Here is a 49728-nt window from a genome sequence, read left to right on the forward strand (position 1 = left end):
GTGACGAGGCCGAGCGGGACCGCCTTGGGCTGGGACGAACCGGCGCGGAACACCAGCAGCGAGGTGGTCTGCTCGCCCGAGCCGATGTGGTGCGCGCCGTTCTCGTCGCCCATGTCATGGGCCGAGGAGCCGGCGGCGCCGAGAGCTTTGGCAATGCCGTTGGGGTCGATGATCATGATGACGGCGCCATCGCCCAGGATGGTGTTGCCGGAGAACATGTCGATGTGACGCAACTTGGTCGACATCGGCTTCACGACGATCTCTTCCGTATGGAAGACACCATCGACGACGATGCCAAACGTCTGGCTGCCGACTTGCGTGACCACGATGAAGCCGTTCTCGGGATCGGACGCCGCGCCGTCGTCGATCTTCAGGAGCTTCTTCAGATGGATCAGCGGCAGCAGCTTGTTGCGCAGACGCAAGACCGCCGTGTCCTTGATGCGCTCGATGCGGTGCTCGGAGTTGGCGCGGGCCCGCACCAGCTCGACCACCGAGAGCTGCGGGATCGCGAAGCGGTCACCGGCGGCCTCGACGATCAGGGCGGAGACGATGGCGAGGGTCAGCGGGATCTTGATGGTGACGGAGGAGCCTTCGCCGGCCACCGACTTGATGTCGATGGTGCCGCCGATCTGGTCGATATTGGTGCGCACCACGTCCATGCCGACGCCGCGGCCCGAGACCGAGGTGATGGCGGCCGCGGTGGAGAAGCCCGGCGCGAAGATGAACTTGTGGATCTGGGCTTCGCTCATCTTCTCGAGCTCAGCCTCGGTGACGAGACCGGAGGAGAGCGCCTTGGCCTTGATCTTCTCGGTGTTGAGACCTCTTCCGTTGTCGGCGATGCAGATGATGATGTGGCCGCCCTCGTGATAGGCGGACAGGCGAATGGTGCCCTGCTCGCCCTTGCCGCTCGCCAGGCGCTCGGCGGGGGTCTCCAGGCCGTGATCGGCGGAGTTGCGCACCATGTGGGTGAGCGGGTCCTTGATCAGGTCGAGCACCTGGCGGTCGAGCTCGGTGTCGGCGCCGTGCATCTCGAGCTCGATCTGCTTGCCGAGTTCGCTCGAGAGGTCGCGGACGATGCGGGGCAGCTTCTGCCAGGCATTGCCGATCGGCTGCATGCGCGTCTTCATGACGCCTTCCTGCAGCTCGGCGGTGACGTTGGAGAGGCGCTGCAGCGGCACCTTGAACTCGGTGTCCTCGTTGCGGCGGGAGATCTCCAGAAGCTGGTTGCGGGTCAGGACCAGCTCGGAGACCATGGTCATCAGATGCTCCAGCGTATCCACGTTGACGCGGATCGACTGGTTGGCGATGCGGTCGCCCTCGGAGGCGCCCTCGTCGGCCATCGACTTCTTCGGCGCGGCCTTGGGCGCCTTGGCTTCCTTCGCAGCTTCCTTCGCAGCTTCCTTGGCGGCAGGTGCCGGCGCTTCGGCAGCCGGCGCAGGTGCCGGCTCGGCCTTGGCGACGGGCGCGGGGACCGGCGCTTCGATCGCGGTCTCGCGGAAGGCGCGTTCGAGCTCGTCGAGCGAGACTTCGCCGGGGCGCAGCGGACGCTCCAGGGTCTGGTCGACCAGCGAGCCCGTGGTCATCGCCTTGGCGGGCGCGGCGGCAACAGGCGCTTCCGGCGCCAGCGGCGGCGCGTCGGCGACAGGAGCAGCAGCGCCGGCGGCCATCGCGGCCATGCCCTGCTCGACCATCGCTTCCAGCTTGTCGATGAGATCGCGGTCGGTACCTTCAGGCTCGGCTTCGGTCGCTTCCAGGCCGGCCAGGATCTCCTTGATGCGGTCGATCGAGGACAGGATCACCGTCACCGCTTCGGCCGTGACCGGCATGCCGTCGCGGAACTTGCCCATCAGCGTCTCGCCGGCATGCGCCAGCGCTTCGAGCCGCGGCAGGCCGAGGAAGCCGCACGTCCCCTTGATGGTGTGGACCAGGCGGAAGATGTTATCCAGGATCTTGGCGTTGTTCGGCTCCTGCTCGAACTTCACCAGCTGATTGTCGACGGTGTCCAGGCTCTCGCTGGTCTCCGTCAAGAACTCCCGCAACAGATCATCCATGGGATACGCCTTACTGAACTGGACTTCGACGCCTGAGCCGCGCCTGGAATCGGCGGAAGTCCTCGCTTTAGATCGTTAGACAACCCCTTTCACGGTCCCGTTAATTTCATCCTCCGTGCTAATACGGATATTGAAGAGAAGTTTGCGCTTCGACCGCGGGCGGCAACGTTTTCCGGCGCGGCTGGCACCGAGCCGTGACTGGAGGAAACATCGGGTAAACGCGCCGGTAAGGGCGGCACGGTGCGCGCAAAAAAGCTCTGCCCGTGAAGGACGATAGGCACTGCTCGCGTGAGATCGGCGGCGGCCGAGAGTGCTCGCGCGATCATCGCTTCACGCCCTGCCGCGATCGGCAAGGTCTGCGGTTGTGGTAAACGAACGCTTATCCCGCCGCCGATGCAACCGGCGCCGCGCTAACCCAGGCGCGCGGCCGACGCAACGTCGTCCGAACGGTGTTCCGCGAGGCAATTGTTGATGGCGGCGAGCAGCGCGTGCGGCGTGAACGGCTTGCGCAGACAGCACGCCGCGCCGAGCTCGAGCGCCATCCGCAGGAAGTCGGGCGCCGGCGAATTCAGGTTTGCTTATGCGTAACCGGACATCGCGATCCGCGGAATGGCAGGCGCGCGCTCGTGGAAGATACTGATCGATTCGAAGCCGCGCATGTGAGGCATGAAGATGTCGATGATCATCAGATCGAACCGTTCGTGTTCAAGAGCGCGCAATCCTGCTTCACCTCCTTCGGCAATCGTCACTCGAAAATTGTTTCGCTGCAGATAGACCTCGATGGCCATTCAGACCATCGGGTCCTCGTCGACCACGAGAATATGGCGCAGGCTTTCTGTCGCCGTTTGAGCTTCCCGTATCGGCGATTCAGCAATTGAACCGTGGGGCACGCCCTTCTCCTCTGGTTTGGATCGAAAAACTGACGGATGCGAACGCCGCCGGCGGGGCAGGCGATGGACGCGAAATCTGTGGCCACGTCAGGCAGGGGCGCGAAACAATCTCTGACGAATGATGTGACAGTGGCGGGCAAGCGAGGCTGCGCGGATCAGCCGATATCCGATGGCAACGCGAACGCAATATCTGCCACCGACCGCCAGCTTCCGGCTTATCAGGGCCCCCTGCCGGTTCTTCCCGACTGACGACGTTGGATTTACACGCCAGCCGCGTGCGTGAATCAGCACGCAACCCTTATTTCCGCCGCAAATGCGCCAGCGTGTCTGCCCTCTAATGGGTATATGGACGCCCCACAACCTGTACAATATTATCTATTCGCCGTACAACTGAATGACGAGGCGCGGCGTTGATCATGGATCGCACGCGCCGGAATTGGTTCTGCATGACCGCGAGCGGCTACCCGTCCAACCAGCTGCTGCAAATGCTCGATGCGGCAGACTTCGATCTGCTGCGTCCCCATCTCGCAACGGTCGAAATGGTCAGGGAGTCTGTCTTGGGCGAGGCCGGCGCCGCGCTGCGCCATGTCTACTTCCCGCACAGCGGATCCGTTTCGATCACGGTGGGCCTTTCTGAAGGACAGATGATCGAGGTCGCGATGCTGGGGCGCGACAACGTCGTGGGTGGCGGCGCGGCGCTTGCCGACGGCATCGCGCCGGCGGATGCGACCGTGCTCTTTCCCGGCGCGGCTTCTATGCTGGAAATCGGTGCGTTCCGGACGATCGCGGCTGCAAGCCTGCCGTTTCGAAGTCTGATTGTCCGACATGAGCAAGTTCTGCTCGCGCATGCGCAGCAGTCGTTGCTCTGCAACACGCTGCACCCGGTCGAAGCCCGGCTGGCACGCTGGCTGCTGCGAGCCCGCGACCTGTCCGACAGCGCGATCCTCCCGCTGACACAGGAAGCGCTGGCACAGATGATGGGTGTGCGGCGCAACGCCATTTCCCTCGTCGCGCATGCGCTGCAGCGGGCCCGCATCATCCGCTACACCCGCGGCCAGATCGAGATTCTCGATCCAGCCGCGCTGAAGGCGACGGCCTGCGACTGCTATTCGGCGGTCAAGGCCTCCCATTTGCGCCTGCTCGGACCACCGCGGTGACGACAGTGCCGACGCGAGCAGCCTGCATGCCGAATTGCACTCAGCGCCGCAGGGTTGATCGCCCCCGGACAACTTGTCCCAATTGCCAATATATCCCGACGTGAACATGATGGAACTTACCCGTGCCGGGAGCCATCTCGGTTGCCGCGGCTCACCGATGCGGGAGACGGGAGGCAGCTTTGGAAACAATGGTGCGTCCATCCAACGGTTTCCTGTCCGCGCTGTCGGCGGACGATTATGAATTGATCCGCCCACACCTGCGCACCGTCGACCTGCCGCATGAGGCCGTGCTGGTCGAGACCGGCGAGACGCTCAAGCGCGCTTACTTTCCCCACCGCGGCGTCATCTCGCTGGTGGTGAAGCTCGCCAAGGGCGAGCATGTGCAGGTCGCCATGATCGGCCGCGACAGCCTGCTCGGCACGCTCTCGACCATGGGCGATGCGTGCGCGCTGAATACAGCGATCGTCCTGGTTCCCGGCGCCGCGTCCATGATGGAGCTCGACCGGCTGCGCGTTGCGGCTGACCAGAGCAGCACTTTGCGGACATTGCTCACCCGCCACGGGCTCGCGGTCTACGCGCAGGTCCAGCAGACCGCCGGCTGCAACGCCGCCCACCCGGTGGAATCGCGGCTGTCGCGCTGCCTGTTGCATACCCATGACCTGTCGGGCGACTACCGGCTGCTACTGACCCAGGAGGCGATGGCGCAAATGATCGGAGCGCGGCGCAACAGCGTGTCGCTGGTCGCCAACACCTTGCAGCAGGCCAATTTCATCCACTACAGCCGCGGGCACATCCAGCTCCAGAACCTGGATGGCCTGCGCCAGACGGCGTGCGAGTGCTACGCCACCGTGAAGGCCCAGTACGACCGGCTGCTCGGCCAGCGCTGAGCGGCGCGGCCGTGTGGTAAACCTACGGCTAACGGCGGCTCGCAAACACCTTCCGTCCTGCTACCGGAACTGAAATTCAAATGCCGTAGACACGGAGCGAGCCACGCGCTGCCCACGCCGCGCGACCAATGCACCGTGACCAGGGGCAAGACCATGTTTGACGTGACCGTTGCGCCTGCGCAGGGAACTTTCGATGTCGAGCCCGCGCGCGAGCCGGGTGCGTACGCGGCGCTGGTGCGCGAAATCGGCGAGGACGGCGCCCGCGAGGTGCGTGCCGTGTTCTGGAGCGAGACCTGCGCGCGATTGCGGCTGTTTCGCACGCTCGCGCTCGCGCAGCACCACGGCAAGATCGCGCGCGAGGCGCATTCGCTGAAGAGCGCGGCCGGAACGTTCGGCTATGTCAGGCTCGCGGCGCTGGCGTTGCGGCTGGAGAAGACGGCGGAGACGCTCGGCGACAGCGAATTCCGCGATCTCCTGGACCGGATGGACGCGGCCTACCAAGCCGCGCGCGCACAGGAGCCGCAATGCTAGCGCAGGCCGCGCTAAACCCGCCGTACTTCTACGGTTTGTGATTTTTAGAGATGGCTAATCATAGGTGGCGATAGTCGCGGGAAACCAGGAGGGTTTCCATGTTCACCTATGAGACTGCGGACCAGAAGGAGGTCCGTCGCTTCCGCATCGCCCAGTTCAACGGCCGGATGGCGACCGTGAAATCCGGCGAGTCGACGGTGACTGGCTTCGTGCGCTCTGTGCTGGAGCAGGAATCGAGCATCCCTCCGCGCTGGACCATCACGATCATCCCGAACGTGCCGAAGGAAGAGCTCAAGCCGCTGCGGCCTTCGTCGCGCCTGCGTCCCTTCGCTGAAGATTATTTCTGACCGCGACCGGCTTCTCTCCAGCCCCGCCGCCTGCGGCGGCGCAGGGCAGAACCTCAATCGATCGAATGCAGCAGCGCGGCGCGGACGAGATCCGCGGTGTTGCGCGCACCGAGCTTGCGCATCGCCTCGGCGCGATGGCTCTCGAACGTGCGCGGACTGATCTGCATCCGAAGCGCACCCTGCTTGTTCGAGTACCCTTCGCTGATCAGGCGGAGCACCTCGCGTTCGCGCTTGGTCAGGCGTTTCTGACCCGACGGGCCCGTCAGCTCGGCACTCGGCATGCGCTGCGGCGTGCGGGGGGCGTTCGATTCTGCGTCTTCGATCCGGGTCGGAAGCGGCGAGGCCCCCTTGTGAGGGCCGGCAAGCTGCTTGACCAGGCCGCAAACGCGCTCGGTCTGCGTCAGCGCATTCTCCACCACCCGCTGCAGATAGGCACGGTCGGCCGTAACGGGCGCGAGCTGATCGCTGTGATGCTTGATCTCGCCCATATAGAGCAGGAGCGCAGTCAGGGGACCGTTGAGCTCGCGGGCGATGGCCGCCGCCATTTCATCGGCCGCTTTCGCCCGGGCGGCGTTCAGGCGGACGAAATCGAGCTCTTCAGCTGGAGCAGTGCTGCTTTCGTACCATTCCGACGGCCGCGAATCGGTGGCCGTATCATTCTGTGACCCCATGTGACTTGTTTAGCGGAACCGCGGCCGCTCTGTGGTTAACTTTCTGCTCCGTAAGACTACGGTGATTTTGTCAGTTTTGCGCTAAAATGCCGACACCGGCACAATTTATGCTTGCGCAAGGCTTGCTGCGACCATGCAAGGGTTGAGAATTTCGCCCAAATGCCGTGCAAACCGGTCGAAGCCCCGAATCGCCGCCTCCCCGGCCGTCCCCCCTCCCCCGGATTTTACGGAATAATTAACGGCGACTTGCTTCTCTAGGTCACGATTGAGAGCGCGCAAATGCCTCCATGCGTTTGGCCCATAGGCCAGCTGGAATCGTTGCGGAAGATTGCGTGCCATGAACGAGATCGATCGGCTGTCGGAATTTCTGCAGAGGCTGACGCCGCTGTCGCGCAGCTGTCTGCTCAGCGAGCTCGAGCGGCTCGAGCTGTGCGGCATCGACATGCCCGGCTCGCCCGAGGTGCAAGCACGCCTGCGCGCTGAATTTCGCAAGGACGGATCGACCCAGGCGCGCGCGACCAGCCCCTCGCGCTATTTCTTCGCGCCGCTCGAGCTGCTTCTGATCGACGGCGCACCCGAGCATGCCAATGCGGGGCGCATTTCGCGCAACACGCTCACCCCGATCTGGGAGTGGATCTGCCGCGACCTGCTGCCGACCATGGCGCGCGACTACGTCAAGGCGATCAACGACCAGGTCGCCGCCAACAACCCCAAGGAAGTGCTGAAGATCGCGGCGAACTTCCAGACCAAGGTCGTCAAGGTGCTCGAGAACACGCTCGCCTCCGAGGAGAGCACCGAGCTCGCGCGCGGCAAGCTCGCGCAATACACCGCCTCGCGCACCGCTTTCGACGACGTGAGGAAGATGCAGCAGGTGCTGCGCGCAGGCAGCGCGCTGCCGAAGTTCAACGACAAGCTGCCCGAGAAGATCGCGAAATTCGACGACGGCAAGGTCGCGCAGATCACCGCGCTGCTCGATGCCTTCAAGAAATCTCACCCGGATGCGCTGCCTTTCGCGCTGGCGCTGGTGGCGCGACGGCTGAAGACGCCCTGGCAATTGGTCCGCCTTGCCACCAAGGCCGCCGCGAGCAAGGCCGCGGCCGACGTCGCCGCCGCGCCCTATGCCTGCGTCGTGCCCATGGTGCTCGACCGGCTCGACGACAAGCGTCTCGCCTTGCGGATCGCGCTCCGGAACAACCGGGTGCTGGTCGCCCGCGACCTGCTTGCCGAGATCTACGACACCGAATATGCGCTGAAGGTCCGCATCGACGGCATCGAGGCCAGCGAATGGGGCATCCGCCTCCAGCAATTGATGGACGCGATCGCTGCACTGGTGTCCGCCGAGGTGAGCCGTTTCCCGTCCAATGTCGGCCACATCCTCGGCTCGCGCCGGCTGCGCAGCCACGACACGCTCGGCGGCAAGCTCTCCTATCTCGCCTGGAAGGGGCGCGACGTCGTGCAGGACGGCGCGGCGGCGTTTCGCAAACTGATCGGTCAGACCTAGATCGGGATTCGGCCACGAAGGGCCAGGTCACGCAGCGCGGCTAGCGCGGCAGGCACAGGAAGCGATCCATAAATCGCCCCGACAGCACGAACCTGAACCACCAATACATCATTCGCCGCATCGACATAGCTGCAATCCTCGACAGCCCACCACCGGCTACGCGGACCATTAGCGCACCTGCAGCAATGCGGATGTGATCTGCTTCACACGCCCGCCGTCTCGCCCGCGCGCATTGTCGCAGAACCGTCACGAGCGAAGACGGAACATGCGCGCATCGCGCGAAAATGAGTTCTTCGGCCGTGCCACCGCTCCTATCCTCCGATGCATCGGATGAGGCATTGGGAAGGAAGCCATGAGGTCGAACCGACGGATATTGACGATCGCAGCCCTGCTGACGGCCGCGCTGGCTCTGACGTCAACGACGATGGCGCAGACGTCGCCGCCACAGGGTGATGCGGCACCAACCGCTGACAACGCGGTGCTGCTCACCATCTTCTTCAAGCACGACCAATCTCGCCCACTCGGCGAATTAAATGCGCAGCTCGACAAGCAGGGATTCCGCAAGGCGTTTCCGCCGCCCGGAATCGAGGTCGTGAGCTGGTACGTGATGATGGGCATCGGCCAGGTCGTCACGCTGCGCCTGCCGGCCTCGCGGCTGCGCGAGGTCAATCGCGTCATCGAGGACACCGCGTGGGGTCCTTACCGCACCGAGTTCTATCCGACCTACGACTACAAGGCGGTCGGGATGGCCCAACACGACAAGGCCACAAGCAATTGAGGCGTCCATTATTCAATTGGGCGAAACGCGAACGGCCTCGTCCTATTGCAGGACACCGTCCTCGCGCGCTCGTGGGGCCGCGTCGTTCGAGATTCTTCCGCGATGACGGCGTCACGCGGCTGTCACGTGCGGTGAGACGTAAAGACTTCTCCAACGAGATCTAGACAATTTTAGACGTGGTGCGTGCTTTAACGTTACCCAGATAATTCAACAATCGGCTGAGGCCCTCCATATTTGAAACTGCTCCCGTCGCTAACACCGGTCGCGGAACGGGAGTGGCTTGCGATGAACGATGAAATTGTAGAGCTCGCCGGACGAAGGCCCAAGACCTTCGGTCGGCGAAAGATGACGCCGCGCGCTTGCGTCGCTGACGGCAAGCGCCATTTGCGTGCTTTCCTCGCCGAAGTGCTGGAGGACCTCGGCTTCGTCACCAGCGAATGCGCCAGCGCGGAGGAGCTGCAAACCATACTGGCGAGCGACTTGCCGGACCTGATCCTGCTCGGCATCTCCGCCGACGGCATCGAGCCCGGAAAGTTCCTGGAGACGCTGGTGCGCGAGGCCTTCGACGGCAAGGTTCTCGCCGTCGGCGCCCGCGAGTCGATCATCGTCAGGGCCGTGCAGCAGGTTGGCGAGGAATATGGCCTTGCGATGCTGCCGCCGCTGACGACGCCCTTTGCCGCGGAGACGCTGCGCGAACGCGTCGCGATGCTACTGCCGGAGGAGCCAGCGCCGAGCCCGGCCGTGCATGTCGGCGAGGCCCTGCATGCCGGCTGGCTCGAGCTGTGGTACCAGCCCAAGATCGACGCGCGGACGCTGATCCGCAACGGCGCCGAAGCGCTGGTGCGGATGCGGCATCCAACCTGGGGCGTGGTGCCGCCGGCCTATTTCATTCCCGAAGCGCACGATCCGCACTTGCGCGACCTGTCGGAGTTCGTGATCGAGCGCGCCGTGCAGGATTGGCACTATCTGCTGGAGCACCAGAGCCCGGTCGATCTCTCGATCAACCTGCCGGCGTCGTATCTGAGGGAGCCGCGGGCCGTGAACGATCTCTGTCGCCGGATGCCGACGCATCCGGCCTTCGGCGGCCTGACGATCGAGATCGACAGCGAGGAGGCAATCCGCGATCTCGATCACCTCGCCGAGGTCGCGCGCGAGGTGCGCCTGCACAATATCGGCCTGTCGATCGACAATCTCGGCGTAAACTGGCCGTCGCTGATGGACCTTGGCAAGATCCCTTTCATCAAGCTCAAGGCGGACCGTCACTTCGTCACCGGCAGCGGCGATGACCGGCTGAAACGCACGGTATGCCGCCACATCGTCGAGCTTGCACAGGGCTACGGCGTCGGCGCCATCGCCGAAGGCGTCGAGAGCCGCGCCGACCTCGTCGCCGCCAACGAACTCGGCTTCGACCTCGTGCAGGGCTTCCTGTTCGGCAAGCCGATGCCGCTGAAGAAGTTCGCAAGGAGCACGCTGACGCGAACGGTGCTGGAGTGAGCTCGTTCGCGGCGCTCACGTCCGGCCCTCCATTGACGATCGCCGCGAAGCATTCCGCCATGCCGCGCGCTGTCGCGATTCTCGCGCGCGGCAGGCAAGGCAATTCGCGGGGCTACGCGACGGCCGCGCTGGCCTCTGTCGCCGAACCCAAGGTGTCCGGCTCGTCATGGCGGGTCTGGGAGCGTCCGACGTGAAGTGCGAAGCCGCTCACGCCAGGGTCCTCCAGTCCTGAACGCAGCTGCATGTCCGGAATCAGGTAGTCGCCGCCGTTCTGGCGCCGATAGGCGATCGGAGGGGTCGTCGCAAGCGTGCTCATCCTCTCGCGCAGACGCGCCGCAACCGCCTCAAAACCTGCTTCGTCGAGCTTGTCGGATTTATAGACCACGAAGGGCGGAAGCACGTCGTATCCAGGATAATACAGAATGCCGTGGTTGATCGGGAACAGCAGGTCGTCGATCGGCCCATTGATCCCGCGCGCCGAGTAATGCTCCTGCCAGCCGCCGGCGGTCACGATCAGCATCGCGCGTTTGCCTGCCAATGTACCCTCGCCATAACGGTCTCCCCACCGCTTCTCGCTGTGTTCACCGACGCCGTACGCAAAGCCGTAAGCGAACACGCGATCGACCCAGCCCTTCAAGATCGCCGGCATGCTGAACCACCACAGGGGAAATTGCAGGATCAGCATGTCCGCCCACAGCAGCTTCTCGATCTCGCTTTTGACGTCGGCGGTCAATGTGCCGGCCTCGAACGCCAGCTTGGACGCAGCGGCGGGCGCAAGCCGGGCGTCGCCTGGAAGCGACGGGAAGTCCGCGCGGTCGACGTCCGATTTCCAGCTCTGGGCATATAGATCCGACACCCGCACGTCGTGACCCTGCGCCTGGAGCGCCTCGACGGCCACGTCTCGCAAAGCGCCGTTGAGCGAGCGCGGTTCGGGATGAGCAAAGACAATCAGCACTTTCATGTTCGGCACCATCTGGTTGGAAGATTTCGCTCAGCAGGTAGCGCGGCGTGCCGCGACTCGTTAGATGTAGCTGGTGGATAGGATTATGCCGAAAAATGGATAAATCGGAGGTCACGCTCGAGCGCATGCGCAGCTTCGTGCGGGTCGCCGAGCGAGGCAGCCTGTCCGCGGTCGCGCGCGAGCTCAGTGTCGGCCAGTCGTCGGTGACGCGGCACATTCGGGAGCTGGAGCAGGCGGTCGGGGTGCCGCTGCTCACGCGGACGACACGCAGGGTGACAATGACCGACGAAGGGCGCCGCTATTACGCCGACTGCGTGCAGATCCTGCGCCTCGTCGAGCAGGCGAGCGAAGAGGCGCGCAGCACGCGCGGCGCACCCGCCGGGACGGTGCGGGTCTCCTGCACCGCTGCCTTCGGCGTGCTCCACGTCAGCCGTTTTGTCTTCGCCTTCCAGGACCGCTATCCCGACGTGTCGGTGGATCTCAGCCTGACCGACGAGCGGATCGACCTCGTGCGGGAAGGTGTCGATGTCGCGCTCCGACTGGGGCCGCTCACCGACAGCTCGATGAAGCTCAAGCCGCTTGGCCAGTCGCAGCGAATCCTCGTAGCCTCACCTGAATACCTGGCCGCGCACGGCAGGCCCGCGCGCCCACAGGATATCGTCAAGCACGAGGGAGTGCGGATGTCCAACATCGCCGGGAGTGATGTGCTCGTACTGCACGGACGCCGCGGCGGCCGCCATGCCATACCCCTCGCCGGGCGCTTGCGCGTCGATCACGGGCTTGCGGCCCGGGAAGCGCTCGCGGCTGGCCGCGGCATTGCGCCCGCACATCTTTGGCTGATCGGGGATCTTCTTGCCGCCGGAAAGCTGGAACGCGTGCTTCCCGACTATTCGCCGCCTCCCGTTCCACTCAACATGCTGATCGTGCCCGAACGGTCCGGCATCGCGCGGGTACGACTGCTGGTCGATTTTCTCGCCGAGCAGATCGCGCGAATGCCCGGCATCGAAAGGCTCCCGTCCGGCAGGAGACCGGGCTAAAGCGCGACGAGATCTTCCCGGAAAGCTGCTTTGCACCTTTCCGGATCATGCGGGAAGAGCTGCCGTCACGCGAACCGTCGCGCGAAGAAGACGCAGACGACCACGAGGGCGGTCGCGGCGATCATGCTCCAGGCGACCGGCTCGTGCAGCAGCAGGCCGGCGAGCGCGAGGCCGAAGAAGGGCTGCAGCTGCTGCAACTGGCCAACGCGGGCGATGCCGCCGACGGCGAGCCCGCGGTACCAGAAGATGAAGCCGACGAACATGCTGAAGACGGAGACATAGGCGAGCCCGATCCAGGCCGGCGCACCGACGCCGCTCCATGCTGGCGGCCAGGTCAGGGCCACCACGGGCAGCATCAGCGGCAGCGCCAGCAGCAACGCCCAGGAGATCACCTGCCAGCCGCCGAGCCGGCGCGACAGCGTGGCGCCTTCTGCATAGCCGAGCCCGCACAGCACGACCGCCGCGACCATCAGGAGATCGCCGGTGAGCGAGGCGGAGCCGTCGCTGGAGAGAGCGAATCCCGCCACCGTGGCGCTGCCGAGGATCGCGAACAGCCAGAACAGCGGCTTTGGCCGCTCGCCGCCGCGCAGCACGGCGAAGACCGCGGTCGACAGCGGCAACAGCCCGACGAACACGATCGAATGCGCCGAGGTGATGTGCTGGAGCGCGAGCGCCGTCAGCAGGGGAAAGCCGACCACGACACCGATCGAGACGATGGCGAGCGAGACAATATCTCGCCGCTGCGGCCGCGCCTGACGGAGCAGGCCGAGCACGGCCGCACCGATCAGCGCGGCAATGACCGCCCGTGCCGAGGTCAGGAACAGCGCTGAGAAGCCGCCGACGGCGACGCGCGTCGCCGGCAGCGAGCCGCTGAAGATGATGACGCCGAGAAGCCCGTTGCCCCAGCCGCTGCCCGCCGATTGCATGCCCACCTCTTTCTGGACGGCGATCTTCGGCCTTCCGCGGTGGCAAGGACAGCAACAATGTAGTACAATTTTGCCGAACTGTAGGGATATGGAAGGTCATACACTTTGGACGATGCGCCGGCAAAGGGACGCAACGGAACGCGGACGACCGGTGTGATGAGCGCGATCCGCGCCAGGGTCGCCGGCCGTGCGCTCGGTCCCGGCGACCGGCTGCCATCGATCCGCGGTCTCGCCGCGACGATGGGCGTTTCGCCCTCGACGGTGGTGGAAGCTTATGATCGCCTGGCGGCCGAGGGCCTGATCCGCGCCCGCCGCGGCTCGGGCTTCTATGTTTCGCCGAGCGTCATGCCGCCGCTGGCGTTGACCGACGCCGAGCCGCGCCGCGACCGCGCGGTCGATCCGTTCTGGGTGTCCAGGCAGTCGCTCGATGCCGACGAGAGCGTGCTCAAGCCCGGCTGCGGCTGGCTGCCGCCGGACTGGATGCCCGAGGACGCCCTGCGCCGCGCCGCCCGCGCACTTGCCCGCACGGATGCGAGCGTCTTGACGAACTACGGCTCGACATCCGGCTCCCCCGCCCTGCGCCGGTTGCTGCTGAAGCGCCTCGCCGAAGATGAGATCGAGACCTCGGTCAACCAGCTGATGCTGACGGGGTCGGGCACGCAGGCAACCGACCTGATCTGCCGCTTCCTGCTGCGTCCCGGCGACACCGTGCTGGTCGACGATCCCTGCTACTTCAATTTTCGCGCGCTGCTGCGCGCGCACCAGGCCAGGATCATCAGCGTGCCGTACACGCCGTCGGGCCCGGACATCGCGCGCTTCGAGCAGGTCCTCGGCAGCGAGCGGCCGCGGCTCTACATCACCAATTCAGCGCTGCATAACCCGACCGGCGCGACGATGTCGCTGCAGACCGCGCACCGGCTTCTGACGGCGGCCGCCGCGCATGATCTCACCATCGTCGAGGACGACATCTTCGGCGATTTCGAGCCGGAGCGCTCGCCGCGCCTTGCCGCGCTCGACGGACTCAATCGCGTGATCCGCATCGGCAGCTTCTCCAAGACGCTGTCGGCCTCGGTGCGCTGCGGCTACATCGCAGGACGAGCAGACTGGATCGAGCAATTGGTCGACCTCCAGGTCGCGACCAGTTTTGGCGGCCCGAGCCCGGTTGCGACCGACATCATCGCCAATGTCCTGGCGGGCGGCGGCTATCGCAAGCACATGGACGAACTGAGACGGAGACTCACACGNCCCGCCGCGACGTCGCGCGAAAACTTCAGGCCCTCGGTATCGAGCCCTGGCTGATGCCGCGCGGCGGCTTCTTCCTCTGGTGCCGCCTCGCGGGCCGACAGGACGCCACCGCGATGGCGCGCGCCGCGCTCGAAGAGGATGTCGTGCTCGCACCTGGCAACGTGTTCAGCGTCTCGCAGACGGCGCAAAACTTCATGCGATTCAACGTGGCGCATATGAGCGAGCCGCGCATATGGGATGTGCTGCGACGGGCGCTGAAGGCGGCATGAAGATCATCAACGCCTAATACCACGGCTCCTCATACACCGGCTCGCCGTCGAGCAGCAGCCGCTTGACGGCGGCGCGGCCGGAGGGCAGCACGGCGGCGACGACGCGCAGTTTCTGCTGATTGCGGGCCTGCTCGAGCGTCCTGCCCTCGCCTTCGGGCACGAAATAGCTTTCGAGACCGTATTTGATCGTCAGCTTGTCGCAGAAGATGGGGCTGGTCGAACCGCAGGAATAGAGGACGCGGCCGCGGATCAGGATTTCGGGCGCCGTGACTGCAATAGGCTCGGCATGCACCGAGACGGCCTCGTAAAGCCCGTTGGCACCGGGCGCGAGCTTGACGAACACCAAGGGATTGCGCGTGCCAGACGGTTTGCCGGTGAGGCGACCTGCCGGCAGCTGCGAGATGTCGTAGCGGAGCACGACATAATCGCCGCGCAGCAGATCGCGGGGATCGACCGGCTGCGTCTGCAGGGTCACCTCACGGCCGTCGCGCAGGATCTGCATGCGATCGGCAACCATCAGAACCAGCAGCACGCATTGGATCAGGATGGCGGCGCCGAACAGCACGGCTTTCGGGATGCGCTGCCAGAATCTTGTCACGGATGCGATCAGCTCGGTCATCGCTGAACCCTCGGCAGCATGCGATTGAGCGCGGTGGCAAATGCGACGGCCGCAACGCCCGCCGCGGCCAGGAAGGCCGAGCGACGCAGCAGCGAGCCCTTCACGGACCAGGTGATGCCGGCGATGACCCCGGCAATTCCGAGCCAGCCGGCCACGACGCGCGGGCGTACGTCATCGAGCATGCCGGAGACGACGAGGCACAGCATGGCTGAGAGCAGCGCGGCATAGGCGAACCAGGATTCGCCGGCCATGGATGCCGGCCAGACCGGTGCGGCCAGTAGGACCAGCCCGATCGCACATGCCGCAAGGACTTCACCTGCGCGCCTGGTGATCCCTGCGGACACCAGCGCTAGGATCACGCCGACAACCCCGCACACAATGGCCCACAGCGGCTGGCCCGCACCCGAACCGGCCCGGAAGCGGACGATGTCGTCGACCGTCGTCACCTCCAGGAACGCGGCGGTGGCCAGCGAAAACGCGCCGTAGATCGACAGGACGCTGCCGAACCGGAGCGCTCTCGGCGACGGCGCGGCCGCAATCGCCAGTCCGGCGCCGAACAGCAAGGCCGCTCCGTTCGCGAGCACGAATGACGGCTGGGCGCCGTCGAATTCGAAGCGGAACGACGTCGCGACCCACCATGGAATCATCGCGATCGCGACGAGGTGGGCGGCAGCGCGCGAATGCCACGCGAAGGCGAGAGCGGCGGCGAACAGCCAGACCGCCAGGAACGGAAGATGCAGGACATCGGGTGCATCGTAAACCCGCATGCAGGTCCAGATCGAGGCCGCCACGAGGCCGACCGCGAGCGCGCCGCGCGAGCCGGTCAGCACCGCCGCGGCCAACGCGCCGATCGACCACAACAGCATGCCAGCGGCAAAGTCGTCGCCGAGATGATACATCTGGCCGACCAGCGCGATGCCCGCGCCGAAGATGATCGCACCGACGCTGGCACAGAGATCGGCGAGAACAATGCGCCCCCTTGAGGCGAACCAGGCGCCGAGGCCGCCGGCAACGACCATGCCGGCAATCAGGATCGCAAACCGCATCAGCCGCGCGATCTCCGTCCAGTGCGCGGCGATGAAGGCGAGGAAGGCGGCAGCGATCAGCAAGCCGCCGACGATGCCGACGACCACCGCGATGTTGATGCCGGGGGAGAGCGGAGGAAGCGCGTTGCGGATGCTGGCGGCCGCCGCCGGCGCAATCACGCCATCGGCTTCCCATTGCACAAGGTCAGCTTCGAGGCGCTGCCGGTAGGCTTTGTCGAACATGGTCGTGAATTACCTGACTGCCTGCCGGCCACTGGCTCCGTGCCCGCCGGCGGGCTGTTGCTGGGTCGGCCGCCGCCGCTGGCAGGTTCAACCTTTATCATCGCTGCGATGACAGGGCTCCGGATCGCCGGCTGCCGCTCGGGCACGTTAACCGCTCCGTTCGCGGATCGCCTGCGCGCCCGCCAAGATACCGCGCTGGAGCGCGCGTGCGGCCGGCGAGAGGTCGCGGCCGATGCGCCAGATCAGATAGAGCTCGCGCTCGATCACGGGCTCGACCAGCTTGCGCCAGGTGAGCACGGGATGATCCGCCTCCGGCCAGGCGAGACTCGGCAGCGGCGCGACGCCGACCCCGGCTTCGACCAGCGCCAGCAGCGTCGCCGGATGCTCGGCCTCATGGATCGGCGTGCCGTGTCCGAGCTCCGCGAAGCCGCGCTCGATCTCGAGCCGGATGCCTGTGCCTGACGCCATCACTACGAGGCCGGCTTTTGATGCTTCGGTCCAGCTCACCTCGGCGCGCGCGCTGAGCGGATGATCGCGGCGCATCACCAGCGCGAAATTGTCGATCAGCAGGCGCGAGGCGTCGAGCTCCGGATCGTCACCGGGCACGTTGGCAATGCCGAGATCGACATCGCCGCCGCGCAGCGCCGCAAAGATCTGATGCCGCGAGATCTCCTTCAGCGTCACCGCGACCATCGGATGCTCGCGCTGGAATGCGGCGAGCACACGCGGCATCAGCCGCAGCGCCACCGACGGCACGCAGGCCACCGTGACGTGACCGCGGCGGTGCTCGCGCAAATCACGTAGATCCTGGAGCTGCCGATCGAGATCGGCCAGCAGACGCTGGATGCCCGGCATGAACTCCGCTCCGACCTTGCTGAGCTGAAGCTTTCGCGTGGTGCGATCGAGCAGCCGCACCCGCAAATTTTCCTCGAGCTGACGCACTGCCTGGCTGACGGCGGATTGCGACATCCCGAGCGCGCGCGCCGCGGCGCTGAAGCTGCCGGTCTCGACGACCCGGACAAAGGCGCGGAGCTGTTTCAGGTCGAGCTGATCTATCAGCATAGCTTATAAATATATCTCTCTATTCCGGATTGTTAATGAAAATCTCCAATGCAAGGATTTTGGGCGAAGATCGGGGATGATCATCAAATGGGCAGTCGGCGAGCTAACTCGTTGTTCTGACAAGTCAAAGGACTGGGACGTGATCAACAGACGCGACCTCATGAAGTATTCGCTGCTGGGCGCGGCGACGGCGCCGCTGGGCGGCCTCAACACGCCCGGCTTCGCCGCCGGCAGCAAGGTGGCGATCGCCGAGGCGCTGCGGCTCGGCATGTACAACTCGCTTTATGTCGCGGCGGAGAAGGGGCTGTTCGCCAAGCATGGCCTGGACGCCGACCTCTCCACCGCCGGCGGCATTGCGCTGCCGGTGCCGATCCTGCTCTCCGGGCGCGGCCAGATCGGCGTGACCAGCCCGGGCATGTCGGTCAATGCGGTGCGCGAGGGCGGCAAGATCAAGAACATCGCCAAGATCGTCGGTGGCGTGTCGATGTGGGGCATTGCGAAACCCGACAGCAAGATCAGGACGATCGACGATCTGCGCGGCAAGACCATCGCTACGCTGAAATTCCCGTCCTCGACAATTCAGGTGCCGACCTACGCGATCAAGACCGTCGGCAAGTTCGATCCGAAGGAAGCCGGCGTCACCTTCCTCGAGCTGCCGCCCGGCGCGCAGGCCGCCGCGGTGAAGGACGGCCGCGCCGACATCGCCACCGCCTTCGAATGGGACGTCAGCATCGCCGCCGAACAGTTCGGCTTGGTGCCGGTGCTGTCCTTTGCCGACGTGCTCGGCTCGCTCTGCTTCACCACGGCGATGGCGACGGAAGAGACGATCGCGAGCAATCCGGCGGCCGTGCAGGGCTTTTGCAACGCCATCGCGGAAGCGCAGAAGCTGATGCACGAGAACAATACTGTTTTCACCGAGGTCGCAGAGAAGTACTTCCCGAAGGTCACGCCGTCGGTGGTCGCGAGCGCAACGAAGAACTTCTTCGGCTCCAAGACTGCGATCCCGCGCAATCCCACCATCTCGGCGGACGAATGGGACCGCGCGATGCAGCTCGAACAAGGCGGCGGCGCGGTGCAGTCCGCCCTTCCCTACACGCAGATGGTCGACAATCGCTTCGCCGAGCAGGCCACGAAGCAGTTCGGTCTCGCGTCATGACCGTGAATACGTCTCCGGCGCGCGAGCAGCGCTACGTCACGCTGCCTGCGCGGCCCGAGCCGCTGCGGCTCGCGATCGACGAGACCGCCGTGGTCGTCGTCGACATGCAGAATGCCTATGCTTCGCCCAACGGCTATCTCGACCTCGCCGGTTTCGACATCTCCGGCGCCAAGGCCGCGATCACCGCGATCCAGGACGTGCTGGACGTCGCGCGCGGTGCCGGCGTCCCGGTGATCTTCTTCCAGAACGGCTGGGACGCGGACTATGTCGAGGCCGGCGGCCCGGGCTCGCCGAACTGGCACAAGTCGAATGCGCTGAAGACGATGCGCAAGCGGCCCGAGCTGCAGGGCAAGCTGCTCGCCAAGGGCGGCTGGGACTATGCGCTGGTCGACGATCTGCAGCCGAAGCCCGGCGACATCGTGGTGCCGAAGACGCGCTATAGCGGCTTCTTCAACAGCCAGTTCGACAGCATCTTGCGCGCCCGCGGCATCCGCAACCTCGTGTTCTGTGGCATCGCGACCAACGTCTGCGTGGAATCGACGCTGCGCGACGCCTTTCACCTCGAATATTTCGGCGTGATGCTGGAGGACGCGACCCACCAGGCCGGCCCCGACTACATCCAGAAGGCTTCAATCTTCAACATCGAGACCTTCTTCGGCTGGGTCTCGTCCGCGAGCGACTTCCGCCGCGCCTTTGCCCAGACCGAAGCCGTTCCAGCAAAAAAGGATTCGCTATGACCGACCGCGCCATCATTCCGCCGGGCACCCACGCCCCCATCGCCCCGTTTTCCCCGGGCATGATGGCCGACAACGTGATCTACGTGTCGGGCACGCTGGCTTTCGATGCCAACAACGACGTTGTCCACGCAGGCGACGCCGCCGGCCAGACCCGGCACATCCTGGAGACGATCAAGCGCGTGCTGGAGACGGCGGGCTCGAGCCTTGCCGACGTCACCTTCAACTCGATCTTCATCACCGACTGGGCCAACTACGCCGCGGTCAACAAGGTCTATGCCGAATATTTTCCAGGTGAGAAGCCGGCGCGCTATTGCATCCAGTGCGGCCTGGTGAAGCCTGCCTGCCTCGTCGAGATCGCCTCGATCGCACACAAGAGGGCGTGAGGTGGCCGTGCTCGATGCCGGCCGGGCCGCGGTGACGGGCGGCGCACGCCTCAAGCTGCCGCCTGCACTGAAGATCGCGCTGCTCCAGTTCGCACTGCTGGTCGCGCTGCTCGCGGCGTGGGAGCTCGCGATCCGGTTCGGCCTTATCGCGGTCTATCTCTACGGCCAGCCGAGCGGCATCATCGCCAAGGCCGGCAAGCTGATCGCAAGCGGCGAGCTCCTGCGCGACGCTGCGCTCACCGCCTGGGAGGCCATCGCTGGCTTCCTGATCGGAACGATGCTCGGCAGCGCGGCCGGGCTGGCGCTGTGGCTGGTCCCGACTGGAGCCGCGGTGCTGCGACCCTATCTCGTTGCGCTCAACGGCTTGCCAAAAATCGCGCTGGCGCCGCTGATCATCGTCTGGTTCGGCATCGGCCTCTCGTCAAAGATCGCGATCGCCGCGATCATCACCTTCATCGTCGCCGTCATCACCGCGCTGCAGGGTGCCAAGGAGGTCGATGCCGACCTCGTCAAGCTGCTGCGCTCGCTCGGCGCTTCGCGATGGAAGACCTGGCGCACCGTGATCGTGCCCGGCGCGATGCCGTGGATCGTGGCGGCCTTTCGCCTCAATGTCGGCTTCGCCCTGATCGGCGCCGTGGTCGGCGAGTACATCGCCTCCAGGGAGGGCCTCGGCTACATGATCTACTATGCCGGCGTGCTCTACGACCTCAATGCGGTCTGGGTCGGCATCGCGACGCTGATGGCGGTCGCACTCTTGATGTACGGCGCGATCGACCTGATCGAGCGGCACCTGCTGGCCTGATCCGCAACCACACCACTCCAATCGCTGGGATGTCATGGCTTTTGCACGCTGCAAGGATGCCGAGATCTATTACGAAGTTCACGGGCGCGGCACGCCGGTCCTGCTCTCGGCCGGAATGGGCGGCAGCGGCTCGTTCTGGGCGCCGCAGCTCGATGCGCTCGCGAGCCGCCATCAGGTCATCCTCTACGATCACGTCGGCACCGGCCGCAGTGCTGCCGGCAGCCGCAGCATCGCCGGCATGGCCGACGACATCGCCTGCGTGCTCGACAACGCTGGCGCCGATGCCGCGCATGTCGTCGGCCACGCTATCGGCGGCATTGTCGGCATCGAGCTGGCGCTGCGTCATCCGAAACGGCTGCGCAGCCTCACCGTCGTCAACGGCTGGGGCCGCGCCGATCCATTCCTGCGGCGCTGCTTCGAGATCCGGAAAGCTCTGCTGAACCAATCCGGTCCGCAGGCCTACGTGCGCGCGCAGCCGCTGTTCCTCTATCCGCCGCAATGGATCTCCGAGAACATCGCCCATCTCGATGCGGAGGAAGAGAAGATCCTGAAGCATTTTCCGTCCATCGCGACGATGAACCAGCGCATCGACATGTTCCTCGCGTTCGAGGGCGGCAGGCGCCTCAAAGGGATCAGCGTGCCGACGCTGCTGTCCTCGGCAAAGGACGACGCGCTGGTGCCGGCCTATCTCACCCGCGAGCTCGCCGCGGCCATTCCCGGCGCGCGCGTGCACGAGGTCGATTGGGGCGCGCACGCCTTCAGCGTGGTCACGCCAAAAATCTTCAACGACACGCTGCTCGGCTTCTGCAGGGAGGTGGACCGATGAATGCGCTCGCGCAGAATCTTTCCGGCGCAGCGCCGATCGTGCTGCGCGCCGAGGATGTCGGCGTCACCTTCGATGGTGCCGACCGCCCGGTCGAAGCGATCCGGAAAGTGGACTTCGAGCTCCGCCGTGGCGAGACGCTGGCGATCGTGGGCCCCTCCGGCTGCGGCAAGTCCACGCTGTTCAACGCTATTGCCGGACTGCTGCGGCCGACCCGTGGCCATGTCGAGGTCGGCGGCCGGCGCGTCGATGATGCCGCCGGCCATGTCGGCTATATGCTGCAGAAGGACCTGCTGCTGCCGTGGCGCAGCGTGCTCGACAATGTCATGCTCGGGCTCGAGATCCGCAAGACGCCAAAACCTCGCGCGCGCGAGATCGCGCTGGAGCTGATCCGGACTTACGGCCTCTCGGGCTTCGAGCATGCGAAGCCCGCGGCGCTCTCCGGCGGCATGCGCCAGCGCGTCGCCATCATGCGCACGCTGGCCTTCGACCCCGACGTGATCCTGCTCGACGAGCCATTCTCCGCGCTCGATTTCCAGACCCGCCTGCTGATGCAGGCCGACGTCTCCCGCATCATCGCCGAGCGCGGCAAGAGCGCCATTCTCGTCACGCACGACATCGGCGAGGCCATCGCCATGGCCGACCGGGTGCTGGTGCTGAGCGCGCGGCCTGCGACGGTGCGTGCGCTGCATGTGATCGAATTGCCGCGGGATGGCCGCGACCCGGCAGCATTGCGCACCGACCCGCAATTCCAGGACTACTTTGCGAAGATCTGGGCCGATCTGGAGAAGCCGGCCAGCGTCGCGTGAGGGCGGGATCGCCAAAATGGCGAAAACAACCCCATGCACAGTAGCCAGCAACTGCAGGCGTGGCGTCGGCTGAGTCCAACGAACCGTCTGAAGAGAAGGACAGAATTCAAAGAGCGGCGCATGCCGGATGGCGTTGAGTGTTGAATCGGCATCGAGCCGTTCCATGGCCTGAATGCGATTCATCGATCTTTTCATATTTTGCAAAAGAGATGCTCAGACTGCGCCAATGGTTGGAGGAGATTCAAAGCTGTAACTTTCGCTCAACATGGTCGTAAACGGCCACCTTGCGGCGAGGGAGGACTTCATCCATGGGATTTGGCGCGGGCAGCGGCGTGAGCAGTCGCGCCGGATCCACGGTGATGAGAGTGCTCCTGTGTCTCGTCGCCGCGACGACGCTGTCGCTCCAGGCGGGCGCCGCGGAAGCCCAGACGGCCGCGGAATCCTGGCCGAACCGCGCGATCACCTGGGTGGTGCCGTTCGGGGCCGGCGGCGTCACCGACCTCGTCTCGCGCAAGATAGCGGAGCTGCTGCGGACGCGGCTTGGGCAGCCCGTGGTGGTGGAGAACCGACCTGGCGCCGGCGGGACCATTGGAACGGAGTTCGTCGCGCGGGCCCAGCCCGACGGCTACACCGTGCTCTACGCCTCCGGCGGGCCTATGACGATCCAGCCGAACCTGGGGCTGACGAAGCTCAACTACGACCCGCTCAAGAGCTACGTCCACGTCCGCGGCGTGAGCTCGGCGAACCAGATCCTCGTCGCGACCGCAGCAGCGCCCTACAGCACGCTGGCCGAGTTCGTCGCCTACGCCAAGGCCAACCCGGGCAAGGTCAATTTCGGCTCCCCCGGCCCCGGCACCGCCCAGCACCTCGCCGGCGAGATGTTCCAGGCGGCCGCCGGCATCAGGCTGACCCACGTGCCCTACAAGGCGGGTTCGAGCCAGATGACCGACATGATGTCGGGCATCCTGGACGTCTCCTTCGACTACCTCACCGTGCTCAGGCCGCTGATCGACACCGGCAAGGTCAAGGTGCTCGGCACCACCGGCACGGCGCGGCTGGCCGCGCTGCCCGACGCGCCCACGGTGCTCGAGGCCGGCTACCCTGACGCCGTCAATGTCGGCTCGACCTGGGTCTCGGTCCCGGCCGGGACCGACCCGAGAATCGTGGGCAGGCTCTCTGAGGCGCTGGCCGCCGCGCTCGCCGACCCCGCCATCGTCGCGGACCTCACCGCCAACGGCCAGGTTTCGATCGCCGACAAGGGGCCGACCCAGCTGGAACCGTTCATCGTCGAGGAGACCGCACGCTACAAGCGGGTGATCGAGAGCGCGGGCATCGCCGCGCGCTAGCTCATGCGCACGTCCCTGCACATCGCGCACGCGAAGGAGCGGTCGTCGGAGAAGCCGGGTGTGAGAGCGAGTCTAGTTCGCCTTGATCCCGGCCTCGCTGATGAGCTTGCCCCACTTCGTGCTTTCGTCCTGAATGAAGCGGCCGAACTGCTCGGGTGCCATCGGTGCTGGCTCCGCGCCGAGGGTGCGAATCTTCTCCGCCACCGAAGGATCCTTCAGGGCTTTGGTGAACGCCTCGTTCAGCCTGCCAATGACATCCGCAGGCGTGCCGGCGGGAGCAACGAGCCCGAACCAGCCCACGGATTCGAAACCCGCAATGCCGCTCTCGGCCAGTGTCGGCACATCGGGCAGCGACGGAAGGCGGCGTGCCGACGACACGCCGATCGCGTTGAGCTTGCCCTCGAGGATCAACTGCCGCGACGCCGGAATATCCAGCACCGCGAAGGGCACATGGCCCGCGAGAACATCGACCGCCGCCGGCGCGGTCCCGCGATACGGGACGAGCTCCATGGCGATCCCGGTCTTCTGCGTGAACAACGCGGCGGTCAGATGCATCGCTGTCGAGTTGCCGCCATGTCCGATCGACAGCGCACCCGGCTTGGCCTTGGCGAGCGCGATCGTCTCCGCGGGGTTGTGCGCCGGGATATTTGCGGATGAGACCAGCACGAAGGGAATTTCCGCGAGCAGCGTGATCGGCGCGAGATCCTTCAGCTCGAACGGCATCGAGGCATTGAGGTGCGGATTCACGGTCAGCGCGCCCGCCGGCGCCACGCCGAGCGTGTAGCCGTCCGGCTTGGCCTGCGCGACCGCGGCCATGCCGATGTTGCCGCCGGCACCCGCGCGGTTCTCGATCACCAGGCTCTGCTTGAGCTCGGCGGTGACGAGCGGCTCGAGCGCGCGGATGACGGTGTCGGCGCTGCCCCCGGGCGGGAAGGTCACGATGATCTTGATCAACTGCTCGGGATAGGCGGCACGGCCTGCCTCCAGCGGCAACACCGCGAAAGTCGCAGCCGTCAGCACGGCCAGGATGCGGCGCCTTGCAACGTGAAACACGTAGTCCTCCTCAAGTGCGTTCTTGTTCTTGAAACACGGCCTGACAGGCTGCGCCGTCAGGCCGCCCGCTTGAAATCGCCTTACGCCGCAGCGCCAGTGATGCGCGCCAGCAAGCCGCCAGGATCTTCCGGCGCGGCCTGCCCGCGCCAGGCGATGTGCTGATCGGGCCGCGCCAGCACCAGTTTTTCAGCATAGGCGCCGTTTGCCTCCTCCGGCGCAATGTCGACCAGCGCGAGCGGCACGCCGCGTTCCCTTGCTGCGGATTGCAGCTGCGTCACATCGATCGCCGGGTCGAACCGCAACAACGTGTAGCCGACACCGAACGCGTCGTAGAGCGATCGTCCGTCGCGCAGGAACAGATGCGGCGCGCGGGCGCCCGGCACGGTCGAGGGCGTGAAGCTGCCCATGGCGTAAGGCGGCGGTGTCTCGCCGTCATAGGCGATGATCGGCGAGGCGTCGTAATAGTAGCCGAAGTTCAGGCCGGCGCAGCAATATTGCTGCACGTTGAGATCGTAGGCGGCTCGCGCCAGCGCCGCGCGCGCGGCGTGGCCGCGCGGCGTGTCGTCCTCGATCTCCGCCGAGACGCCGCCCCGCTGCGCCATCATCTTCATCGCGTGGTCCATCGCAAAGCGCGACACCTGCTCGGTGATGGGCTGGCGCTCCGCCTCATAGGCATCGAGGATCGCAGCAGGCGCCCAGCCGTTCAGATGGGCCGCCAATTGCCAGCAGAGGTCGACGGCGTCGGCAATGCCGGCATTCATGCCGTAGCCGGCATAGGGCATCCACAGATGCGCGGCGTCGCCGCAGATGAAGACCCTGCGGTCGCGGAAGCGGTCGGCCACGAGGCGACGCCCGACCCAGTCCTCCTTGCTGAGGACCTTGTACTCGAACCGCTCGTCGACGCCGAGAATGGCGCGAATCGACCAGTCGCGATCGACCGAGTCGAATTCGGGCTCGTCGGGCTTGAGGTGATTGTGGATCAGCCAGCGGTCGCGGCCGTCGATCGCAACCGTGGTGCCGGAGCGGCGCGGATTGAGCGAGAGCACCATCCAGGCCGGCTTGTGCGCGCCCATCAGCTCCTTGAGCTGCGGCGCTTCGATGAAGGTCGACTGCACGCGCTGGATCACCGGCGTGCCGGACAGGCTGGCGCCGATCGATTTGCGAACGAGGGAACGGCTGCCGTCGCAGCCGATCACGAAGGATGCCTCGATGCGCAGCGAATTGCCGCTGTCGAGATCGCGCGCCAGCGCGATGACATGGTCGTCGTGCTGTTCAATGTCAGTGATTTCGGTGCGCGCCAGGATCTCGATCCGCGGCTGCGCTGCGGCATGGCTGAACAGGATCGGCTCGAGATAGACCTGGTTGATCCGGTGCGGCGGCTCGGGCGTCGGCCACCAGGTGTCGGGGCCGCCGGTCGCGCTATAGCGGCGCGCGCGGGAGGGAATGTCGATGCGGCAGAGCTCGATGCCGGTCGCCGTGGTCCGATAGGAGCAATCGTTGGGAAAGTCCGCAGGGAGCCCTGCATCGCGCAGCTTGGCGGCCACGCCGAGCCGTCGAAAAATCTCCATCGAGCGCGCCGAGACGTGATTGCACTTGACGCTGGGCGGATCGCCGGCATGGCGGATCTCCGCGACGACGACGTCGATCCCGCGCGAGGCCAGATCCATCGCGGCGGTCAATCCGACGGGCCCGGCGCCCACCACCAGTACCTGTGTTCTCATGCTCGTTTCCGCCCCTTGTCACCGCGGATTTCGTAACCCACGCGACATGCATTTTATTGCAGGTCCGTTTATGCGATAAGCCGGAAAGAACTCATCAATTCATGAGTATTTCCTATGAATATCACCTTGCGCCAGTTGCAGGCCTTCACAGGCGTGTACCGGACGCGCAGCATCACGCGGGCCGCCCGCGAGCTCGGGATCACGCAATCGGCCGCGAGCCTGTTGATCCAGCAGCTCGAGGCCCAACTCGGCGTCAAGCTGTTCGACCGCTCCACGCGCTCGGTGCAGCCGACGCTGGCCGCCGACGAGGCGTTCCACGCCGCCGAACGCATGCTGAGCGACGCGCAAGGCCTGTCGCGCCGTATGCGCGACCTCGCGCAGGCCCGCGCCGGCCGCGTCGCGTTTCTCGCCTCGGCCGGCACCGCCTCGGCACTGCTGCCCCCAGTGCTCGCGAAATTCCGCGCCAGCCATCCCGACATCGAGATCGACATGCGCGATGTTGCCGCCGACGACCTCGTGCCGCGCCTGAGCGCGACCGATGCGGAATTCGCGATCGGCAGCGTGGAGGGCGAATTCGCCGACCTGACCATCGAGACACTGACAAGCGGCCGCCTCAGCGCCATCGGCCGCCGCACCGCGGACTTCGCCGCACGTCGTTCCCTCACATGGGACGAGCTGGCGCAACTGCCGACCATCGCGATGCGCCGAGAGAGCCGGATCCGCATGCAGATCGATCAGGCGCTGGGCGCGCAGGGCAAGCGCCTCGATCCAACCTATGAAGTGACGCTGATCAACACCGCGCTCGCCATGACCGCACAGGGCCTCGGCCTCGCCATCCTGCCCGCGACGATGCTGCCGGCCGATCAGTTCCCGACGCTGATCGCACGGCCGCTGGTGCGCCCGGCCATCACGCGACCGGTGTCACTGCTGCAGCGCCAGGGCCGGACGTTGTCGCCGGCGGCGCAGGCGTTTGTGACCACGGCGCGCGCGGTGCTGGCGGGTCGGATGGTACCGACATCAGGCTGATTTTGCGGGGCTATTTGGAAGCGTCGGCTTTGATATGGCGGAGAGGGAGGGATTCGAACCCCCGATAGGCTTGCACCTATGCCGCATTTCGAGTGCGGTGCATTCAACCACTCTGCCACCTCTCCTGAAGGCGCCATATAGGAGCTGCGGCCCCTGTGGTTGGGGGCGTTAATAGGCGAGGATGGCGGGCCAGACAAGGCGCGAAAGGGGAAAATCCGCTGCCTCTTTTGGCCCTCTATGCCGGCCTTGGGAAGGAACTGCCATGGAGCATCTGACAGTCACGGCCAATGGCGCCAAATTCCACGTGGTTCGCGCCGGAAACGGAAAACCGCTGCTTTTGCTGCATGGATGGCCGGAATTCTGGCTGACGTGGGAGCCGGTGATGGCCCGGCTGGCAAACCGCTTCTCCCTGATCGCGCCTGACCTGCGCGGTTTCGGCGACAGCGACAAGCCGGACGGGCCTTACGGGCCCGACGGTCATGCCGCCGACATGCTGGCGCTGATGGCGGAGTTCGGGATCGAGCGATTCGGCGTGGTCGGGCACGATGTCGGCGGCGCCGTGATGCAGCCCTTGGCCCGGCAGGCGGCGGAGCGGCTCGCCGGACTCTTCTTCTTCGACTTCGTCTATCCCGGCATTGGGCCGCGCATGGCGGCCCCCGATAGGCTCAACGAAATCTGGTACCAGTCCTTTCACCAGATGGAGATGGCACCTAGCCTGGTCGGCGCGAGCCGGGAGAGCTGCCGTCTCTATATCGGGCATTTTCTGAGGGGTTGGGCGCATCGCAAGAACGCGTTCGACGACGTCCTCGACGCTTTCGCCGACAATTACTTCAAGCCCGGCAATCTCGCCGGCGGCTTTGCGCATTATCGGGCCTCGCATGCCGGGCGGGTCGCGATGATGAAGGGCGAAGCGCCACGGCTTCCGCCGATCAAGATGCCGACCTGCGTGCGCTGGGCCGAGCACGATCCGCTGTTTCCCTATGCCTGGACCGACCGCCTCGGCGAGACCTTCAGCGCGCTCGATCTCGCGATGTTTCCCGGCGTCGGCCACTTCCCGCATCGGGAAGACCCGGATCGCGCGGCCGCGGAGATCGCGGCCTTCTTTCAGCGCATCGGCTGGAGCTGAGAGATTTCTCGTTTGACGCGTTTTCCTGGCGCGAACCGGTGTCCACTTCGCTCGAAAACGCTCGGAAAACGGGTGGGACCGCCAGACGCGGTAAACACTGGCGGTCCCGGTGCCGCTCATTGCAATGCTGGCCGTGAAGGGCGGCTTCGCCGGCCAGGTGAGGCGACGATTCGACCCTAGCGTGCAGCCCGCGCGCTGCAACGCAATCCGGTCCTTAACCTAACCAGTCAAGGTTACTCCTTGTCGTTCTTGCTGTTTTCCTTCGATTTCTTCTTCCCGTTCTCCGTGGAGTCCCGCTCCTTGCGGCGGTTGGTGAAGCGGGCATTGCCGAGCCCGGTGCCGATGGTCAGCACGCCCCAGCGCTCGACGTCCTGCATGAACGGCACCTCCGAGAGGCCTTGAACCACGCCGTCATTGTGCATCAGGAACGCGGTGTCGTGCCCGCCGATCTCGGGGATGCCCTCAATCAGGCTCGACGGCAGGTTGAACTTGCTGCTCTCCCAATTGCCCGGCAGGTTCTGCGCGCCCTTCTCGATCGAGCCGTCCGCGTTGATGACGCCGGGACAGGCGATGCCGATGAAGGGCGCGAGCTTGAAGCCGTCTGTTTCAGCCTCGGTGATCAGCCCCTTCAGCATCTTGATGAGCCGCTTCACCGCGCCTTCGCGCGTCGGCTCGTCGTCGGCATGACGCCACAACTCGGACTTCACGACCTTCGCCTTGGACAGGTCGTTGGCCTTCCTCCAGTTGGTCTCGACCAGGCCGCAGCGGATGTTGGTGCCACCGATGTCGACGGCGAGGATGCTGTCATATGCCTCGAAGATCCAGGACGGCGCCAGATGCAGCGCACCGAGCAGGCCGGCTTCATCGGGATGGTGACGGATCGGCTGCAGATCGATCCTGAAATCCTCGGACTTCAGGATGATCTCGGTGCGCGCGATCGCCAGTTCGCCAAGCCTGGAATCGCGAAAGCCGCCGCCGACAACGATGCGCTCGGTCTTGGCCCAGGCCTTGGTCTTCAGGAAGCGCCGCGTGACATAAGCAAGCTCCTGGGCAAAGTCCTCGATCGCGCTGTGCACCACCGCGGAGGCCTCGGTGTCGTCGCCGATCAGGATCGCATCCAGCGTCTTCTTGCTGATGTTCTCCGACGGCTCCTTGCCGAACGGGTCTTCGCCGGTCTTGCGCAGCGGCTTGCGCCAGCGGTCGAGAATGTCGCGGAAGGCGCCCTTGCTGGCGCGGTCGCCGAGGAAACCGTCCTCGTCCTTCATCTCGATGTTGAAGCTGTCGACGTCCACCGACGGCAGCCGCTCGGCGCCATGATGGGCGATGCCCGTCGTCTTGACCAGTTCGTCTGTTGCCATGGGAGCCCTTGCCCGCTTACCTGTTCTGGCGGACTAACGGCGGGGGAACCGGTTTGTTGCAAAGGCCGGCCGGGATTCGGCCGGAGGCCGCCGGGACGGCCAAATCCTTCAAATCCGGGCCGTTTTCAGCGGTTTTCCTTGACTTGCGGCGGTTGGCGGCTATAAGTCCCACAGCTGGCGCGAGGCGTTTCTCGCGCCACTTGTTTTTGCGTGGGTTTTCAATGGGATAACTCCCACCCGCACAAAACGCAGATAAACCCATAGCGACTGACAAAAAGCCGGCCCGGACGATATCAGTCCCGAGGCCGGGATTGAACACGGAGAAAGAACGATGTTCGCAGTCATCAAAACCGGCGGCAAGCAATACCGCGTCGTGCCGGATGATGTTCTCGAAGTAGGCAAGATCGCCGGCGAAGTCGGCACGATCGTGCAGTTGAATGAAGTTCTGGTGGTCGGCGGCGACACGCCGGTGCTGGGCGTCCCGACGGTCGCAGGCGCGTCCGTTGCGGTCGAGGTGCTCGACCACAAGCGCGGCCCGAAGGTCATCGCGTTCAAGAAGCGCCGCCGCAAAAATTCGCGCCGCAAGCGCGGCTATCGCGACGAGATCACGGTTCTCCGCGTCACCGAGATCCTGACTGACGGCGCCAAGCCCACCAAGGGCCCGCGTCCGAAGAAGGAGAAGGTGGCCAAGGAGTCCGCGAAGGAAGCCGCCGAATAACGGGATTTGATCACGCCAATTCACGAATTGATGCGTGAGAAATCGTGAAATGATTCCGTCAAGGAATTGATCTAGAAATACGCAGGATTTCGGAGACGAGCCATGGCTCACAAAAAAGCAGGCGGTTCATCGCGCAACGGACGCGATTCGAAGGGCAAGCGCCTCGGCATCAAGGCGTTCGGCGGGGAGATCGTCACTCCCGGCAACATCATTGCGCGTCAGCGCGGCACCACCTGGCACCCCGGCCTTAATGTCGGCATGGGCACGGACCACACTTTGTTCGCCAAGGTTGAAGGTCGTGTTGCGTTCCAGGCCAAAGCCAACGGCCGCACCTTTGTGTCGGTACTCCCGATCGCAGAGGCGGCTGAATAGACGGTGGATCAAATCGGAGTCCGCCGGGTCCTACCAAACCGGCGGAGTCCTAGAGATCGCAGAGATCGAAGGCTCCAGGGGAGGCGGGAAACCGGCCTCCCCTTTTCTTTGACTTGCTCACTTTGACTTAGTGACTTTCACGGAGCCGGACATGTTGCAGGACTTCTCGAGCGTGACCTTGCAGGAGGCGAGACCAAGGGTCGTCGCCACCGAGCGGCTGACGTTGCGGCGGCCGACGCTTGCCGACGTCAGGGCCATCGCCCGGCTCGCCAACGACCGCCGCGTCGCCGAGAACACGCGCCGCCTGCCGCATCCCTATTCGCAGGACGACGCGGTCGAATTCATCCGCGCCACCGCCGAGCCCGGCAGTGAGACCGCGTTCCTGATCGAGCACGACAGCGGCCCGGTCGGCATGGTCGGGATCGACTGCTCCAAGCCCGGCAATGCCGAGCTCGGCTACTGGCTCGGTGTCGAGTATTGGGGCCAAGGCTTTGCCACCGAGGCTGCGCGCGGCGCGATCGACTTCTTCTTCGAGGAGTACGAGGACGATCATCTCTATGCCGGTGCCCGCGTCACCAACCCGGCCTCGCGCAAGGTGCTGGAGAAGTGCGGCTTCCAGTGGAGCGGCGTCCAGCTGCACCGCTTCCTGGCGCTGGGCTCCTCGACGCCCGTCGACTGCTTCCGCCTCTCCCGCGGCGTCTGGGCGTCGTTGAAGAGCTGGAGCAGCGCGCGGCGGGTGAGATAGGCGAAGGCGCTGCCACGTTCTCCGCTGTCGTCCCGGGGCGCGACGAAGTCGCGAGCCCGGGACCCATACTCCCAGGGAGGAGTATGGGGCAGAGCGACCACTCCGAATCTTCGTAAAACGACTTCCTGTGGGTATGGGTCCCGGGCTCGCGCTGCGCGCCCCGGGACGACAGTGTTGCTACACCGGCGGATTCACCTGCTCGCCCTGCCGTCCCAGATCGCGCTCACGCAGATAGATGTAGAATCCCGCGCCGATGATGATCGCGGCGCCGACGATCGTCGCGATCGAGGGGACATCCCCGAACACGACGAAGCCGAAGATCACGGCCCAGACGATCATCGAATACTGATAGGGCACCACGACGCTGGCCGGTGCCAGCTTGAGCGAACGGTTGACGCAGAACAGCGCGGTCACCGAAATGAGCCCGGCGGCGGCGAAGATCACGAGACTGCCAGGGGTCGGCGGCACCCAGTGGAAAGCCGACAGCACCGCGCCCAGCGAAAACGTGCCGATGAATTGCGAGGACGCCATGACGATGTCGGGCGTCTTGCGCAGGCTGCGCGTGATCAGCATCAAGGTCGCGAAGGAGAGACTGCCGCCGAGCGCGATCAGCGCCGGCAGGCTGACGGTCTGCGCCGACGGGCGCAACGCGATCAGCACACCGCAGAAGCCGATCAGAATCGCGGTCCAGCGCCGCCAGCCGACCTTCTCGCCCAGAAAGATCGCCGACATTGCGGTGACGAAGATCGGACCGGCGAGATAGTAGGTGATGACGTCGGCGAGTGGCAGATAGACCGTCGCGAGAAAGAAGGCGGCGACCTCGAGCGTCGAGAGCACGACGCGAAACAGCTGCAGGCCTGGCCGCTCCAGATGCAGGAAATGGCGGCGCTGCTTCCAGATCAGCGGCGACAGCAAGATCAGAGCCGCACAGGCGCGCAGAAACAGGAGCTGCCCCACCGAATAGGTCCCGACCAGGAACTTGCCCATGGCATCGCCGAACGAGAACATGAAGATCGACAGCACCATGAGTCCGATGCCGGCCAGGCGCGCGGAGCGATCGTCATACGCGGAGAGATTCTTGAAGAAGGGCATTGATTGCACTGTGAGAGCTCGTCATTGCGAGCGGAGCGAAGCAATCCAGACTGTCTCTGCAGCGGCAGTGTGGATTGCTTCGTCGCTTCGCTCCTCGCAATGACGGAGAGAGAGCATCAGGAATCGGCGAATTGTGTCGCTTGCGGTCGTTTTAATGACGTGGGCCGCAGGGACAAGCCCGCTACCGCCGAATTGAACGGATTGTCGCACTCTTCGCATCGCGGTAGCGATACAGACTTCACCAACAAAATGAGCATGGACATGACCGATTTCGATCCGGCCCAGCATCGCATGATCCCCACGCAACGCTGGTTTGAGGATTTCGTCGTCGGCGAGCGTTTCGTGCTGCCGAGCCGCACCCAGACCTCGGCGGTGTTTGCGGCATTCCAGACCGCAAGCGGCGACACCCATCCCGTGCACTACGACGTGGAATATTGTCGCAGCCGCGGCATGCCGCATCTGCTGGCCCACGGCTTCCAGACCCTGATCCACACCGCGCCCGGCGCCGGCCTGTTTCCGTTCATGGTCGAGGAATCGCTCGTCGGCTTCCTCGAGCAATCGAGCCGGTTCCTCAAGCCCGTCTTCGCCGACGACACCATCTATCCCGCGCTGGAGGTCACCGAGCTGGTGCCGGGCCGCACCACAGGCGTCGTGACGCTAGGGAGCACCGTGTTCAACCAGCGCAAGGAGCTGGTGCTGGAGGGCACGCAGAAATTCCTGATCCGGCGGCGGGCGGCGGGTTAAGCAAGGGGCGGAATTCGCGGAATTTCGGCCGATTTGCGGGTCAATCCGGGTTGCCGGAGGGGGCCGGCTGGCCTACCTATGACCCATGAAATTCCTTGACGAAGCAAAGGTCTATATCCGCTCCGGTGACGGCGGGAACGGCTGCGTGGCGTTCCGCCGCGAGAAGTTCATCGAATTCGGCGGCCCCTCCGGCGGCAATGGCGGCCGCGGCGGCAATGTCATCATCGAGGTCGCCGACGGGCTGAACACGCTGATCGACTACCGCTACCAGCAGCACTTCAAGGCCCAGAAGGGCGAGAACGGCATGGGCTCGGACCGTCACGGCGCCAACGGCAAGAACATCGTGCTGAAGGTGCCCATGGGCACGCAGATCTTCGACGAGGATCGCGAGACGCTGATCCACGACTTCACCAAGGTCGGCGAAAAATTCGTGCTGGCCGAGGGCGGCAATGGCGGCTTCGGCAATGCGCACTTCAAGTCCTCCACCAACCGCGCGCCGCGCAACGCCAATCCCGGCCAGCCCGGCGAGGAACGCTGGATCTGGCTGCGGCTGAAACTCATCGCCGACGCCGGCCTCGTCGGCATGCCCAATGCCGGCAAGTCGACCTTCCTGTCCAAGGTCAGCGCGGCGCGGCCGAAGATCGCCGACTATCCCTTCACCACGCTGCATCCACAGCTCGGTGTCGTGAATGCCGACGGCCGCGAGTTCGTGCTCGCGGACATTCCCGGCCTGATCGAAGGCGCGCATGAAGGCACTGGTCTCGGCGATCGCTTCCTCGGCCATGTCGAGCGCTGCCGCGTGCTCCTGCATCTGATCGATGCCACCTGCGAGCACGCCGGCAAGGCCTACAAGACTGTGCGCAAGGAGCTCGATGCCTATGGCGGACAGCTCACCGACAAGATCGAGATCGTCGCACTGAACAAGATCGACGCGGTCGAGCCAGACGAATTGAAGAAGCAGAAGGATCGCCTGAAGCGCGCCGCCAAGAAGACGCCGCTGCTGATCTCCGGCGTCACCGGCGATGGCGTGAAGGAAGCCTTGCGTGCGTTGGCCGATGTGATCGGCGAAAGCCCGGTCTCCGCGAAAGCGAAGAGCGCGGCCGAAGCGGAGCCTTGGTCGGCCTGATCGTCGTCCCGGCCTAGTGCGCAATTGCGCACGGGGCGCGGGGACGACACCGAATGTGTGACGACGGCTCGCGCATCACTGACAGGTTGCCATCGCGCCCGCTATATCGCAGCATCAAGCGTTCAAGAAACGGCGGGGATGACGCATGGCGCGCGCGAAGAACGTTCTCTGGATCATGTGCGACCAGCTTCGCTATGACTATCTCGGCTGCACCGGCCATCCCACGCTGAAGACGCCCAACATCGACGGCATGGCCAAGCGCGGTGTGCTGTTCACCAAGGCCTATGTGCAATCGCCGATCTGCGGTCCGTCGCGGATGTCGTTCTACACCGGGCGCTACATGCGCTCGCACGGCTCGCACTGGAACGGCTGGCCGCTGCGTGTCGGCGAGCCCACGCTCGGCGATCACCTGAGCAAGATCGGCGTGCGCAACGTGCTGGTCGGCAAGACCCACATGGCGCCCGACCTCGAAGGCATGAAGGCGCTCGGCATCCCGCCGGAATCGGTCATCGGCGTGCATGTCGCCGAATGCGGCTTCGAGCCCTATGAGCGCGACGACGGCCTGCATCCGACCGGACGGCCGCGCCCGAAATACGACGAGTATCTGCGCAGCCAAGGTTTTGAAGCCGCCAATCCCTGGGAGCACTGGGCCAACTCCGGCGCTGCCGAGGATGGAAGCTTGCAGAACGGTTGGCTGCTGGTGCATGCCGACAAGGCTGCGCGCGTGCCGGAGGAGCATTCCGAGACGCCCTACATGACGCGGCGCGCGATGGACTTCATCTGCGAAGCCGAGACAGACGGCCGGCCGTGGTGCCTGCATCTGTCCTACATCAAGCCGCACTGGCCTTATATCGCGCCAGAACCCTACGCCAGCATGTATTCGACGGATGACATAATCCCGGTAATCCGCTCCGAGCGCGAGCGCCAGAACCCGCATCCGGTGTTCGGCGCCTATATGGACATGCGCTACTCCCGCAACATGGCGCGCGATGACGCCCGCGAGAAGGTGATCCCGACCTATATGGGCCTGATCACCCAGATCGACGATCAGATGGGCGTGCTGATGAAATTCCTGGAGGAACGCGATCTGCTGGACACCACCTTGATCGTGTTCACCTCCGATCACGGCGATTATCTCGGCGATCACTGGATGGGCGAGAAGGACCTGTTCCACGAACAGTCGGCGAAAATTCCGCTGATCATCATCGATCCCTCGAGGGAGGCCGACGCCACGCGCGGCACCCGCAGCGACGCACTGGTGGAGGGAATCGATCTCGCGCCGACCTTCGTCGATTATTTCGGCGGCAAGGTGCCGGGCCACATCCTCGAAGGACGCTCGCTGCTGCCGCTGCTGCGCGGCGAGAAGCCGGAATGGCGCAAGGTCGCGTTCTCCGAATACGACTACGCCATGCAGGACGTGCGGCTGAAGCTGAACCAGCCGATCGAGCGCTGCCGCCTGTTCATGGTGTTCGACGGCCGCTGGAAATACATCCACGCCTCCGGCTTTCGCCCGATGCTGTACGACCTCGAAACCGATCCGGAAGAGTTTCTGGATCGCGGCGATGATCCGGAATGCGCCGGCATCATCGCGCGGTTGCAGGCCGAGCTGTTCGACTGGGCGCTGCATCCGAGCGACCACATCACGACGCCGCGCGAGAAGATCGCGGCCTATGCCGACAACCAGCTGCAAGTGAAGGGCGGCGTCTTGATCGGCATCTGGGACGAGAAAGAGCTCGCCGCGATCAAGGACGGCATCGCCCAGCGCGCGAAGATGTGAGCTGCTCTCCGCGATTCTGCATCGTCGATACAAGAGCACATCCATCCACGCCGTCATTGCGAGCGCAGCGAAGCAATCCAGAGTCCCGCCGCGGAGACAGTCTGGATTGCTTCGTCGCAAGAGCTCCTCGCAATGACGGGAGGAGAGACTCAATTCTCGAGCTTGTATCCCGTCGCCTTCACGATCGGCTGCCAGAACGCGGTGTTGGCGGCGAGCTCCTTTGACAGTCCTTCCGCCGTGCCGCCGACCGGGATCAAGCCGATCGCGGTGAGCTTCTCCTTCACCTCCGGCTTGGCGAGCGCCGCGCTTGCGGCCGCCCCGAGCTTGCTGGCGAAGTCCGGCGGGCTGCCGGCGGGGAGCCACATGCCGTACCAGGCGTCGGCAACGAGATCGATGCCGCTCTCCTTCAGCGTCGGAACGTCGGGCGCGAAGGGCGAACGTTCCGCACTCGAGACCGCGATGATCCTCACGCCCTTGGCACGATGCTGCGGCAGCGCATCCGCCAGCGTCGTGATCCCGAACGAGACATGGCCGCCGATGAGGTCGTTGAGAATCGGCGTGCTGCCGCGATAGGGCACGCGGCTCAAGGGAATGCCGAGATCCTTCTCGAGCCTGGAGCCCATGAAATGGGGGATCGTCCCGTTGCTCGGCACGCCGAATGAGGTCTTGTCGGGATGCGCCTTCAGCCAGGCGACAAATCCCTTGAAATCGGCGGCATCAACCGCCGGGCCGATCACGACCGCGAATTCGAACCGCGCCAGCAGCGACACCGGCACGAAGTCCTTGGCCGTATCGAAGCTCGGCGTCGTCTCCACCATTGGCAGCAGGTACATGGTGGGGCCTGTCGTCACCAGGACCATGCTGCCGTCGGCGCTGCCGCCCTTCACCGCCTTGATGCCGATCAGGCCATCGGCGCCCGTGCGATTCTCGACCACCATGGTCCGTTGCAGCACCGGGGCCATCTCCTGCGCAATCAACCGGCACAGCGTGTCGCCGCCGGCCCCCGCCGCGAACGGGAAGATGATTTTCGTCAGCCCGGCCTGCGCTTGTGTCTCGCCCGCCGGCGCCAGCAGCGACAGCCCAAGACTTCCCCCAAAACTTCCCCCAAGACATCCGGCCATGAATGTGCGGCGATCCATACGTTTCCTCTTTCAGCCTGTATCCTTGCCGGCAATTAGAGCCAGACAGGGCGTCCCGAACAAGTGCCGTTTACCATTCGGGCCGCCTTGCGCCGGCCATCGTCCTGCTGCAAAAGCAGGGCTCATCGGCGCCGCCCGTCGCTCCGCCGTTTCCCGAGCAATTCGTCACAGGCGCCAGCACATACATCCATGGCCAGCCCCGAACTCAGTCAATTCCGCCGCGTCGTCGTCAAGGTCGGCTCCGCACTGCTGGTCGATTCCGACAAGGGCGAGGTGCGGGCGTCCTGGCTCGCCGCGCTCGCCGACGACATGGCCAAGCTGCACAAGGAAGGACGCGACGTCCTGGTGGTGTCCTCGGGCTCGATCGCGCTCGGCCGCAGCCGGCTCAAATTGCCGCGCGGTCCGTTGAAGCTGGAAGAGAGCCAGGCCGCCGCCGCCGTCGGCCAGATCGCGCTGGCGCGGATCTGGTCGGAGGTGCTCGGGGCCCACGGCATCGACGCCGGCCAGATCCTGGTCACGCTCCAGGATACCGAGGAGCGCCGCCGCTATCTCAATGCGCGCTCCACCATCGGCAAGCTGTTGGAGTGGCGCGCGATCCCCGTGATCAACGAGAACGACACGGTCGCCACCACCGAAATCCGCTATGGCGACAATGACCGCCTCGCCGCGCGCGTCGCCACCATGGCGAGCGCCGACCTGCTGGTGCTGCTGTCCGACATCGACGGCTTGTACGACGCCCCGCCCAAGAACAATCCGAACGCAAAGCTCATTCCGGTCGTCGACAGCATCTCCTCGGAGATCGAGGCGGTGGCCGGTGATGCCGAGTCCGAGCTGTCGCGCGGTGGCATGCGCACCAAGGTCGAGGCTGCCAAGATCGCGACCACGGGCGGCACCCACATGCTGATCGCCTCCGGCAAGATCGAGCATCCTCTGCAGGCGATCGCCGATGGCGGCCGCTGCACCTGGTTCCTGACGCCCGCCAATCCCATCACCTCGCGAAAGCGCTGGATCGCGGGCACGCTGGAGCCGAAGGGCACGCTGACAATCGACGCCGGCGCGGTGACCGCGCTGCGCGCCGGCGCCAGCCTGCTGCCGGCCGGCGTGATCAAGGTCGAGGGCCAGTTCGCCCGCGGCGATGCCGTGATCGTGCGCGGCCCCGATAGCAGCGAGGTCGGCCGCGGCCTGATCGCCTATGATGCCGACGATGCCGAGCGCATCAAGGGCCGCTCCTCCCCGGACGTGATGACCATCCTCGGCATCAGCGGCCGCGCCGAGATGATCCACCGCGACGATCTGGTGGTGGGCGGGTAAGGGAGACTATTGCATGTCGTCAGAGCCGATATCCTGGCGGCCATGCATGACACGGATGATCTCGACGCCATCGGGTAGCGGGACATAGAAGATCACGTAGTTGCCGACCGGGAAGCTGCGCAGGCCGGCCCTCAACTCCTGGCGTTCGCGCTCCGCGAGCGGCTTCTCCAGGAGCATTTCGAAGATCTCGCCGATGCGAGCGATCTGCTTGTCGGCGGACCGGACGCTGTCTGACGCAATGAACTCCCAGATCGAATCGAGATCGAGGTCTGCCTGCTGGGCTTTGCGAAATCTATTCGCCACGCTTGCGCGCGGCCAAACGCTGCCGTCCCCGCGCCTTGATGTCGTTCATCCATTCCTGGACATCAACCTCTTCCATCGGCCCGCTGTCAAAGCCCTTCTGGATTTCCTCCCGTAGCGCCTCCAGCTTGACCTTACGCCTCTCCTCGCGCTCCTCGACGAGGCGCAGGCCCTCGCGCATGACCTCGCTCGCGGTGGCATAGCGCCCGCTTGCGACCAGATCCTCGATCAGGTCCTCGAAATGCTTGCCAATGCTGTAGCTGCTGGCCATGGGCGGCTCCGTTATCAGATATTGATATTTATTGATATTGGGACGCCCCCCAAGGATCCGTCCAACCTTGAGCATGACCAGGCCATTGGCCGACCCGGCGGCGCGAACCGGGCCCCTGCCATACCGTCCCTGCCCTTCGCAAAAGCGGGATTTCCGTGCTAGGACACCGCCTTAGCAGAAGGTTTGACCCCATGGCCGCCCCCCTCAAAGCCGTTGACGGCAACGCCGATCGGACTAGCGATCTCCTGGCGCTGATGTCCGATCTCGGAACCCGTGCTCGCGCTGCCGCGCGCGTGCTGGCGCTGGCGCCGCCGGAGCAGAAGAACCGGGCGCTGGAGGCCATGGAGCGGGCGATCCGCGCCAACGCGGCGGCGATTCTTGCCGCCAATGCCGAGGACGTCGCCGAGGCCCGCGCCTCCGGCAACAGCACCTCCTCCTTCATCGACCGCCTGACGCTGACGCCGGCGCGGGTCGAGTCGATGGCCGAGGGCATCGGCATCGTGCGCGGCATCGCCGATCCCATCGGAATCGTCACCGAGAGCTGGCAGCGGCCGAACGGCATGACCATCGAGCGCGTGCGGGTGCCGCTCGGCGTCGTCGGCGTGATCTTCGAGAGCCGCCCCAATGTTGCGGCGGATGCTGGCGTTCTCTGCCTGAAGTCGGGCAACGCCGTGATCCTGCGCGGCGGCTCCGACAGTTTCCGCTCCTGCCGCGCGATCCATGAGTGCCTGGTGCAGGGCCTGCGCGAAGCGGGCCTCCCCGAAGCTGCGATCACGCTGGTGCCGACGCGCGACCGCGCGGCGGTCGGCATGATGCTGTCCGGACTGAACGGCGCCGTCGACGTGATCGTGCCGCGCGGCGGCAAGAGCCTCGTCGCGCGCGTCGAGCAGGAGGCCCGCGTGCCCGTGTTCGCGCATCTCGAAGGAGTCAACCACGTCTATGTCGATGCCAGCGCGGACCTTGCCATGGCGAAGTCGATCGTGCTCAACGCCAAGATGCGCCGCACCGGCGTCTGCGGCGCCGCCGAGACGCTGCTGGTCGATCGCGCGGCTGCGGCATCGAGCCTGAAGCCGCTGATCGAGATGCTGATCGAGGCGGGATGCGAAGTGCGCGGTGACGACGCCGTGCAGAAGGCCGATGCACGCGTCAAGCCTGCCAGCGAGGACGATTGGGACACCGAATATCTCGACGCGATCATCGCGGCGAGGGTGGTGGACGGCGTCGACGGCGCGATCGCGCATATCCAGAACCACGGCTCGCATCACACCGATGCCATCGTGAGCGCCGACGAAACCGCTGCGAAGAAATTCCTGAGCGAGGTCGATTCCGCGATCGTGCTGCACAACGCCTCGACGCAGTTCGCCGATGGCGGCGAGTTCGGCTTCGGCGCCGAGATCGGCATTGCCACCGGCCGCTTCCACGCCCGCGGTCCTGTCGGCGCCGAGCAGCTCACGAGCTTCAAATATCGCGTTCACGGCACCGGGCAGACGCGGCCGTAAGCAACGTTGCAAGGCGCGGGGCATTGAGCAACACATTCGTCGTGCCGCGTTTTGTGGCGCAAGCGGTCCCGCCCCACACGGAGGGGATGCGCATCGGCCTGCTCGGCGGCTCGTTCAACCCGCCGCATCAGGCGCATCGCGCGATCAGCCGCTTCGCCTTGAGGCGATTGCAGCTCGATCGCGTCTGGTGGCTGGTGACTCCAGGCAATCCGCTCAAGGAGAACGGCAATCTGCACGAGCTCGGCGCGCGCATGCGGGCCGCGCGCGACGTCGCTGATGATCCGCGCATCGAGGTGAGCTGTCTCGAATCCGTCATCCGCACCCGCTATACTATCGATACGATCAACACCTTGCGCCGCCGCTTCTCCGGCCTGCGCTTTGTCTGGATCATGGGCGCCGACAACCTCGCTCAATTCCATCGTTGGCAGGATTGGCGGCGCATCGCCGGCCAGGTACCGATGGCGGTCATCGATCGCCCGCCGCAGAGTTTTCGCGCCCTCGCCTCGCCCGCCGCCCAAGCGCTATCTCGTTACCGTCTGCCCGAGAACAAGGCAGCGCTGCTTGCGGACCAGTCGGCGCCGGCCTGGGTGTTCCTCACCGGATTGAAGCTGAATCTGTCCTCGACCGGCCTGCGGAACCCGGACGGGAGCTGGAAAGGTACGAAGTGAGACGGAGTGTACCGGCGTCGTGGGGACATTGGACTCTCTGGCATATTGAAACCCTTAACCCCACATGATGTAGTGTCACCCGTGAGCGCCGGATTCGGCTCTCGCGATACAGTGAAAGGAATGGTCCCTGGCCACATCTGTATTGTCCAAGTCTGTTTTACCCAAGGTTGCTAAGCCTACGCGTAAAACATCGACCAAAGCTGCGGCCTTGCAGGCGCAACCCGACGCCGACAAGACGCTGAGCCTGATCCTCTCCCGCCTCGAGGATATGAAGGCGGAAGAGACGGTCACCATCGACCTTCGCGGCAAATCGGCATACTCCGACTACATGATCGTCACCACCGGCCGGGTGAACCGGCACGTCGGTGCGATCGCGGAGAACGTGACGAAGGGCCTCAAGGAAACCGGCATCAAGAACATCCATGTCGAGGGCTTGCCCAATTGCGACTGGGTGCTGATCGATTCCGGCGATGTGATCGTGCACGTGTTCAGACCCGAGGTCCGTGAGTTCTACAATCTCGAGAGATTGTACACGCAGGGCCCAGGGGCGGCGAAGGCGATCTAGAGGCTGACGAAGCCGATTTCGAATCGGCTGACGCGCATGCTAGCGTCGTGCGCGCGCGGGATGCGCGCGGTCATGAAACCACGACGCTGAAACATCATGCGTGTTGCTGTCATTGCGGTGGGCCGGCTGAAGCAGGGCCCCGAACGGGAGCTTGCCGACCGTTATTTCGAGCGGTTCGACGAGGCCGGTCGCAAGCTCGGATTCCGCGAGCTCAGCATCCACGAAATTCCCGAGAGCCGCGCGCGCGACGCCGCGACACGGATGACGGAAGAGGCCGCTGCGATCTCGGCGCATATTCCGGACAAATCCATCTTGGTGGCACTGGACGAACGCGGCCAGAATCTCGACTCCACCGTATTCGCACGGCATCTCGGGCGCTGGCGCGACGAGGGGGCCGGACATACTATCTTCATGATCGGAGGGGCGGACGGACTTTCGCCCGAATTGCGCCGTAAGGCCAAGCTCGCGATCGCGTTCGGCTCTGCGACCTGGCCGCACCAAATGGTTCGCGTCATGCTTCTGGAACAGCTGTATCGGGCCGCCACCATCCTGGCCGGCCACCCCTATCACCGCGCGTGATGCGCGCCACAACGAGCACCTTTGCCTAAAGCGATGCGAGCGCCTGTCCTCAATCTGCTGATTGCAAGCCTCGCAGGCGCAAGCGTCGCGCAAGCTTACGCAAGCCTCGCGCAAGCTCAGACGGCAGCGCCCGCGCCCCAGACTGCAGCGGTCTCGCCCGACGCCATCAAGCAGCGCGAGCAGGAGCTGGAAGCTGCGCGCGCCAGGCAGAAGAGCGCGGAGGAAGCGCAGGCCAAGCTGAAGGCCGAGATCACCGCGCTTGGCCAGGACCGCACCCAGCTCAACCAGCAGCTGATCGACACCGCCGCCAATGTGCGTTCCGTCGAGACCAAGATCGACGAAGCCGAGGCGCGGCTGAAGACGCTGAACGGCCGCGAGCAGCAGATGCGCTCTTCGCTTGATTCGCGCCGCGCCGACATCGTCGAGGTGCTGGCGGCGCTGCAGCGCGCCGGCCGGCGCACGCCGCCGGCGCTGCTGGTGCGCCCTGAGGACGCGCTGCAATCCTTACGCACCGCGATGCTGCTCGGCGCCGTCGTGCCGGAATTGCGCGGCCGCGCGGAGAAGATCGCGGGCGAGCTCGGCGAGCTCGTCGCCCTGCGCAAGAACATCGCGAGCGAACGCGACCAACTCGCCAATGACCGCGACAAGGTCCGCAACGACCAGAACCGCCTCGCGGCGCTCGTCGACGAGCGGCAGCGCCAGCAGGCCTCGCGCGAAAAGGACCTTGATGCCGAGAATTCGCGCGCCATCGCTCTGTCAAAGCAGGTCGGTGATCTCCAGGGCCTGATCACCAAGATGGAGCAGGACCTCCAGAGCGCCGCCAAGGCGGCCGAGAAGGCCGCCGAGGCCGCAAGACAGGCCGAGGCCAAGGAGGCCAAATTGGCAGCGGCAAACGCGGCGGCCAGCGCCAAATCCGGCCCCGCCGCTTTCAAGGACCGGTCCAGGACCACTCCCGCGATCGCCTTCGCCTCGGCCAAGGGCCTCCTGCCCCTCCCGGTTAACGGTAACAAGATCAGGGACTTTGGCGGTTCCGACGGGGTCGGCGGGGTGCAGAAGGGCATTTCGCTGGCGAGCAAGCCCGGCGCCCAGGTCACGACGCCGTGCGACGGCTGGGTGGTCTATGCCGGGCCGTTCCGCAGCTATGGACAACTCTTGATCCTCAACGCCGGGGGCGGGTATCATGTCCTGATCGCCGGGATGGAGCGCATTTCGGTCAACATCGGACAGTTTGTGCTCACGGGGGAGCCAGTCGCGACCATGGGGTCGACCTCTCAAGTCGCCTCCATTCTCGCCACGAACGCGAGTCAACCTGTGCTGTATGTCGAGTTCCGTAAAGACGGCACTCCAATCGATCCAGGCCCATGGTGGGCCGCAAATGAAGGCGAGAAGGTTCGCGGATGATGCGCAAGACTTCAGTAATCCTCCTCAGCGCGGCCACCGGTGCAGCGCTGACGCTGTTCGTGACCCAGCCGCGCGCGGTGTTCATGGGCTCCAGCGCGCGAGCCGCCACCGCGGACACCTATCGCCAGCTCAACCTGTTCGGCGACGTGTTCGAGCGCGTGCGCTCCGACTATGTCGAGAAGCCCGACGACACCAAGCTGATCGAATCCGCCATCAGCGGCATGCTCACCGGCCTCGATCCGCATTCGAGCTACATGGACGCCAAGAGCTTCCGCGACATGCAGGTGCAGACCCGCGGTGAGTTCGGCGGCCTCGGCATCGAGGTCACGATGGAAGACGGCCTGATCAAGGTGGTCTCGCCGATCGACGACACGCCCGCTTCGCGCGCCGGCATCATGGCCAACGACATCATCACCAATCTCGACGACGAGGCGGTGCAGGGCCTGACCCTGAACCAGGCGGTCGAGAAGATGCGCGGTCCTGTCAACACCAAGATCAAGCTCAAGATCATCCGCAAGGGCCAGGACAATCCGCTCGACGTGACGCTGGTGCGCGACAACATCCGCGTCCGCTCGGTGCGCGCGCGCGTCGAAGCCGACGACATCGCCTATATCCGCATCACCACCTTCAACGAGCAGACCACCGAAGGCCTGAAGCGCGAGGTCGCCAACCTCTCGAATCAGATCGGCGACAAGCTGAAGGGCTACATCATCGATCTCCGCAACAACCCGGGCGGCCTGCTCGAGGAAGCGGTCACCGTCTCCGACTCGTTCCTGGAGAAGGGCGAGATCGTGTCGACCCGCGGCCGCAATGCCGAGGAGACCCAGCGCCGCACCGCCCATGCCGGCGACCTCACCAAGGGCAAGCCGGTCATCGTGCTGGTCAACGGCGGCTCGGCCTCCGCATCCGAGATCGTCGCCGGCGCGCTGCAGGACCACAAGCGCGCGACCATCGTCGGCACGCGCTCGTTCGGCAAGGGCTCGGTGCAGACCATCATCCCGCTCGGCTCGGGCAACGGCGCGCTGCGCCTGACCACCGCGCGCTACTACACGCCGTCGGGCAAGTCGATCCAGGCCAAGGGCATCGTGCCCGACATCGAGGTGCTGCAGGACGTGCCGGACGAATTGAAGTCGCGCACCGACACCAAGGGCGAGGCTTCGCTGCGCGGCCACCTCAAGAACGACGGCGACGAGAAGACCGGTTCGCAGTCCTACGTGCCGCCGGATGCCAAGGACGACAAGGCGCTCAAGCTCGCCGACGACCTGCTCCACGGCATCAAGAACAGCGCCTCCGCCGCACCCACCCCGGGCGCCGACAAGGCCGCGACCGACAAGCCCAAAGCGGCGAACTAAATCGGCGCATCAGGCAATCTTCCGAAAAGGGCGGCTCCTCGAGCCGCCCTTTTTGCTTGGAACTCCCGTCGTCCCCGGCCTATCCCGGCCTGCCGCCGCTTGACCCCGCCGTGGTATCGTCGGGATCAGTGATTCGGGATCGCGCATGACTGAAACGGCCGATGATCTGAGCACCCCGCTCGGACAGGATAAGCCGCGCCGCAAGCGCCGGCTGCGGCTGCCGTTCACCGCCATGCAGCTGCTGGCCGTGCTGCTCGGCCTGTTCCTGGTGACCTTTGCCGGCTTCGCCATCTTCAACAAGGACCCGCTCGGCGGCGAGCCGATGACGCGGATCGCGATCCGCGAGCCCAAAGCCACGGAGGAGAAGCCTGCGGCCTCCGGCCACGGCTCGGAGATCAAGCCGGACAGCAAGCACGAGACGAAGGAAGCGCCGAAGCAGGCCGCCCCGGGTGAGCAGAAGACCGTCACCATGATCGACGGCTTGACCGGCGCGCGGCACGACGTGGTGATCGGCGCTGGCGAGGCCTCCGACAAGGGCGAGGCGGCTTCCGCCCCGCCGGTCATGGCCGGGATCGACCCCAAGCTGCTGGAGAAGTCGCGCTACGGGATGATTCCCGCGGTCGCCGGCGACCTCAAGTCGTTCAACGTCTATGCGGCCGACGCCGACCGTGCCAAGGCCGCCAAGATGCCGGTGGTCGCCATCGTGATCGGCGGGCTCGGCGTCGGCGCCGCCAAGACCACGGACGCGATCATGAAGCTGCCGCCGGCGGTCACGCTGGCCTTCACGCCCTATGGCGCCGATCCCGGCAAGCTTGCCGAGCGGGCGCGCGCCCAGCGCCACGAGATCTTCCTGCAGATCCCGATGGAGCCCTACGACTTCCCGGACAATGATCCGGGGCCGCAGACGCTGCTGACCTCGCTCAGCCCCGACCAGAACATGGACCGCCTGTACTGGCACCTCAGCCGTATGCAGGGCTATGCCGGTCTCGCCAATTTCATGGGCGCCCGCTTCATCGCGACGGAGCCGGCGATGCAGCCGATCATCCGCGAGGCGGCCAAGCGCGGCCTCGGCTTCTTCGACGACGGCTCCTCGCCCCGCAGCATCGCGCCCCAGGCCACGGCCAGCGCGTCGATGCCGTTCGGCAAGGGCGACATCGCCATCGACGCGGTGCCGACCCCGACCGAGATCGACCGCGCCCTGAACAAGCTCGAATCCACCGCCCGCGAGCGCGGCGTCGCCGTCGGGACCGCCTCTGCCCTGCCGGTCTCGATCGACCGCGTCAGTGCCTGGACCAAGACATTGGGCGACCGAGGTATCCTTTTGGTGCCATTGACAACTGCGATGCTGAAATCAAAATCCAGCTAAATCAACGGATTGGTACGGCACGAGGTCTCGCGGGACCGGCATGCCCACCAAGTGCAGGCAAGAGGTCTGGCGGAATGGCGCGTTACGAGGATCTGCCCTACCGGACCTGCGTCGGTGTGATGCTGATCAATACGAAGGGACTGGTGTTCATCGGCCGCCGCGCCGGCGGCATCGAGCATGTCGACGACGCGCATGTCTGGCAGATGCCGCAGGGCGGCGTCGATCCCGGCGAGGACACCTGGGAGGCTGCCAAGCGCGAGCTCTATGAGGAGACCAGCGTGCGTTCGGTGGAGCGGCTCGGCGAGGTTCCGGACTGGCTGATCTACGACATCCCGCGCACGGTCGCGGGCCGCGCCTGGAAGGGCCGCTACCGCGGCCAGCGCCAGAAATGGTTCGCAGTCCGCTTCACCGGCAAGGACAGCGAGATCAACGTCGAGAAGCCCGGCGGCGGCGGCCACAAGGCCGAATTCGTCAACTGGCGCTGGGAGCCGATGAAGAACCTCCCCGAGCTGATCATCCCGTTCAAGCGCCCGGTCTACGAGCGCGTGGTGAAGGAATTTTCCGCGCTGGCGGAGGATTGATCCTTGTTGTCGTCGCGGGGCGATGCGACAGCATCGAACCCGGGACCTCGAGATTCCGGGTTCGATGCTTCGCATCGCCCCGGAATGACGATGAGAGAAATTTGCAAGTGACGAACGAAAAACCCTACCGCCCCAACGTCGGCATCGCCCTCTTCAACGCCGACGGCCGTGTGCTGATCGGCCACCGCTTCAAGGGCGACGGGCCCGAGATCATTCTGCCGGGCCTCGACTGGCAGATGCCGCAGGGTGGGGTCGACGAGGGCGAGAATCTGCGCGATGCGGCGATGCGCGAGCTGTGGGAGGAGACCAACGTCGTCAGCGCCGACTATCTCGGCGAGACCGACTGGTTCACTTACGAGTTTCCGCCTTACGACGGACCACAGACGCATCGCCTGGCGAAGTTTCGCGGGCAGCGGCAAAAATGGTTCGCGCTGCGCTTCACCGGCAGGGATGACGAGATCGACCCGCTGACACCGCGCAACGGGCAGCCCGCGGAGTTCGACGCCTGGCGCTGGGAGCGGCTGGATCGGGTCGCCGATCTCGTGGTGCCGTTCCGCCGCGAGGTTTATCAGGCCGTGGCGCGAGAGTTCGCGGCGTTCGCAAACTGAAACTGCGAAAACAACCCCATGCACAGTAGGACGGGGTTTGAAATCATGAGAGAATTTTCGCCGGACCTTTGCGTGTGAAGGGAGGCGAGACGCCACCACCCGCTCCGCTTGAGCAACCGGCAACATAGGTAACGGTTCAGACCGACGACATGGGTAACACAATTCTCGTTTCGTTCAGGTCTGTTGTTGTTGTTGGGGCTGTGGACCCTGGGGGCAACGCGCAGCGTTGTCCCCAAGTCCACAGCCCTTCCGTTTTGGCTTGCGCAGTTGGTCGCTGCGGTAGGCGATGGAGCCGAGCAGGACAGGACCGTAGCTGACGCTCCAGCAGCCTTCGGTCTCGGTCAGCCCAATCGGCTCGCCCGCCAAAGCAGCGTTGATGTAGACGAGCCGGCCGTTGAGCTTGATCTCTCCATTGTGACGAACCCAGCGGACCTCCTGGTCGCCGTATTCCGGGGAGCGCAGGATTCCGTCGTAGCGGCGCGGTGAAKCCTGGTAGCGGTCGGCAGGCGTGGCGTTGTCCAGCGACTGATGAGGACGTTCGTGATTGTAGAGCCGCTGGAATTCGCGAAGCCGCTTTAGCTGCTCGCGCATGCTGCGTGCCGGCGGGCTGGCCACATCCTGCAACAGGGTGAGATGCATGCGCTCATGGCGGCCGTTCTGCTGCGGCTTGCCAGGAGCAATGCGCTCCGGCGTCACTCCGGCCTTGATCAGGTTCACCGACAAGCGCGACAGGCCGCCCGCACCTCGCGAAGCAAAGGGAGAGCCATTGTCCGACCGCAGGAAGTTAGGCAATCCGAACTCGCGGAAGGCGGCATCGAGCACCGGCCAAACATGGTCAGTGTCGGTGCGGGGCAATGCCTGACAGCGCAGAAGATAGCGGCTGTGGGCATCGGTGATCGTCAGGGGCTCACATCGATCGCCGTCACCCGTCAGGAACCAGCCCTTGAAGTCGATGCACCAGACGTCGTTGGCGGCTTCACATGCGGCAAAGGGCGCGCTCGAAGGCGGGCTGCGACGGCGCAGCTTGCGCCTTACCGTCAACCCTTCGCGATCAAACAGCTCTCCGATCGTGCTCGCCACTGGCCACTCGGTTTTAGGCGCAGCTCGCTCCAGATAAGCTCTCACCTTCACTGGCCCCCAGGTTGGATGCGCCCGCCGGACTTCAAGGCAGCGCTCCGCAATTTCCGGCGCAATCGCCTGCGGATGATGCCGTGGAGCCCGCGAGCGATCGAGCAGGCCGGCTAACCCTTCTTCCTCATACCGCCCCAGCCATTTGTACCCGACCCGGCGGCTCACATTGAACCGCCGGCAGAGGGCAGCAAATGACTCCTCGCCCTTCTCAGCCGCCAACACAAAACGCATCCGCTCGTCCACGGCACAGGTCTCCTTCCAACCCATCGGCAAGGCCCTCCTTGCCGACCAATTGACCTGTTACCCATGTCGCCGGTCTAGACTGTTACCCATGTAGCCGGTCAGGACC

Annotated in this window: 48 protein-coding genes, 1 tRNA gene and 3 pseudogenes; 35 read left to right on the forward strand and 17 right to left on the reverse strand. The window is 65.2% G+C overall.

Features of this window, described 5'->3' with window-relative positions; all coding sequences use genetic code 11:
- Window positions 1-2051: chemotaxis protein CheA (locus tag A5906_RS21935; RefSeq protein ID WP_080137407.1), on the reverse strand; the 2051-nt coding region annotated here is incomplete at its 3' end.
- A 410-nt stretch (window positions 2052-2461) separates the two neighbouring features.
- A pseudogene (locus A5906_RS21940) lies at window positions 2462-2839 on the reverse strand (response regulator).
- Between the two features lie 548 nt (window positions 2840-3387).
- Here A5906_RS21940 and A5906_RS21945 point away from each other — a divergent pair.
- The 4 genes from A5906_RS21945 (at window position 3388) to A5906_RS21960 (ending at window position 5863) form a co-directional block, all read left to right on the forward strand.
- On the forward strand, window positions 3388-4098 hold the full coding sequence (locus A5906_RS21945; RefSeq protein ID WP_080137449.1) for a Crp/Fnr family transcriptional regulator: 711 nt from the start codon (window positions 3388-3390) through the stop codon (window positions 4096-4098).
- A gap of 188 nt (window positions 4099-4286) precedes the next feature.
- On the forward strand, window positions 4287-4985 hold the full coding sequence (locus A5906_RS21950) for a Crp/Fnr family transcriptional regulator (RefSeq protein ID WP_186465204.1): 699 nt from the start codon (window positions 4287-4289) through the stop codon (window positions 4983-4985).
- 153 nt (window positions 4986-5138) lie between these two features.
- A complete protein-coding gene (locus tag A5906_RS21955) occupies window positions 5139-5516 on the forward strand; it encodes an Hpt domain-containing protein (RefSeq protein WP_080137409.1) in 378 nt (125 codons plus the stop codon).
- Window positions 5517-5614: 98 nt separating this feature from the next.
- A complete protein-coding gene (locus A5906_RS21960) occupies window positions 5615-5863 on the forward strand; it encodes a hypothetical protein (protein WP_080137410.1) in 249 nt (82 codons plus the stop codon).
- 53 nt (window positions 5864-5916) lie between these two features.
- Here A5906_RS21960 and A5906_RS21965 read toward each other — a convergent pair whose 3' ends face one another.
- Complete coding sequence (locus tag A5906_RS21965) at window positions 5917-6534, reverse strand: response regulator transcription factor (RefSeq protein WP_080137411.1); 618 nt, start codon at window positions 6532-6534, stop codon at window positions 5917-5919.
- Between the two features lie 337 nt (window positions 6535-6871).
- On the opposite strand from A5906_RS21965, the gene A5906_RS21970 reads away from it, so the two are divergent.
- The 3 genes from A5906_RS21970 (at window position 6872) to A5906_RS21980 (ending at window position 10307) form a co-directional block, all read left to right on the forward strand.
- Entirely contained in the window at window positions 6872-8035 is a 1164-nt protein-coding gene (locus A5906_RS21970) for a hypothetical protein (RefSeq protein ID WP_080137412.1), read from the forward strand.
- A 352-nt stretch (window positions 8036-8387) separates the two neighbouring features.
- Entirely contained in the window at window positions 8388-8813 is a 426-nt protein-coding gene (locus A5906_RS21975; protein WP_080137413.1) for a hypothetical protein, read from the forward strand.
- A gap of 285 nt (window positions 8814-9098) precedes the next feature.
- Window positions 9099-10307: an EAL domain-containing response regulator gene (locus A5906_RS21980; protein WP_080137414.1), complete on the forward strand. Its 1209-nt coding sequence runs from the start codon at window positions 9099-9101 to the stop codon at window positions 10305-10307.
- Window positions 10308-10419: 112 nt separating this feature from the next.
- Here A5906_RS21980 and A5906_RS21985 read toward each other — a convergent pair whose 3' ends face one another.
- Window positions 10420-11268, reverse strand: coding sequence for an NAD(P)H-dependent oxidoreductase (locus A5906_RS21985; RefSeq protein ID WP_080137450.1), 849 nt, complete (start codon window positions 11266-11268; stop codon window positions 10420-10422).
- A 95-nt stretch (window positions 11269-11363) separates the two neighbouring features.
- Between A5906_RS21985 and A5906_RS21990 the strand changes: the two genes are divergently transcribed.
- On the forward strand, window positions 11364-12305 hold the full coding sequence (locus tag A5906_RS21990; RefSeq protein WP_080137415.1) for a LysR family transcriptional regulator: 942 nt from the start codon (window positions 11364-11366) through the stop codon (window positions 12303-12305).
- Window positions 12306-12370: 65 nt separating this feature from the next.
- Here the strand turns inward: A5906_RS21990 and A5906_RS21995 are convergent, their stop codons facing one another.
- On the reverse strand, window positions 12371-13231 hold the full coding sequence (locus tag A5906_RS21995) for a DMT family transporter (protein WP_080137416.1): 861 nt from the start codon (window positions 13229-13231) through the stop codon (window positions 12371-12373).
- 156 nt (window positions 13232-13387) lie between these two features.
- Here A5906_RS21995 and A5906_RS22000 point away from each other — a divergent pair.
- A pseudogene (locus A5906_RS22000) lies at window positions 13388-14475 on the forward strand (aminotransferase-like domain-containing protein); the annotation flags it as partial.
- A gap of 1 nt (window position 14476) precedes the next feature.
- A pseudogene (locus tag A5906_RS44795) lies at window positions 14477-14745 on the forward strand (aminotransferase class I/II-fold pyridoxal phosphate-dependent enzyme); the annotation flags it as partial.
- 13 nt (window positions 14746-14758) lie between these two features.
- On the opposite strand, the gene A5906_RS22005 reads toward A5906_RS44795, so the two are convergent.
- The 3 genes from A5906_RS22005 to A5906_RS22015 all read right to left on the reverse strand — a co-directional run bounded on the left by A5906_RS22005 (window position 14759) and on the right by A5906_RS22015 (window position 17694).
- The gene (locus A5906_RS22005; RefSeq protein ID WP_080137417.1) at window positions 14759-15364 is read right to left on the reverse strand and encodes a GDYXXLXY domain-containing protein; all 606 of its coding nucleotides are present in this window, start codon (window positions 15362-15364) and stop codon (window positions 14759-14761) included.
- Window positions 15361-16632, reverse strand: a complete 1272-nt coding sequence (locus A5906_RS22010; RefSeq protein ID WP_080137418.1) for a DUF2157 domain-containing protein — start codon at window positions 16630-16632, stop codon at window positions 15361-15363. The genes A5906_RS22005 and A5906_RS22010 overlap by 4 nt, the downstream gene beginning before the upstream one ends.
- A 147-nt stretch (window positions 16633-16779) precedes the next feature.
- Window positions 16780-17694 carry a LysR family transcriptional regulator gene (locus A5906_RS22015; RefSeq protein WP_080137419.1) on the reverse strand — a complete coding sequence of 305 codons (915 nt, stop codon included), beginning with the start codon at window positions 17692-17694 and terminating at the stop codon, window positions 16780-16782.
- Window positions 17695-17833: 139 nt separating this feature from the next.
- Here A5906_RS22015 and A5906_RS22020 point away from each other — a divergent pair, with 139 nt between their 5' ends.
- From A5906_RS22020 to A5906_RS22050, 7 genes are all read left to right on the forward strand, one after another.
- Window positions 17834-18850, forward strand: a complete 1017-nt coding sequence (locus A5906_RS22020; RefSeq protein ID WP_080137451.1) for an ABC transporter substrate-binding protein — start codon at window positions 17834-17836, stop codon at window positions 18848-18850.
- Window positions 18847-19587 carry a pyrimidine utilization protein B gene (gene rutB / locus A5906_RS22025; protein WP_080137420.1) on the forward strand — a complete coding sequence of 247 codons (741 nt, stop codon included), beginning with the start codon at window positions 18847-18849 and terminating at the stop codon, window positions 19585-19587. The genes A5906_RS22020 and rutB overlap by 4 nt, the downstream gene beginning before the upstream one ends.
- Window positions 19584-19970, forward strand: a complete 387-nt coding sequence (gene rutC, locus A5906_RS22030) for a pyrimidine utilization protein C (RefSeq protein WP_080137421.1) — start codon at window positions 19584-19586, stop codon at window positions 19968-19970. Before rutB ends, rutC begins: the two co-directional genes overlap by 4 nt.
- A gap of 1 nt (window position 19971) precedes the next feature.
- On the forward strand, window positions 19972-20772 hold the full coding sequence (locus A5906_RS22035; protein ID WP_080137422.1) for an ABC transporter permease: 801 nt from the start codon (window positions 19972-19974) through the stop codon (window positions 20770-20772).
- A 34-nt stretch (window positions 20773-20806) separates the two neighbouring features.
- Window positions 20807-21598 carry a pyrimidine utilization protein D gene (rutD, locus tag A5906_RS22040; RefSeq protein WP_080137423.1) on the forward strand — a complete coding sequence of 264 codons (792 nt, stop codon included), beginning with the start codon at window positions 20807-20809 and terminating at the stop codon, window positions 21596-21598.
- Complete coding sequence (locus tag A5906_RS22045; RefSeq protein WP_080137424.1) at window positions 21595-22404, forward strand: ABC transporter ATP-binding protein; 810 nt, start codon at window positions 21595-21597, stop codon at window positions 22402-22404. Before rutD ends, A5906_RS22045 begins: the two co-directional genes overlap by 4 nt.
- 359 nt (window positions 22405-22763) lie before the next feature.
- Window positions 22764-23750, forward strand: coding sequence for a Bug family tripartite tricarboxylate transporter substrate binding protein (locus tag A5906_RS22050; RefSeq protein ID WP_245326847.1), 987 nt, complete (start codon window positions 22764-22766; stop codon window positions 23748-23750).
- Between the two features lie 72 nt (window positions 23751-23822).
- Here the strand turns inward: A5906_RS22050 and A5906_RS22055 are convergent, their stop codons facing one another.
- Complete coding sequence (locus A5906_RS22055) at window positions 23823-24803, reverse strand: Bug family tripartite tricarboxylate transporter substrate binding protein (RefSeq protein ID WP_080137426.1); 981 nt, start codon at window positions 24801-24803, stop codon at window positions 23823-23825.
- 80 nt (window positions 24804-24883) lie between these two features.
- A complete protein-coding gene (locus A5906_RS22060; RefSeq protein ID WP_080137427.1) occupies window positions 24884-26524 on the reverse strand; it encodes an FAD-dependent oxidoreductase in 1641 nt (546 codons plus the stop codon).
- A 114-nt stretch (window positions 26525-26638) separates the two neighbouring features.
- On the opposite strand from A5906_RS22060, the gene A5906_RS22065 reads away from it, so the two are divergent.
- Window positions 26639-27550, forward strand: a complete 912-nt coding sequence (locus A5906_RS22065) for a LysR family transcriptional regulator (protein WP_080137428.1) — start codon at window positions 26639-26641, stop codon at window positions 27548-27550.
- Between the two features lie 35 nt (window positions 27551-27585).
- Here A5906_RS22065 and A5906_RS22070 read toward each other — a convergent pair.
- Window positions 27586-27675 (reverse strand) — tRNA-Ser (locus A5906_RS22070).
- A gap of 137 nt (window positions 27676-27812) precedes the next feature.
- On the opposite strand from A5906_RS22070, the gene A5906_RS22075 reads away from it, so the two are divergent.
- Window positions 27813-28676, forward strand: coding sequence for an alpha/beta fold hydrolase (locus tag A5906_RS22075; protein ID WP_080137429.1), 864 nt, complete (start codon window positions 27813-27815; stop codon window positions 28674-28676).
- 233 nt (window positions 28677-28909) lie between these two features.
- Here A5906_RS22075 and A5906_RS22080 read toward each other — a convergent pair whose 3' ends face one another.
- Window positions 28910-30034, reverse strand: coding sequence for an ROK family protein (locus A5906_RS22080; protein ID WP_080137430.1), 1125 nt, complete (start codon window positions 30032-30034; stop codon window positions 28910-28912).
- 331 nt (window positions 30035-30365) lie between these two features.
- Here A5906_RS22080 and rplU point away from each other — a divergent pair, with 331 nt between their 5' ends.
- From rplU to A5906_RS22095, 3 genes are all read left to right on the forward strand, one after another.
- Window positions 30366-30752: a 50S ribosomal protein L21 gene (gene rplU, locus A5906_RS22085; protein WP_080137431.1), complete on the forward strand. Its 387-nt coding sequence runs from the start codon at window positions 30366-30368 to the stop codon at window positions 30750-30752.
- Between the two features lie 102 nt (window positions 30753-30854).
- On the forward strand, window positions 30855-31124 hold the full coding sequence (rpmA, locus tag A5906_RS22090) for a 50S ribosomal protein L27 (RefSeq protein ID WP_018643862.1): 270 nt from the start codon (window positions 30855-30857) through the stop codon (window positions 31122-31124).
- A gap of 151 nt (window positions 31125-31275) precedes the next feature.
- On the forward strand, window positions 31276-31869 hold the full coding sequence (locus A5906_RS22095; protein ID WP_080137432.1) for a GNAT family N-acetyltransferase: 594 nt from the start codon (window positions 31276-31278) through the stop codon (window positions 31867-31869).
- 177 nt (window positions 31870-32046) lie between these two features.
- Here A5906_RS22095 and A5906_RS22100 read toward each other — a convergent pair whose 3' ends face one another.
- The gene (locus tag A5906_RS22100) at window positions 32047-32961 is read right to left on the reverse strand and encodes a DMT family transporter (RefSeq protein ID WP_080137433.1); all 915 of its coding nucleotides are present in this window, start codon (window positions 32959-32961) and stop codon (window positions 32047-32049) included.
- Between the two features lie 261 nt (window positions 32962-33222).
- On the opposite strand from A5906_RS22100, the gene A5906_RS22105 reads away from it, so the two are divergent.
- From A5906_RS22105 to A5906_RS22115, 3 genes are all read left to right on the forward strand, one after another.
- On the forward strand, window positions 33223-33705 hold the full coding sequence (locus tag A5906_RS22105) for a MaoC family dehydratase (RefSeq protein WP_080137452.1): 483 nt from the start codon (window positions 33223-33225) through the stop codon (window positions 33703-33705).
- Between the two features lie 85 nt (window positions 33706-33790).
- Window positions 33791-34831 carry a GTPase ObgE gene (gene obgE, locus A5906_RS22110; RefSeq protein ID WP_080137434.1) on the forward strand — a complete coding sequence of 347 codons (1041 nt, stop codon included), beginning with the start codon at window positions 33791-33793 and terminating at the stop codon, window positions 34829-34831.
- Between the two features lie 145 nt (window positions 34832-34976).
- Window positions 34977-36608, forward strand: coding sequence for an alkaline phosphatase family protein (locus tag A5906_RS22115; protein WP_080137435.1), 1632 nt, complete (start codon window positions 34977-34979; stop codon window positions 36606-36608).
- Window positions 36609-36757: 149 nt separating this feature from the next.
- Here the strand turns inward: A5906_RS22115 and A5906_RS22120 are convergent, their stop codons facing one another.
- Window positions 36758-37747: a Bug family tripartite tricarboxylate transporter substrate binding protein gene (locus A5906_RS22120; RefSeq protein WP_080137436.1), complete on the reverse strand. Its 990-nt coding sequence runs from the start codon at window positions 37745-37747 to the stop codon at window positions 36758-36760.
- Window positions 37748-37936: 189 nt separating this feature from the next.
- Here A5906_RS22120 and proB point away from each other — a divergent pair, with 189 nt between their 5' ends.
- Window positions 37937-39058: a glutamate 5-kinase gene (gene proB / locus A5906_RS22125; protein ID WP_080137437.1), complete on the forward strand. Its 1122-nt coding sequence runs from the start codon at window positions 37937-37939 to the stop codon at window positions 39056-39058.
- 6 nt (window positions 39059-39064) lie between these two features.
- On the opposite strand, the gene A5906_RS22130 is transcribed toward proB, so the two are convergent.
- Both A5906_RS22130 and A5906_RS22135 read right to left on the reverse strand, forming a co-directional pair.
- Window positions 39065-39361 (reverse strand): type II toxin-antitoxin system RelE/ParE family toxin, encoded by a 297-nt coding sequence (locus A5906_RS22130; RefSeq protein ID WP_080137438.1) that lies wholly within the window; start codon window positions 39359-39361, stop codon window positions 39065-39067.
- On the reverse strand, window positions 39351-39629 hold the full coding sequence (locus A5906_RS22135) for a type II toxin-antitoxin system ParD family antitoxin (protein WP_080137439.1): 279 nt from the start codon (window positions 39627-39629) through the stop codon (window positions 39351-39353). Before A5906_RS22135 ends, A5906_RS22130 begins: the two co-directional genes overlap by 11 nt.
- A gap of 191 nt (window positions 39630-39820) precedes the next feature.
- On the opposite strand from A5906_RS22135, the gene A5906_RS22140 reads away from it, so the two are divergent.
- The 9 genes from A5906_RS22140 to A5906_RS22180 all read left to right on the forward strand — a co-directional run bounded on the left by A5906_RS22140 (window position 39821) and on the right by A5906_RS22180 (window position 48248).
- A complete protein-coding gene (locus A5906_RS22140; protein WP_080137440.1) occupies window positions 39821-41128 on the forward strand; it encodes a glutamate-5-semialdehyde dehydrogenase in 1308 nt (435 codons plus the stop codon).
- Between the two features lie 23 nt (window positions 41129-41151).
- Complete coding sequence (locus A5906_RS22145) at window positions 41152-41796, forward strand: nicotinate-nucleotide adenylyltransferase (protein ID WP_080137441.1); 645 nt, start codon at window positions 41152-41154, stop codon at window positions 41794-41796.
- A 208-nt stretch (window positions 41797-42004) separates the two neighbouring features.
- The gene (rsfS, locus tag A5906_RS22150; RefSeq protein ID WP_080137442.1) at window positions 42005-42361 is read left to right on the forward strand and encodes a ribosome silencing factor; all 357 of its coding nucleotides are present in this window, start codon (window positions 42005-42007) and stop codon (window positions 42359-42361) included.
- Between the two features lie 96 nt (window positions 42362-42457).
- Complete coding sequence (gene rlmH, locus A5906_RS22155) at window positions 42458-42940, forward strand: 23S rRNA (pseudouridine(1915)-N(3))-methyltransferase RlmH (RefSeq protein WP_080137443.1); 483 nt, start codon at window positions 42458-42460, stop codon at window positions 42938-42940.
- A 33-nt stretch (window positions 42941-42973) separates the two neighbouring features.
- Window positions 42974-44341, forward strand: coding sequence for a murein hydrolase activator EnvC family protein (locus A5906_RS22160; RefSeq protein ID WP_080137444.1), 1368 nt, complete (start codon window positions 42974-42976; stop codon window positions 44339-44341).
- Window positions 44338-45693, forward strand: a complete 1356-nt coding sequence (locus A5906_RS22165; RefSeq protein WP_080137445.1) for a S41 family peptidase — start codon at window positions 44338-44340, stop codon at window positions 45691-45693. Before A5906_RS22160 ends, A5906_RS22165 begins: the two co-directional genes overlap by 4 nt.
- 145 nt (window positions 45694-45838) lie before the next feature.
- Complete coding sequence (locus tag A5906_RS22170) at window positions 45839-47059, forward strand: divergent polysaccharide deacetylase family protein (protein WP_080137446.1); 1221 nt, start codon at window positions 45839-45841, stop codon at window positions 47057-47059.
- Between the two features lie 74 nt (window positions 47060-47133).
- The gene (locus A5906_RS22175) at window positions 47134-47640 is read left to right on the forward strand and encodes an RNA pyrophosphohydrolase (protein WP_080137447.1); all 507 of its coding nucleotides are present in this window, start codon (window positions 47134-47136) and stop codon (window positions 47638-47640) included.
- 107 nt (window positions 47641-47747) lie between these two features.
- Window positions 47748-48248, forward strand: coding sequence for an RNA pyrophosphohydrolase (locus tag A5906_RS22180; RefSeq protein ID WP_080137448.1), 501 nt, complete (start codon window positions 47748-47750; stop codon window positions 48246-48248).
- Window positions 48249-48422: 174 nt separating this feature from the next.
- Here A5906_RS22180 and A5906_RS22185 read toward each other — a convergent pair whose 3' ends face one another.
- On the reverse strand, window positions 48423-49646 hold the full coding sequence (locus A5906_RS22185; protein WP_245326836.1) for an integrase core domain-containing protein: 1224 nt from the start codon (window positions 49644-49646) through the stop codon (window positions 48423-48425).
- Between the last annotated feature and the right edge of the window lie 82 nt (window positions 49647-49728).

Origin of the sequence: Bradyrhizobium sacchari, from assembly GCF_002068095.1 — a bacterium.
GTDB classification, from domain to species: Bacteria; Pseudomonadota; Alphaproteobacteria; order Rhizobiales; family Xanthobacteraceae; genus Bradyrhizobium; species Bradyrhizobium sacchari.

Coding starts and splice junctions, on each gene's coding strand:
- A5906_RS21970 (WP_080137412.1), top strand. CDS start 6,872: ATGAACGAGATCGATCGGCTGTCGGAATTTCTGCAGAGGCTGACGCCG.
- A5906_RS21985 (WP_080137450.1), bottom strand. CDS start 11,268: ATGAAAGTGCTGATTGTCTTTGCTCATCCCGAACCGCGCTCGCTCAAC.
- rpmA (WP_018643862.1), top strand. CDS start 30,855: ATGGCTCACAAAAAAGCAGGCGGTTCATCGCGCAACGGACGCGATTCG.
- A5906_RS21945 (WP_080137449.1), top strand. CDS start 3,388: ATGACCGCGAGCGGCTACCCGTCCAACCAGCTGCTGCAAATGCTCGAT.
- A5906_RS22080 (WP_080137430.1), bottom strand. CDS start 30,034: ATGGCAACAGACGAACTGGTCAAGACGACGGGCATCGCCCATCATGGC.
- A5906_RS21965 (WP_080137411.1), bottom strand. CDS start 6,534: ATGGGGTCACAGAATGATACGGCCACCGATTCGCGGCCGTCGGAATGG.
- A5906_RS22135 (WP_080137439.1), bottom strand. CDS start 39,629: ATGGCCAGCAGCTACAGCATTGGCAAGCATTTCGAGGACCTGATCGAG.
- A5906_RS21955 (WP_080137409.1), top strand. CDS start 5,139: ATGTTTGACGTGACCGTTGCGCCTGCGCAGGGAACTTTCGATGTCGAG.
- A5906_RS22170 (WP_080137446.1), top strand. CDS start 45,839: ATGACTGAAACGGCCGATGATCTGAGCACCCCGCTCGGACAGGATAAG.
- A5906_RS21995 (WP_080137416.1), bottom strand. CDS start 13,231: ATGCAATCGGCGGGCAGCGGCTGGGGCAACGGGCTTCTCGGCGTCATC.
- rutD (WP_080137423.1), top strand. CDS start 20,807: ATGGCTTTTGCACGCTGCAAGGATGCCGAGATCTATTACGAAGTTCAC.
- A5906_RS22010 (WP_080137418.1), bottom strand. CDS start 16,632: ATGTTCGACAAAGCCTACCGGCAGCGCCTCGAAGCTGACCTTGTGCAA.
- A5906_RS22160 (WP_080137444.1), top strand. CDS start 42,974: ATGCGAGCGCCTGTCCTCAATCTGCTGATTGCAAGCCTCGCAGGCGCA.
- A5906_RS22045 (WP_080137424.1), top strand. CDS start 21,595: ATGAATGCGCTCGCGCAGAATCTTTCCGGCGCAGCGCCGATCGTGCTG.
- A5906_RS22095 (WP_080137432.1), top strand. CDS start 31,276: ATGTTGCAGGACTTCTCGAGCGTGACCTTGCAGGAGGCGAGACCAAGG.
- rplU (WP_080137431.1), top strand. CDS start 30,366: ATGTTCGCAGTCATCAAAACCGGCGGCAAGCAATACCGCGTCGTGCCG.
- rlmH (WP_080137443.1), top strand. CDS start 42,458: ATGCGTGTTGCTGTCATTGCGGTGGGCCGGCTGAAGCAGGGCCCCGAA.
- A5906_RS22105 (WP_080137452.1), top strand. CDS start 33,223: ATGACCGATTTCGATCCGGCCCAGCATCGCATGATCCCCACGCAACGC.
- A5906_RS21975 (WP_080137413.1), top strand. CDS start 8,388: ATGAGGTCGAACCGACGGATATTGACGATCGCAGCCCTGCTGACGGCC.
- A5906_RS22100 (WP_080137433.1), bottom strand. CDS start 32,961: ATGCCCTTCTTCAAGAATCTCTCCGCGTATGACGATCGCTCCGCGCGC.
- A5906_RS21950 (WP_186465204.1), top strand. CDS start 4,287: ATGGTGCGTCCATCCAACGGTTTCCTGTCCGCGCTGTCGGCGGACGAT.
- A5906_RS22075 (WP_080137429.1), top strand. CDS start 27,813: ATGGAGCATCTGACAGTCACGGCCAATGGCGCCAAATTCCACGTGGTT.
- A5906_RS22060 (WP_080137427.1), bottom strand. CDS start 26,524: ATGAGAACACAGGTACTGGTGGTGGGCGCCGGGCCCGTCGGATTGACC.
- A5906_RS21960 (WP_080137410.1), top strand. CDS start 5,615: ATGTTCACCTATGAGACTGCGGACCAGAAGGAGGTCCGTCGCTTCCGC.
- A5906_RS22005 (WP_080137417.1), bottom strand. CDS start 15,364: ATGACCGAGCTGATCGCATCCGTGACAAGATTCTGGCAGCGCATCCCG.
- A5906_RS22050 (WP_245326847.1), top strand. CDS start 22,764: ATGAGAGTGCTCCTGTGTCTCGTCGCCGCGACGACGCTGTCGCTCCAG.
- A5906_RS22175 (WP_080137447.1), top strand. CDS start 47,134: ATGGCGCGTTACGAGGATCTGCCCTACCGGACCTGCGTCGGTGTGATG.
- A5906_RS22140 (WP_080137440.1), top strand. CDS start 39,821: ATGGCCGCCCCCCTCAAAGCCGTTGACGGCAACGCCGATCGGACTAGC.
- rutC (WP_080137421.1), top strand. CDS start 19,584: ATGACCGACCGCGCCATCATTCCGCCGGGCACCCACGCCCCCATCGCC.
- proB (WP_080137437.1), top strand. CDS start 37,937: ATGGCCAGCCCCGAACTCAGTCAATTCCGCCGCGTCGTCGTCAAGGTC.
- rutB (WP_080137420.1), top strand. CDS start 18,847: ATGACCGTGAATACGTCTCCGGCGCGCGAGCAGCGCTACGTCACGCTG.
- A5906_RS21990 (WP_080137415.1), top strand. CDS start 11,364: ATGGATAAATCGGAGGTCACGCTCGAGCGCATGCGCAGCTTCGTGCGG.
- A5906_RS21980 (WP_080137414.1), top strand. CDS start 9,099: ATGAACGATGAAATTGTAGAGCTCGCCGGACGAAGGCCCAAGACCTTC.
- obgE (WP_080137434.1), top strand. CDS start 33,791: ATGAAATTCCTTGACGAAGCAAAGGTCTATATCCGCTCCGGTGACGGC.
- A5906_RS22115 (WP_080137435.1), top strand. CDS start 34,977: ATGGCGCGCGCGAAGAACGTTCTCTGGATCATGTGCGACCAGCTTCGC.
- A5906_RS22065 (WP_080137428.1), top strand. CDS start 26,639: ATGAATATCACCTTGCGCCAGTTGCAGGCCTTCACAGGCGTGTACCGG.
- A5906_RS22120 (WP_080137436.1), bottom strand. CDS start 37,747: ATGGATCGCCGCACATTCATGGCCGGATGTCTTGGGGGAAGTTTTGGG.
- A5906_RS22015 (WP_080137419.1), bottom strand. CDS start 17,694: ATGCTGATAGATCAGCTCGACCTGAAACAGCTCCGCGCCTTTGTCCGG.
- A5906_RS22165 (WP_080137445.1), top strand. CDS start 44,338: ATGATGCGCAAGACTTCAGTAATCCTCCTCAGCGCGGCCACCGGTGCA.